This window comes from Streptomyces bikiniensis (assembly GCF_000716625.1).
Taxonomy (GTDB): Bacteria; Actinomycetota; Actinomycetes; order Streptomycetales; family Streptomycetaceae; genus Streptomyces; species Streptomyces bikiniensis.
The window spans coordinates 222,426-276,751 of record NZ_JNXJ01000008.1; the positions used below are offsets into that span (position 1 = coordinate 222,426).

The 54,326-nt window shown below is 72.0% G+C and carries 62 protein-coding genes (2 of these 62 cut by a window edge); 48 read left to right on the plus strand and 14 right to left on the minus strand.

Features of this window, described 5'->3' with window-relative positions; translation table 11 throughout:
• From rpsC to truA, 24 genes are all read left to right on the plus strand, one after another.
• Positions 1-172 carry the 3' end of a 30S ribosomal protein S3 gene (gene rpsC / locus OO47_RS08490; RefSeq protein ID WP_017239578.1) on the plus strand. Its footprint begins 677 nt before the window's first position, so the window shows 172 of its 849 coding nt (coding positions 678-849); its start codon lies beyond the left edge, outside the window; its stop codon occupies positions 170-172.
• A 5-nt stretch (positions 173-177) separates the two neighbouring features.
• Positions 178-597 (plus strand): 50S ribosomal protein L16, encoded by a 420-nt coding sequence (gene rplP, locus OO47_RS08495; RefSeq protein ID WP_015035580.1) that lies wholly within the window; start codon positions 178-180, stop codon positions 595-597.
• A complete protein-coding gene (gene rpmC / locus OO47_RS08500; protein WP_017239580.1) occupies positions 597-821 on the plus strand; it encodes a 50S ribosomal protein L29 in 225 nt (74 codons plus the stop codon). The genes rplP and rpmC overlap by 1 nt, the downstream gene beginning before the upstream one ends.
• Positions 821-1,102: a 30S ribosomal protein S17 gene (rpsQ, locus tag OO47_RS08505; protein WP_030208995.1), complete on the plus strand. Its 282-nt coding sequence runs from the start codon at positions 821-823 to the stop codon at positions 1,100-1,102. Before rpmC ends, rpsQ begins: the two co-directional genes overlap by 1 nt.
• A 99-nt stretch (positions 1,103-1,201) precedes the next feature.
• Positions 1,202-1,570, plus strand: coding sequence for a 50S ribosomal protein L14 (gene rplN, locus OO47_RS08510; protein ID WP_003956455.1), 369 nt, complete (start codon positions 1,202-1,204; stop codon positions 1,568-1,570).
• Positions 1,571-1,572: 2 nt separating this feature from the next.
• On the plus strand, positions 1,573-1,884 hold the full coding sequence (gene rplX, locus OO47_RS08515; protein WP_030208998.1) for a 50S ribosomal protein L24: 312 nt from the start codon (positions 1,573-1,575) through the stop codon (positions 1,882-1,884).
• Positions 1,881-2,438, plus strand: a complete 558-nt coding sequence (gene rplE / locus OO47_RS08520) for a 50S ribosomal protein L5 (RefSeq protein WP_106969362.1) — start codon at positions 1,881-1,883, stop codon at positions 2,436-2,438. The genes rplX and rplE overlap by 4 nt, the downstream gene beginning before the upstream one ends.
• Positions 2,439-2,443: 5 nt before the next feature.
• Positions 2,444-2,629 carry a type Z 30S ribosomal protein S14 gene (locus OO47_RS08525; RefSeq protein WP_003948630.1) on the plus strand — a complete coding sequence of 62 codons (186 nt, stop codon included), beginning with the start codon at positions 2,444-2,446 and terminating at the stop codon, positions 2,627-2,629.
• Between the two features lie 221 nt (positions 2,630-2,850).
• Entirely contained in the window at positions 2,851-3,249 is a 399-nt protein-coding gene (gene rpsH / locus OO47_RS08530; RefSeq protein WP_030209003.1) for a 30S ribosomal protein S8, read from the plus strand.
• A 21-nt stretch (positions 3,250-3,270) separates the two neighbouring features.
• A complete protein-coding gene (gene rplF, locus OO47_RS08535; protein WP_030209005.1) occupies positions 3,271-3,810 on the plus strand; it encodes a 50S ribosomal protein L6 in 540 nt (179 codons plus the stop codon).
• A gap of 4 nt (positions 3,811-3,814) precedes the next feature.
• Positions 3,815-4,198 (plus strand): 50S ribosomal protein L18, encoded by a 384-nt coding sequence (rplR, locus tag OO47_RS08540; protein WP_030209008.1) that lies wholly within the window; start codon positions 3,815-3,817, stop codon positions 4,196-4,198.
• A 45-nt stretch (positions 4,199-4,243) separates the two neighbouring features.
• Positions 4,244-4,846 carry a 30S ribosomal protein S5 gene (rpsE, locus tag OO47_RS08545; RefSeq protein WP_015035588.1) on the plus strand — a complete coding sequence of 201 codons (603 nt, stop codon included), beginning with the start codon at positions 4,244-4,246 and terminating at the stop codon, positions 4,844-4,846.
• Positions 4,846-5,028 (plus strand): 50S ribosomal protein L30, encoded by a 183-nt coding sequence (rpmD, locus tag OO47_RS08550; protein WP_015035589.1) that lies wholly within the window; start codon positions 4,846-4,848, stop codon positions 5,026-5,028. The genes rpsE and rpmD overlap by 1 nt, the downstream gene beginning before the upstream one ends.
• Position 5,029: 1 nt before the next feature.
• On the plus strand, positions 5,030-5,485 hold the full coding sequence (gene rplO, locus OO47_RS08555; RefSeq protein ID WP_030209011.1) for a 50S ribosomal protein L15: 456 nt from the start codon (positions 5,030-5,032) through the stop codon (positions 5,483-5,485).
• A 218-nt stretch (positions 5,486-5,703) separates the two neighbouring features.
• A complete protein-coding gene (secY, locus tag OO47_RS08560; protein ID WP_030209014.1) occupies positions 5,704-7,023 on the plus strand; it encodes a preprotein translocase subunit SecY in 1,320 nt (439 codons plus the stop codon).
• Positions 7,023-7,670: an adenylate kinase gene (locus OO47_RS08565; RefSeq protein ID WP_030209017.1), complete on the plus strand. Its 648-nt coding sequence runs from the start codon at positions 7,023-7,025 to the stop codon at positions 7,668-7,670. Before secY ends, OO47_RS08565 begins: the two co-directional genes overlap by 1 nt.
• Before the next feature lie 98 nt (positions 7,671-7,768).
• Positions 7,769-8,620, plus strand: coding sequence for a type I methionyl aminopeptidase (gene map / locus OO47_RS08570; protein WP_030209019.1), 852 nt, complete (start codon positions 7,769-7,771; stop codon positions 8,618-8,620).
• Between the two features lie 347 nt (positions 8,621-8,967).
• On the plus strand, positions 8,968-9,189 hold the full coding sequence (gene infA / locus OO47_RS08575; RefSeq protein WP_003956442.1) for a translation initiation factor IF-1: 222 nt from the start codon (positions 8,968-8,970) through the stop codon (positions 9,187-9,189).
• 63 nt (positions 9,190-9,252) lie between these two features.
• Positions 9,253-9,366: a 50S ribosomal protein L36 gene (rpmJ, locus tag OO47_RS08580; protein ID WP_003956441.1), complete on the plus strand. Its 114-nt coding sequence runs from the start codon at positions 9,253-9,255 to the stop codon at positions 9,364-9,366.
• A gap of 189 nt (positions 9,367-9,555) precedes the next feature.
• The gene (gene rpsM / locus OO47_RS08585) at positions 9,556-9,936 is read left to right on the plus strand and encodes a 30S ribosomal protein S13 (RefSeq protein ID WP_030209021.1); all 381 of its coding nucleotides are present in this window, start codon (positions 9,556-9,558) and stop codon (positions 9,934-9,936) included.
• A 66-nt stretch (positions 9,937-10,002) separates the two neighbouring features.
• Positions 10,003-10,407, plus strand: coding sequence for a 30S ribosomal protein S11 (gene rpsK, locus OO47_RS08590; RefSeq protein ID WP_003956432.1), 405 nt, complete (start codon positions 10,003-10,005; stop codon positions 10,405-10,407).
• 119 nt (positions 10,408-10,526) lie between these two features.
• A complete protein-coding gene (locus tag OO47_RS08595; RefSeq protein WP_030209023.1) occupies positions 10,527-11,549 on the plus strand; it encodes a DNA-directed RNA polymerase subunit alpha in 1,023 nt (340 codons plus the stop codon).
• Between the two features lie 202 nt (positions 11,550-11,751).
• A complete protein-coding gene (gene rplQ, locus OO47_RS08600; RefSeq protein ID WP_030209025.1) occupies positions 11,752-12,240 on the plus strand; it encodes a 50S ribosomal protein L17 in 489 nt (162 codons plus the stop codon).
• A gap of 83 nt (positions 12,241-12,323) precedes the next feature.
• A complete protein-coding gene (gene truA, locus OO47_RS08605) occupies positions 12,324-13,181 on the plus strand; it encodes a tRNA pseudouridine(38-40) synthase TruA (RefSeq protein ID WP_030209026.1) in 858 nt (285 codons plus the stop codon).
• On the opposite strand, the gene OO47_RS08610 is transcribed toward truA, so the two are convergent.
• The gene (locus tag OO47_RS08610; protein WP_030209027.1) at positions 13,152-14,213 is read right to left on the minus strand and encodes a hypothetical protein; all 1,062 of its coding nucleotides are present in this window, start codon (positions 14,211-14,213) and stop codon (positions 13,152-13,154) included. The genes truA and OO47_RS08610 overlap by 30 nt on opposite strands.
• A 47-nt stretch (positions 14,214-14,260) precedes the next feature.
• On the opposite strand from OO47_RS08610, the gene OO47_RS08615 reads away from it, so the two are divergent.
• The 4 genes from OO47_RS08615 (at position 14,261) to glmM (ending at position 18,609) form a co-directional block, all read left to right on the plus strand.
• The gene (locus OO47_RS08615; RefSeq protein ID WP_033208444.1) at positions 14,261-15,892 is read left to right on the plus strand and encodes an ABC-F family ATP-binding cassette domain-containing protein; all 1,632 of its coding nucleotides are present in this window, start codon (positions 14,261-14,263) and stop codon (positions 15,890-15,892) included.
• Between the two features lie 243 nt (positions 15,893-16,135).
• Positions 16,136-16,579 carry a 50S ribosomal protein L13 gene (rplM, locus tag OO47_RS08620; RefSeq protein WP_030209034.1) on the plus strand — a complete coding sequence of 148 codons (444 nt, stop codon included), beginning with the start codon at positions 16,136-16,138 and terminating at the stop codon, positions 16,577-16,579.
• Between the two features lie 44 nt (positions 16,580-16,623).
• Positions 16,624-17,136 (plus strand): 30S ribosomal protein S9, encoded by a 513-nt coding sequence (gene rpsI, locus OO47_RS08625; protein ID WP_015035601.1) that lies wholly within the window; start codon positions 16,624-16,626, stop codon positions 17,134-17,136.
• Positions 17,137-17,250: 114 nt separating this feature from the next.
• Positions 17,251-18,609, plus strand: a complete 1,359-nt coding sequence (gene glmM, locus OO47_RS08630; protein ID WP_030209041.1) for a phosphoglucosamine mutase — start codon at positions 17,251-17,253, stop codon at positions 18,607-18,609.
• An 85-nt stretch (positions 18,610-18,694) separates the two neighbouring features.
• Here glmM and OO47_RS08635 read toward each other — a convergent pair whose 3' ends face one another.
• Together OO47_RS08635 and coaA are read right to left on the minus strand one after the other, a co-directional pair.
• Positions 18,695-19,648, minus strand: a complete 954-nt coding sequence (locus tag OO47_RS08635) for a DUF389 domain-containing protein (RefSeq protein ID WP_030209042.1) — start codon at positions 19,646-19,648, stop codon at positions 18,695-18,697.
• Positions 19,649-19,650: 2 nt separating this feature from the next.
• The gene (gene coaA / locus OO47_RS08640; protein ID WP_030209044.1) at positions 19,651-20,682 is read right to left on the minus strand and encodes a type I pantothenate kinase; all 1,032 of its coding nucleotides are present in this window, start codon (positions 20,680-20,682) and stop codon (positions 19,651-19,653) included.
• A gap of 173 nt (positions 20,683-20,855) precedes the next feature.
• Here coaA and OO47_RS08645 point away from each other — a divergent pair, with 173 nt between their 5' ends.
• The 8 genes from OO47_RS08645 to OO47_RS08680 all read left to right on the plus strand — a co-directional run bounded on the left by OO47_RS08645 (position 20,856) and on the right by OO47_RS08680 (position 29,005).
• Positions 20,856-21,629 (plus strand): hypothetical protein, encoded by a 774-nt coding sequence (locus tag OO47_RS08645; RefSeq protein WP_030209046.1) that lies wholly within the window; start codon positions 20,856-20,858, stop codon positions 21,627-21,629.
• A gap of 87 nt (positions 21,630-21,716) precedes the next feature.
• Positions 21,717-23,564 carry a glutamine--fructose-6-phosphate transaminase (isomerizing) gene (gene glmS / locus OO47_RS08650; RefSeq protein ID WP_030209048.1) on the plus strand — a complete coding sequence of 616 codons (1,848 nt, stop codon included), beginning with the start codon at positions 21,717-21,719 and terminating at the stop codon, positions 23,562-23,564.
• 57 nt (positions 23,565-23,621) lie between these two features.
• On the plus strand, positions 23,622-23,990 hold the full coding sequence (locus tag OO47_RS08655) for a holo-ACP synthase (protein ID WP_030209052.1): 369 nt from the start codon (positions 23,622-23,624) through the stop codon (positions 23,988-23,990).
• A gap of 219 nt (positions 23,991-24,209) precedes the next feature.
• Positions 24,210-25,661: a bifunctional ADP-dependent NAD(P)H-hydrate dehydratase/NAD(P)H-hydrate epimerase gene (locus tag OO47_RS08660; RefSeq protein ID WP_030209055.1), complete on the plus strand. Its 1,452-nt coding sequence runs from the start codon at positions 24,210-24,212 to the stop codon at positions 25,659-25,661.
• A 94-nt stretch (positions 25,662-25,755) separates the two neighbouring features.
• Entirely contained in the window at positions 25,756-26,904 is a 1,149-nt protein-coding gene (gene alr / locus OO47_RS08665; protein ID WP_030209059.1) for an alanine racemase, read from the plus strand.
• Positions 26,905-26,916: 12 nt separating this feature from the next.
• Positions 26,917-28,125: an alpha/beta fold hydrolase gene (locus OO47_RS08670; protein WP_030209061.1), complete on the plus strand. Its 1,209-nt coding sequence runs from the start codon at positions 26,917-26,919 to the stop codon at positions 28,123-28,125.
• Positions 28,126-28,134: 9 nt separating this feature from the next.
• Positions 28,135-28,683 (plus strand): tRNA (adenosine(37)-N6)-threonylcarbamoyltransferase complex ATPase subunit type 1 TsaE, encoded by a 549-nt coding sequence (tsaE, locus tag OO47_RS08675; RefSeq protein WP_030209066.1) that lies wholly within the window; start codon positions 28,135-28,137, stop codon positions 28,681-28,683.
• A 139-nt stretch (positions 28,684-28,822) separates the two neighbouring features.
• Entirely contained in the window at positions 28,823-29,005 is a 183-nt protein-coding gene (locus OO47_RS08680; RefSeq protein ID WP_033208446.1) for a hypothetical protein, read from the plus strand.
• A gap of 84 nt (positions 29,006-29,089) precedes the next feature.
• Here the strand turns inward: OO47_RS08680 and OO47_RS08685 are convergent, their stop codons facing one another.
• Positions 29,090-29,632, minus strand: a complete 543-nt coding sequence (locus OO47_RS08685) for a L,D-transpeptidase (protein ID WP_030209069.1) — start codon at positions 29,630-29,632, stop codon at positions 29,090-29,092.
• A 120-nt stretch (positions 29,633-29,752) separates the two neighbouring features.
• On the opposite strand from OO47_RS08685, the gene tsaB reads away from it, so the two are divergent.
• The 5 genes from tsaB (at position 29,753) to OO47_RS08710 (ending at position 33,229) form a co-directional block, all read left to right on the plus strand.
• Positions 29,753-30,424 (plus strand): tRNA (adenosine(37)-N6)-threonylcarbamoyltransferase complex dimerization subunit type 1 TsaB, encoded by a 672-nt coding sequence (gene tsaB, locus OO47_RS08690; RefSeq protein ID WP_030209070.1) that lies wholly within the window; start codon positions 29,753-29,755, stop codon positions 30,422-30,424.
• Positions 30,425-30,459: 35 nt separating this feature from the next.
• The gene (rimI, locus tag OO47_RS08695; RefSeq protein ID WP_030209071.1) at positions 30,460-30,921 is read left to right on the plus strand and encodes a ribosomal protein S18-alanine N-acetyltransferase; all 462 of its coding nucleotides are present in this window, start codon (positions 30,460-30,462) and stop codon (positions 30,919-30,921) included.
• Positions 30,921-32,042 carry a tRNA (adenosine(37)-N6)-threonylcarbamoyltransferase complex transferase subunit TsaD gene (gene tsaD / locus OO47_RS08700; RefSeq protein WP_030209075.1) on the plus strand — a complete coding sequence of 374 codons (1,122 nt, stop codon included), beginning with the start codon at positions 30,921-30,923 and terminating at the stop codon, positions 32,040-32,042. The genes rimI and tsaD overlap by 1 nt, the downstream gene beginning before the upstream one ends.
• A gap of 11 nt (positions 32,043-32,053) precedes the next feature.
• Positions 32,054-32,299 (plus strand): hypothetical protein, encoded by a 246-nt coding sequence (locus OO47_RS08705; RefSeq protein ID WP_199812284.1) that lies wholly within the window; start codon positions 32,054-32,056, stop codon positions 32,297-32,299.
• Positions 32,300-32,377: 78 nt separating this feature from the next.
• A complete protein-coding gene (locus tag OO47_RS08710; protein ID WP_030209081.1) occupies positions 32,378-33,229 on the plus strand; it encodes a polysaccharide deacetylase family protein in 852 nt (283 codons plus the stop codon).
• 33 nt (positions 33,230-33,262) lie between these two features.
• Here OO47_RS08710 and OO47_RS08715 read toward each other — a convergent pair whose 3' ends face one another.
• Positions 33,263-34,459: a THUMP-like domain-containing protein gene (locus OO47_RS08715; protein WP_051715550.1), complete on the minus strand. Its 1,197-nt coding sequence runs from the start codon at positions 34,457-34,459 to the stop codon at positions 33,263-33,265.
• A 110-nt stretch (positions 34,460-34,569) separates the two neighbouring features.
• On the opposite strand from OO47_RS08715, the gene OO47_RS08720 reads away from it, so the two are divergent.
• The 3 genes from OO47_RS08720 (at position 34,570) to groL (ending at position 38,201) form a co-directional block, all read left to right on the plus strand.
• On the plus strand, positions 34,570-35,538 hold the full coding sequence (locus tag OO47_RS08720) for a polysaccharide deacetylase family protein (RefSeq protein ID WP_033208450.1): 969 nt from the start codon (positions 34,570-34,572) through the stop codon (positions 35,536-35,538).
• A gap of 621 nt (positions 35,539-36,159) precedes the next feature.
• A complete protein-coding gene (groES, locus tag OO47_RS08730) occupies positions 36,160-36,468 on the plus strand; it encodes a co-chaperone GroES (RefSeq protein WP_015035628.1) in 309 nt (102 codons plus the stop codon).
• A gap of 104 nt (positions 36,469-36,572) precedes the next feature.
• Complete coding sequence (gene groL / locus OO47_RS08735; protein WP_030209093.1) at positions 36,573-38,201, plus strand: chaperonin GroEL; 1,629 nt, start codon at positions 36,573-36,575, stop codon at positions 38,199-38,201.
• Between the two features lie 110 nt (positions 38,202-38,311).
• Here the strand turns inward: groL and OO47_RS08740 are convergent, their stop codons facing one another.
• The gene (locus OO47_RS08740) at positions 38,312-39,010 is read right to left on the minus strand and encodes an ester cyclase (RefSeq protein ID WP_030209095.1); all 699 of its coding nucleotides are present in this window, start codon (positions 39,008-39,010) and stop codon (positions 38,312-38,314) included.
• 75 nt (positions 39,011-39,085) lie between these two features.
• Here OO47_RS08740 and OO47_RS33285 point away from each other — a divergent pair, with 75 nt between their 5' ends.
• The gene (locus tag OO47_RS33285; protein ID WP_030209097.1) at positions 39,086-42,544 is read left to right on the plus strand and encodes a hypothetical protein; all 3,459 of its coding nucleotides are present in this window, start codon (positions 39,086-39,088) and stop codon (positions 42,542-42,544) included.
• 95 nt (positions 42,545-42,639) lie between these two features.
• Here the strand turns inward: OO47_RS33285 and OO47_RS08750 are convergent, their stop codons facing one another.
• From OO47_RS08750 to OO47_RS08770, 5 genes are all read right to left on the minus strand, one after another.
• Positions 42,640-43,659, minus strand: a complete 1,020-nt coding sequence (locus OO47_RS08750; RefSeq protein WP_030209098.1) for a hydroxyacid dehydrogenase — start codon at positions 43,657-43,659, stop codon at positions 42,640-42,642.
• Between the two features lie 18 nt (positions 43,660-43,677).
• A complete protein-coding gene (locus tag OO47_RS08755; RefSeq protein WP_030209101.1) occupies positions 43,678-44,547 on the minus strand; it encodes a carbohydrate ABC transporter permease in 870 nt (289 codons plus the stop codon).
• Positions 44,544-45,443, minus strand: coding sequence for a carbohydrate ABC transporter permease (locus OO47_RS08760; protein WP_030209108.1), 900 nt, complete (start codon positions 45,441-45,443; stop codon positions 44,544-44,546). Before OO47_RS08760 ends, OO47_RS08755 begins: the two co-directional genes overlap by 4 nt.
• A gap of 4 nt (positions 45,444-45,447) precedes the next feature.
• On the minus strand, positions 45,448-46,764 hold the full coding sequence (locus OO47_RS08765; RefSeq protein WP_030209110.1) for an ABC transporter substrate-binding protein: 1,317 nt from the start codon (positions 46,762-46,764) through the stop codon (positions 45,448-45,450).
• 124 nt (positions 46,765-46,888) lie between these two features.
• Positions 46,889-47,992: a substrate-binding domain-containing protein gene (locus OO47_RS08770; protein ID WP_030209114.1), complete on the minus strand. Its 1,104-nt coding sequence runs from the start codon at positions 47,990-47,992 to the stop codon at positions 46,889-46,891.
• 339 nt (positions 47,993-48,331) lie between these two features.
• Here OO47_RS08770 and OO47_RS08775 point away from each other — a divergent pair, with 339 nt between their 5' ends.
• Positions 48,332-50,326, plus strand: coding sequence for a DUF2264 domain-containing protein (locus tag OO47_RS08775; protein ID WP_078489534.1), 1,995 nt, complete (start codon positions 48,332-48,334; stop codon positions 50,324-50,326).
• An 18-nt stretch (positions 50,327-50,344) separates the two neighbouring features.
• On the opposite strand, the gene OO47_RS08780 is transcribed toward OO47_RS08775, so the two are convergent.
• Positions 50,345-51,118 (minus strand): SDR family NAD(P)-dependent oxidoreductase, encoded by a 774-nt coding sequence (locus OO47_RS08780; protein WP_030209120.1) that lies wholly within the window; start codon positions 51,116-51,118, stop codon positions 50,345-50,347.
• Between the two features lie 90 nt (positions 51,119-51,208).
• Complete coding sequence (locus tag OO47_RS08785) at positions 51,209-51,892, minus strand: MOSC domain-containing protein (protein ID WP_030209122.1); 684 nt, start codon at positions 51,890-51,892, stop codon at positions 51,209-51,211.
• Between the two features lie 81 nt (positions 51,893-51,973).
• On the opposite strand from OO47_RS08785, the gene OO47_RS08790 reads away from it, so the two are divergent.
• A complete protein-coding gene (locus OO47_RS08790; RefSeq protein WP_030209125.1) occupies positions 51,974-52,867 on the plus strand; it encodes a LysR family transcriptional regulator in 894 nt (297 codons plus the stop codon).
• A 147-nt stretch (positions 52,868-53,014) separates the two neighbouring features.
• On the opposite strand, the gene OO47_RS08795 is transcribed toward OO47_RS08790, so the two are convergent.
• A complete protein-coding gene (locus tag OO47_RS08795; RefSeq protein ID WP_030209127.1) occupies positions 53,015-53,347 on the minus strand; it encodes a WhiB family transcriptional regulator in 333 nt (110 codons plus the stop codon).
• Positions 53,348-53,781: 434 nt separating this feature from the next.
• Between OO47_RS08795 and OO47_RS08800 the strand changes: the two genes are divergently transcribed.
• Positions 53,782-54,326 carry the 5' portion of a response regulator transcription factor gene (locus OO47_RS08800; protein ID WP_003948568.1) on the plus strand. 67 nt of this gene lie beyond the right edge of the window, so 545 of the gene's 612 nt are visible here — the first part of the coding sequence; its start codon is at positions 53,782-53,784; its stop codon lies off the right edge, out of view.

Sequence of the window (54,326 nt, forward strand, 5' to 3'; positions counted from 1 at the left end):
CCGTGGCGCCGGCGCCGGCGACCGCCCGGCCGGCCGTGGTGGCCGCGGTGGCGAGCGTGGCGGCCGCGGCCGCAAGCCGCAGCAGCAGTCCGCGCCGGCTGCGGAGGCCCCCAAGGCCGACGCTCCCGCCGCCGCTGCCGCTCCGGCTGAGAGCACCGGAACGGAGGCCTGACCGACATGCTGATCCCCCGTAGGGTCAAGCACCGCAAGCAGCACCACCCCAAGCGCTCTGGCATGAGCAAGGGTGGTACGCAGGTCGCGTTCGGCGAGTACGGCATCCAGGCCCTCACGCCGGCGTACGTGACCAACCGCCAGATCGAGGCGGCCCGTATCGCGATGACCCGCCACATCAAGCGTGGCGGCAAGGTCTGGATCAACATCTACCCGGACCGCCCCCTCACGAAGAAGCCCGCCGAGACCCGCATGGGTTCCGGTAAGGGTTCTCCCGAGTGGTGGATCGCGAACGTCAAGCCGGGTCGGGTGATGTTCGAACTGTCCTACCCGAACGAGAAGATCGCGCGCGAGGCTCTGACCCGTGCGGCTCACAAGCTGCCGATGAAGTGCAAGATCGTCAAGCGCGAGGCAGGTGAGCTGTGATGTCGGCCGGTACCAAGGCGTCCGAGCTGCGCGAGCTGGGCAACGAGGAGCTTCTCAACAAGCTCCGCGAGGCCAAGGAAGAGCTGTTCAACCTCCGCTTCCAGGCGGCGACGGGCCAGCTCGAGAACCACGGTCGGCTCAAGTCCGTCCGTAAGGACATCGCCCGGATCTACACCCTGATGCGTGAGCGTGAGCTGGGCATCGAGACGGTGGAGAACGCCTGATGAGCGAGAGCAACGTGACTGAGAAGACCGAGCGCAACGCTCGCAAGGTCCGCGAGGGCCTGGTCGTCAGCGACAAGATGGACAAGACCGTCGTCGTCGCTGTCGAGGACCGCGTCAAGCACGCGCTGTACGGCAAGGTCATCCGCCGTACCAACAAGCTCAAGGCCCACGACGAGCAGAACGCCGCCGGCATCGGTGACCGCGTCCTCCTGATGGAGACCCGGAAGCTGTCCGCCACGAAGCACTGGCGCGTCGTCGAGATCCTCGAGAAGGCCAAGTAATCACCTAGGGGGTTTCCCTTAGGTTCAGTTCCGCCAGGCTCGGCAGGGGCTTCCGCGCGAAGCCCCTGCCGGGAACCGGCAGACAATCAGGAGATAGACGTGATCCAGCAGGAGTCGCGACTGCGTGTCGCCGACAACACTGGTGCCAAGGAGATCCTTTGCATCCGTGTTCTCGGTGGCTCGGGTCGCCGCTACGCGGGCATCGGTGACGTCATCGTCGCCACCGTCAAGGACGCGATCCCCGGTGGCAACGTGAAGAAGGGTGACGTCGTCAAGGCGGTCATCGTTCGCACCGTCAAGGAGCGCCGCCGCCAGGACGGCTCGTACATCCGCTTCGACGAGAACGCCGCCGTCATTCTCAAGAACGACGGCGACCCTCGTGGCACCCGTATCTTCGGCCCGGTCGGCCGTGAGCTGCGCGAGAAGAAGTTCATGAAGATCATCTCGCTCGCGCCGGAGGTGCTGTAAGCATGAAGATCAAGAAGGGCGACCTGGTCCAGGTCATCACCGGTAAGGACAAGGGCAAGCAGGGCAAGGTCGTCACGGCCTTCCCCCGCGAGAACCGCGTCCTCGTCGAGGGTGTCAACCGGGTCAAGAAGCACACCAAGGCCGGTCCCTCGCAGGCCGGCGGCATCGTCACGACCGAGGCCCCGATCCACGTGAGCAACGTTCAGCTCGTCGTGGAGAAGGACGGCAAGAAGGTCGTCACGCGTGTCGGTTACCGCTTCGACGACGAGGGCAACAAGATCCGCGTTGCCAAGCGGACGGGTGAGGACATCTGATGGCTACCACCACTCCGCGTCTCAAGACGAAGTACCGCGAGGAGATCACGGGCAAGCTGCGTGAGGAGTTCTCGTACGAGAACGTCATGCAGATCCCCGGCCTCGTGAAGATCGTGGTCAACATGGGTGTCGGCGACGCCGCCCGTGACTCGAAGCTGATCGACGGCGCGATCCGCGACCTCACGACGATCACCGGTCAGAAGCCGGCCGTCACGAAGGCCCGCAAGTCCATCGCGCAGTTCAAGCTCCGCGAGGGCCAGCCGATCGGCGCCCACGTCACGCTCCGTGGCGACCGCATGTGGGAGTTCCTGGACCGCACCCTGTCGCTCGCGCTCCCGCGCATCCGCGACTTCCGCGGCCTGTCCCCCAAGCAGTTCGACGGCCGTGGCAACTACACCTTCGGTCTCACGGAGCAGGTCATGTTCCACGAGATCGACCAGGACAAGATCGACCGTGTCCGGGGTATGGACATCACCGTGGTGACCACGGCGACCAACGACGACGAGGGCCGTGCCCTTCTGCGTCACCTCGGCTTCCCGTTCAAGGAGGCGTAAGCGAGATGGCGAAGAAGGCTCTCATCGCGAAGGCTGCCCGCAAGCCCAAGTTCGGCGTGCGCGGCTACACGCGCTGCCAGCGCTGTGGTCGTCCCCACTCCGTGTACCGCAAGTTCGGCCTGTGCCGCGTGTGCCTCCGTGAGATGGCTCACCGTGGCGAGCTGCCGGGCGTGACCAAGAGCTCCTGGTAACTCCCTCTCGCCCCCTGGGCGTTAGGAGTTCCGGAGACTCTCGGTAAGCATTGGGTCGGCGGAGGCCCGCCCCCGTCATGCCGTAGGCTGGTGGGGTTGGGCGTCCGCCGCCCCTCACGACTTACTACGCCGTAGGTCCCCGCGCCGCACCCGTCCCGCCCCTGTGTGGGGAGAGGGATGGCGCACTGGAAACCCCGGCGAGAGAGGCCGAAGGCCAATTCATGACCATGACTGATCCGATCGCAGACATGCTCACGCGTCTGCGCAACGCGAACTCGGCATACCACGACACCGTGACGATGCCGCACAGCAAGATCAAGTCTCACATCGCGGAGATCCTCCAGCAGGAGGGCTTCATCACGGGCTGGAAGGTCGAGGACGCCGAGGTCGGCAAGAACCTCGTCCTCGAGCTCAAGTTCGGTCCGAACCGTGAGCGCTCCATCGCGGGCATCAAGCGGATCTCGAAGCCGGGCCTCCGGGTCTACGCGAAGTCCACCAACCTGCCGAAGGTCCTCGGCGGCCTGGGCGTGGCGATCATCTCCACGTCCCACGGTCTCCTGACCGGCCAGCAGGCAGGCAAGAAGGGCGTAGGTGGGGAAGTCCTCGCCTACGTCTGGTAGTCGGGAACGGAGGAATAGCTAATGTCGCGTATTGGCAAGCTGCCTATCCAGGTTCCCGCCGGCGTGGACGTCACCATCGAGGGCCGCACGGTCACGGTGAAGGGTTCCAAGGGCACCCTGAGCCACACCGTCGCCGCGCCGATCGAGATCGTCAAGGGTGAGGACGGCGTCCTGAGCGTCACCCGCCCGAACGACGAGCGTCAGAACAAGGCCCTCCACGGCCTGTCCCGCACGCTGGTGGCCAACATGATCACCGGTGTGACCCAGGGTTACGTCAAGGCGCTCGAGATCAGCGGTGTCGGTTACCGCGTCGCCGCGAAGGGCTCCAACCTGGAGTTCCAGCTCGGTTACAGCCACCCGATCCTGGTCGAGGCGCCCGAGGGCATCTCGTTCAAGGTCGAGTCGCCGACCAAGTTCTCGGTCGAGGGCATCGACAAGCAGAAGGTCGGCGAGGTCGCCGCCAACATCCGCAAGCTGCGCAAGCCCGACCCGTACAAGGCCAAGGGCGTCAAGTACGCGGGCGAGGTCATCCGCCGCAAGGTCGGAAAGGCTGGTAAGTAAAGCCATGGCATACGGTGTGAAGATCGCCAAGGGCGACGCCTACAAGGGCGCCGCCAAGAAGCGCCGCCACATCCGCATCCGCAAGAACGTGTCGGGTACGGCGGAGCGTCCGCGCCTCGTCGTGACGCGTTCCAACCGCGGCATCACCGCTCAGGTGATCGACGACCTCAAGGGCCACACCCTTGCGTCGGCGTCGACCCTGGACGCGTCGATCCGCGGTGGCGAGGGCGACAAGTCCGCGAAGGCCAAGCAGGTCGGTTCCCTGGTCGCCGAGCGCGCCAAGGCCGCCGGCGTCGAGGCCGTCGTGTTCGACCGCGGTGGCAACAGGTACGCCGGGCGCATTGCCGCTCTGGCTGACGCCGCCCGCGAAGCCGGGCTGAAGTTCTGAGCCCCGGTTCCGGGACCAACGGACGTAACAGAGAGAGGTAATCCAATGGCTGGACCCCAGCGCCGCGGAAGCGGTGCCGGTGGCGGCGAGCGGCGGGACCGGAAGGGCCGCGACGGTGGCGCTGCCGCCGAGAAGACCGCGTACGTTGAGCGCGTCGTCGCGATCAACCGCGTCGCCAAGGTTGTCAAGGGTGGTCGTCGCTTCAGCTTCACCGCGCTGGTCGTGGTGGGCGACGGTGACGGCACCGTAGGTGTCGGTTACGGCAAGGCCAAGGAAGTTCCCGCGGCCATCGCCAAGGGCGTCGAGGAAGCCAAGAAGAACTTCTTCAAGGTTCCCCGCATCCAGGGCACCATCCCGCACCCGATCCAGGGCGAGAAGGCCGCGGGCGTCGTCCTGCTCAAGCCGGCTTCCCCCGGTACCGGTGTGATCGCCGGTGGCCCGGTGCGCGCCGTCCTCGAGTGCGCCGGCGTTCACGACATCCTGTCGAAGTCGCTCGGCTCCGACAACGCGATCAACATCGTGCACGCGACCGTGGAGGCCCTCAAGGGCCTGCAGCGTCCCGAGGAGATCGCGGCCCGCCGCGGTCTGCCCCTCGAGGACGTCGCCCCCGCGGCTCTGCTCCGTGCGCGTGCAGGGGCGGGTGCGTAATGGCTCGCCTCAAGGTCACGCAGACGAAGTCGTACATCGGCAGCAAGCAGAACCACCGCGACACCCTGCGCTCGCTCGGCCTCAAGAAGGTCAACGACGTGGTTGTCAAGGAGGACCGCCCCGAGTTCCGCGGCATGGTGCACACCGTCCGCCACCTCGTGACGGTCGAGGAGGTTGACTGACATGGCGGAGAACAACCCGCTGAAGGCCCACAACCTCCGTCCCGCCCCCGGTGCCAAGACCGCGAAGACCCGTGTCGGTCGTGGTGAGGCGTCGAAGGGTAAGACGGCCGGTCGTGGTACGAAGGGCACGAAGGCCCGCTACCAGGTTCCGGAGCGCTTCGAGGGTGGGCAGATGCCCCTCCACATGCGCCTCCCGAAGCTGAAGGGCTTCAAGAACCCCTTCCGCACCGAGTACCAGGTCGTGAACCTGGACAAGCTGGCCGCGCTCTACCCGCAGGGTGGCGAGGTCACGGTGGCCGACCTGGTCGCCAAGGGTGCGGTGCGCAAGAACCAGCTCGTCAAGGTCCTGGGCCAGGGCGAGGTCTCCGTGGCGCTGCAGGTGACGGTCGACGCCGTCTCCGGCTCCGCCAAGGAGAAGATCGCCGCCGCCGGCGGCACCGTCACCGAGCTCGTCTGAGACGACCGCTCGATGGCCTGAACATCCGACCGGGGATGCCTCTCAAAAGGGGCATCCCCGGTTGGTCGTTCCTAGGGGGGCATGGTCGCCGGTAAGGTGGCGTGCACTGTCCAGGCTCCATGCGGTATGCCCGCACGGAGCCGACGACTGAATCATCTATTCGTCGAACCTCAAGACCGTCACCCTTGACGCATAGCGCGGGGGTCGCAGGAGGCACCGTGCTCACCGCGTTCGCCCGGGCGTTCAAGACGCCCGACCTGCGCAAGAAGCTGCTCTTCACGCTCGGCATCGTCGTGCTGTACCGGCTCGGGGCCCACGTCCCCGTGCCCGGCGTCAGCTACGAGGCCGTCCAGCAGTGTGTCAAGCAGGCCAGCGAGGGCAACAACAGCCTGTTCGGCCTGGTCAACATGTTCAGTGGCGGGGCGCTGCTGCAGATCACCATCTTCGCGCTCGGCATCATGCCGTACATCACGGCGAGCATCATCCTGCAGCTGCTGACCGTCGTGATCCCGCGCCTCGAAGCCCTCAAGAAGGAGGGGCAGTCCGGTACCGCGAAGATCACGCAGTACACCCGGTACCTGACGATCGCCCTCGCCATCCTCCAGGGCACCGGCCTCGTCGCCACCGCCAAGAGCGGCGCGCTCTTCAGCGGCTGCATCGTCGCCGACCAGGTCGTGCCCGACCAGTCGATCTTCACCATCGCCGTCATGGTCCTCACCATGACCGCCGGTACGGCCCTCGTCATGTGGCTCGGTGAGCTCATCACCGACCGCGGCATCGGCAACGGCATGTCGATCCTGATGTTCATCTCGATCGCCGCCGGCTTCCCGGGCGCCCTGTGGGCCATCAAGGAGAGCGGCACCCTGGCCGACGGCTGGATCGAGTTCGGCGTCGTCATCCTCATCGGCTTCGTGATGGTGGCCCTCGTGGTCTTCGTCGAGCAGGCCCAGCGGCGCATCCCGGTCCAGTACGCGAAGCGCATGATCGGCCGGCGCTCCTACGGCGGTACGTCCACGTACATCCCGCTGAAGGTGAACCAGGCAGGTGTGATTCCTGTCATCTTCGCGTCGTCGCTGCTCTACATTCCGGCGCTCGTGGCGCAGTTCTCCAGCTCCACCGCCGGCTGGAAGACCTGGATCGAAGCCCACTTCGTCAAGGGTGACCACCCGTACTACATCGCCGTGTACTTCCTCCTGATCGTGTTCTTCGCCTTCTTCTACGTGGCGATCTCGTTCAACCCCGAGGAAGTCGCCGACAACATGAAGAAGTATGGTGGCTTCATCCCGGGTATCCGGGCCGGTCGACCTACTGCCGAGTACCTGAGCTACGTGCTCAACAGGATCACTTGGCCGGGCTCGCTGTACTTGGGTCTGATCGCTCTCGTGCCGACGATGGCGTTGGCAGGCTTCGGTGGCGCCAATGCCAACTTCCCCTTCGGCGGGACGAGCATCCTCATCATCGTGGGTGTGGGGCTGGAGACCGTGAAGCAGATCGAGAGCCAGCTCCAGCAGCGCAATTACGAAGGGTTCCTCCGCTGATGCGAATCGTCCTCGTCGGACCGCCCGGTGCGGGCAAGGGCACGCAGGCCGCGTTCCTTGCCAAGAACCTGGACATCCCGCACATCTCCACGGGTGATCTGTTCCGTGCCAACATCTCGCAGGGCACGGAGCTGGGACTCAAGGCCAAGGCGTTCATGGACGCAGGTGACCTGGTGCCCGACGAGGTGACCATCGGGATGGCCAAGGACCGGATGGAGCAGCCGGACGCCGCCAACGGCTTCCTGCTCGACGGCTTCCCCCGCAACGTGGCCCAGGCCGAGGCGCTCGACGCCGTCCTGAAGGCCGAGGGCATGGAGCTGGACGCGGTCCTGGACCTGGAGGTCCCCGAGGACGAGGTCGTGAAGCGGATCGCGGGCCGCCGCATCTGCCGCAAGGACAGCGCGCACGTCTTCCACGTGACGTACAACGCGCCGAAGACCGAGGGCGTCTGCGACGTCTGCGGCGGCGAGCTCTACCAGCGCGACGACGACTCCGAGGAGACGGTCCGCCGTCGCCTGGAGGTCTACCACACGCAGACCGAGCCGATCATCGACTACTACCGGGCGCAGAACCTGGTCGTGACGATCTCGGCGCTCGGCAAGGTGGACGAGGTCACCGCCAAGGCGATGGACGCGCTCAAGAAGTAACCCCGGTTCGTTCGACACGGCCGCGGTGCCCCTCGGGGGCGCCGCGGCCGTATCGTTGTTCCGTCCCCTTTTTTGCCGATGGAAAGGCCCCGGCCACGATGGTGCAGATCAAGACCCCCGAGCAGATCGCGAAGATGCGCGAGGCGGGGCTGGTCGTCGCCGCCATCCACGCGGCGACCCGCGAGGCGGCCGTGCCGGGCGCCACGACCCGGGACCTGGACGAGGTCGCGCGCAAGGTGATCGCCGACCACGGGGCGAAGTCGAACTTCCTCGGGTACGGCGGGTTCCCCGCGACGATCTGCACCTCGGTGAACGAGGTCGTCGTCCACGGCATCCCCGACGACAAGACCGTCCTGAAGGACGGCGACATCATCTCGATCGACTGCGGCGCGATCGTGGACGGCTGGCACGGCGACGCGGCGTACACGGCCTTCGTGGGCACGGGCCACGCCCCGGAGCTGGTCGAGCTCTCCCGGGTGACCGAGGAGTCGATGTGGGCCGGCATCGCGGCCATGAAGACCGGCAACCGGCTGGTGGACGTCTCCCGGGCGATCGAGACCTACATCAAGCGGCAGCCGCGCCCCGCGGTCGGCGACCACAGCCTGGGCCGGTACGGGATCATCGAGGACTACGGCGGCCACGGCATCGGCACCGAGATGCACATGGACCCGCACCTGCTGAACTACGTCTCCCGCAAGCGCGGCAAGGGCCCGAAGCTGGTCCCCGGCTTCTGCCTGGCCATCGAGCCGATGGTCTCCCTCGGCACCCCCCGCACGGAGGTCCTGGAGGACGACTGGACGGTCATCACCACCGACGGCACCTGGTCCTCCCACTGGGAGCACAGCGTGGCGGTGACGGAGGAGGGCCCGCTGGTCCTGACGGCGGTCGACGGCGGGAAGGCGAAGCTGGCGGAGCTGGGGGTCACGGCGGCTCCGGATCCGCTGGCCTGACGGGGGCGGTGCCCCCGCGTCCGCCGGTCGGAGGCCGGCGCAGCCCCTCGAAGCTTGTGAGGCGCCCTGGCGCCGAGCCCGCGAGAGGGGCGTCGGGGGTGGGACGGCGGGAAGGCGAAGCTGGCGGAGCTGGGGGTCACGGCGGCTCCGGATCCGTTGGCCCAGGCCTGGAAGGTACGCATTTTCTACGGCGTGGCGGCTTGCGTAAGGATCATTTCAGGTGGGCAGACTTCCCGATTCGTCTTTTCCCGGGCCCTGACGTAGACTGATGCGTCGGCTCTCGTGTACCCGTGTGTCCGCACGCGGCGGCGAAAGTCGATCAAGGTAGCCGATTCGAAAGGCGAAGCGTGGCCAAGAAGCAAGGTGCCATCGAGATCGAGGGCACCGTGATCGAGTCCCTCCCGAACGCCATGTTCAAGGTGGAGCTCCAGAACGGTCACAAGGTCCTCGCGCACATCTCCGGCAAGATGCGGATGCACTACATCCGTATCCTCCCGGACGACCGGGTCGTCGTGGAGCTCTCTCCGTACGACCTGACGCGTGGCCGGATCGTCTACCGCTACAAGTAGATCTTGCCCGCACCCCGCCTCCGCGCGCGGGTGGTGGCACTGACCCGGAGAACCTCACATCCCATGAAGGTCAAGCCGAGCGTCAAGAAGATCTGCGACAAGTGCAAGGTGATCCGCCGTCACGGCCGGGTCATGGTCATCTGCGACAACCTGCGCCACAAGCAGCGCCAGGGCTGACGCACGCCGACCGACCTGCATCTCGCAGTTCTTCGCGCGACGCATAGCAACACGTACATACGCAGAGCCCGTCCGACCGCGTCCCGCGGTTGACGGCACCTCCGGCGGGGGCCGGGGACCCGACCTGTACCTCATACGGCAGCCGGGAACGGTTCTGCAGCAGACCCCCGAGAACACAGGAGCCATTGAATGGCACGCGTTTCCGGTGTTGACATCCCGCGCGAAAAGCGTGTGGTGGTCGCACTCACCTACGTCTTCGGCATCGGGCGCACCCGGTCCGAGGAGATTCTCGCCGCGACCGGCGTGAACCCGTCCACCCGTGTCCGCGACCTGGCCGAGGAAGACCTCGTCAAGATCCGCGAGTACGTGGACGCCAACCTCCGTACCGAGGGTGACCTCCGCCGTGAGATCGCCGCCGACATCCGCCGCAAGGTCGAGATCGGCTGCTACCAGGGCCTCCGCCACCGTCGTGGCCTGCCCGTCCGCGGTCAGCGCACCAGCACGAACGCCCGTACCCGCAAGGGCCCGCGTCGCGCCATCGCCGGCAAGAAGAAGCCGGGCAAGAAGTAGTCCTCAGCGGACGCTTGACCAAGCGGTCTTCGCTGTAGGACCGACCACCTCCCGTAGGAGTTATAGATGCCCCCCAAGGGTCGTCAGGGCGCTGCCAAGAAGGTGCGCCGCAAGGAAAAGAAGAACGTCGCTCACGGCCACGCGCACATCAAGAGCACGTTCAACAACACGATCGTCTCGATCACGGACCCCTCGGGCAACGTGATCTCCTGGGCCTCCGCCGGCCACGTCGGCTTCAAGGGCTCGCGCAAGTCCACCCCCTTCGCCGCGCAGATGGCCGCCGAGTCGGCCGCCCGCCGCGCGCAGGAGCACGGCATGCGCAAGGTCGACGTCTTCGTCAAGGGTCCCGGCTCCGGCCGTGAGACCGCGATCCGCTCCCTCCAGGCCACCGGTCTCGAGGTCGGCTCGATCCAGGACGTCACCCCCACGCCGCACAACGGCTGCCGTCCCCCCAAGCGCCGCCGCGTCTGACGTACGGCTGCTTGGATTCAGGACCTCGGGCGGTACGGCTCTTCGGGGCCGTGCCGCCCGTACCCTTGCAGTACGAGTCGGACGTCAAATAGTGGGCGTCCACGACTGAAGGACACAACATGCTTATCGCTCAGCGTCCGTCGCTGACCGAAGAGGTCGTCGACGAGTTCCGCTCCCGGTTCGTGATCGAGCCGCTGGAGCCGGGCTTCGGCTACACCCTCGGCAACTCCCTCCGCCGTACCCTCCTCTCCTCGATCCCGGGTGCCGCCGTCACCAGCATCCGCATCGACGGGGTCCTGCACGAGTTCACCACCGTGCCGGGCGTCAAGGAGGACGTCACCGACCTCATCCTGAACATCAAGCAGCTGGTCGTCTCCTCGGAGCACGACGAGCCGGTCGTGATGTACCTGCGCAAGCAGGGCCCGGGTCTGGTCACCGCCGCCGACATCGCGCCCCCGGCCGGTGTCGAGGTGCACAACCCCGACCTCGTCCTGGCGACCCTGAACGCCAAGGGCAAGCTGGAGATGGAGCTGACCGTCGAGCGCGGTCGCGGCTACGTCTCCGCCGTGCAGAACAAGCAGGCGGGCCAGGAGATCGGCCGCATCCCGGTCGACTCCATCTACTCGCCGGTGCTCAAGGTCACGTACAAGGTCGAGGCGACCCGTGTCGAGCAGCGCACCGACTTCGACAAGCTGATCGTCGACGTCGAGACCAAGCAGGCCATGCGCCCGCGCGACGCCATGGCGTCCGCCGGCAAGACCCTGGTCGAGCTGTTCGGCCTGGCGCGCGAGCTCAACATCGACGCCGAGGGCATCGACATGGGCCCGTCCCCGACGGACGCCGCCCTGGCCGCCGACCTGGCGCTGCCGATCGAGGAGCTGGAGCTCACGGTCCGCTCGTACAACTGCCTCAAGCGCGAGGGCATCCACTCCGTGGGCGAGCTCGTGGCGCGCTCCGAGGCGGACCTGCTCGACATCCGCAACTTCGGTGCGAAGTCGATCGACGAGGTCAAGGCGAAGCTGGCCGGCATGGGCCTGGCGCTCAAGGACAGCCCGCCCGGGTTCGACCCGACCGCCGCGGCCGACGCCTTCGGCGCCGACGACGACGCGGACGCCGGGTTCGTCGAGACCGAGCAGTACTGAGAACTCGGACCTCACGGCCCGTACCCGGCCGCGGGTGAGCTGTGCTTGATCGCGCTCACACGGCGGAGCCGTACATCGGCTCCGCCCCGCGCCCCTTCCGGGCGCCTCCACGAGGCCTTCCGGATCTCCGACGGGTGACCGCCCGCTCGGACACTGACATCGGTACCTCATACGGCCGGTGCAGATCACAAGGAGAAACACCATGCCGCGTCCCGCGAAGGGTGCCCGCCTCGGCGGTTCCGCCGCGCACGAGAAGCTGCTCCTCGCCAACCTGGCGAAGTCGCTGTTCGAGCACGGCCGCATCACCACGACCGAGGCCAAGGCCCGTCGCCTGCGTCCGGTCGCCGAGCGCCTGATCACCAAGGCGAAGAAGGGCGACATCCACAACCGTCGCCTGGTGCTGCAGACGATCACCGACAAGGGCATCGTCCACACCCTCTTCACCGAGATCGCCCCGCGTTACTCGGAGCGTCCGGGTGGCTACACCCGCATCACCAAGATCGGCAACCGTCGTGGCGACAACGCCCCGATGGCCGTGATCGAGCTGGTCGAGGGCGAGATCGCCAAGAAGGCGACCGTCGCCGAGGCCGAGGCCGCCACCAAGCGCGCCGTCAAGGAGGCCGACGAGGCCCCCAAGGCCGAGGAGACCAAGGCCGACGAGGCTCCGGCCGAGGAGTCGAAGGACGCGTAAGCGTTTTCCGGCTGTTTTCGTGTGCGGGCCCGTACCCCTCGTGGGTGCGGGCCCGTTCCCGTGTGTCTGAGAGGATCTTCCGCGTGAGCGACGACGTGCAGGACGGTTTCGTACGGGTCCGGCTGGACCTTTCGTACGACGGCAGGGACTTCTCCGGCTGGGCCAAGCAGGCCCACGGGCAGCGGACCGTCCAGGGGGACGTCGAGGACGCCCTGCGGACCGTGACCCGGTCCAAGGAGACGTACGAGCTGACCGTCGCCGGCCGGACCGACGCCGGGGTCCACGCGCGCGGCCAGGTCGCCCACGTCGACCTGCCCGTGGAGCTGTGGGAGGAGCACCGCGACAAGCTGCTGCGGCGGCTCGCGGGCCGCCTCGCGCACGACGTGCGGGTCTGGTCCCTGACCGAGGCCCCCAGCGGCTTCAACGCCCGTTTCTCGGCGATCTGGCGCCGCTACGCCTACCGCGTCACCGACGACCCCGGCGGCGTCGACCCGCTGCTGCGCGGACACGTGCTCTGGCACGACTGGGCCCTCGACGTGGACGCCATGAACGAGGCCGCCGCCGCGCTCGTCGGCGAGCACGACTTCGCCGCGTACTGCAAGAGGCGCGAGGGCGCCACCACCATCCGCACCCTCCAGGAGCTGCGCTGGGAGCGGCGGCCCGACGGCGTCCTCGAAGCGACCGTGAAGGCGGACGCCTTCTGCCACAACATGGTCCGCTCGCTCGTCGGCGCGCTGCTCTTCGTCGGCGACGGGCACCGGCCGGTGGACTGGCCGGGCAAGGTGCTCGCGGCCGGCGTCCGGGACTCGGCCGTGCACGTCGTGCGGCCGCACGGCCTCACCCTCGAAGAGGTCGGCTACCCGGCCGACGAACTGCTCGCCGCCCGCAACCGGGAGGCGCGCAACAAGCGGTCACTGCCCGGGAGCGCCGGCTGCTGCTGAGGCCTGGGACTTGCCGCGGGCGTAGATCTGGTTGAAGGCGAAGGTGCCCAGGTCGTCGCTGGAGCGGAAGACGCCCTGGTCGGCGGTGGTGACCTTCTTGCCGTTGGTGAAGCCGGCCTGGGTGAAGTACGCGTAGCGGCCGATCGCGTTCGACCGGCGCAGGCAGACCGTGGCGCGGCAGAAGTCGCCCACGCCCGCGCCGGCCAGGGGCGCGATGCCGCCGGTGGCCTGGTCCTTCGCCTTGAGGGCCGCGGCCTCGGAGGGGAAGACGGCGACGCCGACGGTGACCGCCACGCCGTCCCTGACGTAGGTCGCCCGGAGCACCTTCTGGCAGCCGTTCCCCTTCAGGACGCTGCCGAGGCCGCCCTGGGTGACGGCCGCGCAGTTCGTCGTGGCGGAGGTCGCGCCCTTCTTGTACGGGCGTCCGCTCATGGTCAGCCTCTTGCCCGGGAAGAGGCCCTCGGCGGTGAGCGGGGCCTTGTCCTTCTTCGGGTCCGAGATGTAGTCCTTCGGGTTCGGCGGGGGCGGGGGCGCCACCGAGGAGAAGGTCGGTTCGGGGGTGGGTGCCTCCGTGGGGGAGGCGGAGACGGTGGGGGCCCCGCCGCCGTTCCCGGCGGTCTCGTCCTTCTTGCCGGTGGCCACCACGGCGGTGGCGACGACCGCGCCGACGACCAGGGCGGCCAGGACCCCGCCGCCGATCATCAGCAGGCGCTTGCGGCGGGCGCGGGAGGCCGAGGCGTCGGCCAGGGCGCTCCAGTCGGGGGTGGGGCCGCCGCTGTCCAGGGGGCCGGGGGCCGGGGTGCCCGGGAAGGGGGCCGGTGCGCTGCCGTCCTGGGGACCGGAGTACGGGCCGGGGTATCCGTAGCCGCCCTGGGGGCCGGGGTATCCGTAGCCGCCCGCCCCCTGCCCGTACCCCTGCCCCTGGTCTCCGTGGCCGCCGGGCCGCTGCCCGTACCCCTGCGGTCCGCCGTACCCCTGCCCCTGCCCCTGCTGCTGCGGCTCCTGCGGCCACTGCGGTCCCCCAAAGCTCATGCCGCGCATCCTAAACCGGTTGGGCCGGGCCGACGCGGGCGGTGACAATGCACTCCATGGGACACGTCGAGGCCGCACATCTTGAGTACTACCTTCCCGACGGGAGGGTCCTGCTCGCGGACGCCTCCTTCCGGGTGGGGGAGGGGGCCGTCGTCGCCCTCGTCGGGGCCAACGGCGCCGGCAAGACCACGCTCCTCCGGATGATCTCCGGGGAGCTCCAGCCGCACGGCGGCTCCGTCACCGTCAGCGGTGGCCTCGGAGTGATGCCGCAGTTCGTCGGCTCCGTACGGGACGGCTCGACCGTCCGCGACCTGCTCGTCTCCGTCGCGCAGCCCCGCATCCGGGAGGCCGCGAAGGCGGTGGACGAGGCCGAGCACCTGATCATGACCGTCGATGACGAGGCCGCGCAGATGGCGTACGCGCAGGCGCTCTCCGACTGGGCCGAGGTGCAGGGGTACGAGGCCGAGACCCTGTGGGACATCTGCACCACGGCCGCGCTCGGCGTCCCGTACGAGAAGGCGCAGTTCCGGGAGGCCCGGTCGCTCTCCGGCGGCGAGCAGAAACGCCTCGTGCTCGAAGCGCTGCTGCGCGGCCCCGACGAGGTGCTGCTCCTGGACGAGCCGGACAACTACCTCGACGTGCCCGGCAAGCGGTGGCTGGAGGAACGGCTGCGGGAGACCCGCAAGACCGTGCTCTTCATCTCCCACGACCGGGAGCTGCTGTCCCGGGCCGCGCAGAAGATCGTCGCTGTCGAGCCCGGCCCGGGCGGTTCGGACGTGTGGGTGCACGGCGGCGGCTTCGACACCTTCCACGAGGCGCGGCGCGAGCGGTTCGCGCGCTTCGAGGAGCTGAAGCGGCGCTGGGAGGAGAAGCACGCCCAGCTGAAGAAGCTCGTGGTGAACCTGCGGCAGGCGGCCTCGGTCAGCCACGAGATGGCCTCGCGGTACGCGGCGGCGCAGACCCGGCTGCGGAAGTTCGAGGAGGCCGGGCCGCCGCCGGAGCCGCCGCGCGAGCAGGACATCAAGATGCGGCTGCGCGGGGGACGGACCGGGGTGCGGGCCGTGACCTGCGAGAACCTGGAGCTGACCGGGCTGATGAAGCCGTTCTCCCTGGAGGTCTTCTACGGGGAGCGGGTCGCCGTCCTCGGCTCGAACGGCTCCGGCAAGTCGCACTTCCTGCGGCTGCTCGCCGGGGACGAGTCGGTCGCGCACACCGGGACGTGGAAGCTGGGCGCCCGGGTCGTGCCCGGCCACTTCGCGCAGACCCACGCCCACCCGGAGCTGGCCGGGCGCCCGCTCGTGGACATCCTGTGGACCGAACACTCCAAGGACCGGGGCGGGGCGATGTCCGTGCTGCGCCGGTACGAGCTGGAGCGCCAGGGCGACCAGCCCTTCGACAAGCTCTCGGGCGGGCAGCAGGCCCGGTTCCAGATCCTGCTGCTCGAACTGGCGGGGACGACGGCGCTGCTCCTGGACGAGCCGACGGACAACCTGGACCTGGAGTCGGCCGAGGCGCTCCAGGACGGTCTGGAGGCGTACGAGGGGACGGTGTTGGCCGTCACGCACGACCGCTGGTTCGCGAAGAGCTTCGACCGTTACCTGGTCTTCGGCTCGGACGGGGTCGTACGGGAGACGTCGGAACCGGTGTGGGACGAGCGGCGGGTGGAGCGGGCGCGGTAGGGGGCGCTGTAAGGGGATGCGGCGGGGCCCGCGCGTTTTGACCCGTCCGGGGTGGCGCGGGTACTGTTGCGGTTTGTTATGCGCAGTGGCTTCGTCGTTCTCACGCGAAGGGCCTCGCGCAAGTTCCCTGGAGCAGTTACCAGTGGCTCGCATACGGGCGGCGTCCCGGCAGTGCAGGCCCCAGCTGCATGATCGCTTCAGGTGTGTCTGGACTCCATCCACTGAAGAAGCGAAGGCTACGAAGTGCGTACGTACAGCCCCAAGCCCGGCGATGTCACTCGCCAGTGGCACATCATCGACGCGCAGGACGTTGTCCTGGGCCGTCTGGCGACCACGGCCGCGAACCTCCTGCGAGGCAAGCACAAGCCGGTGTACGCCCCCCACATGGACATGGGCGACTTCGTCATCATCATCAACGCCGACAAGGTCCACCTGTCCGGCAACAAGAAGACCCAGAAGCTGGCGTACCGCCACTCCGGCTTCCCGGGCGGTCTGCGCTCCGTCCGCTACGACGAGCTGCTGGACAAGAACCCCGAGAAGGCCGTCGAGAAGGCCATCAAGGGCATGATCCCCAAGAACTCCCTGGGCCGTCAGATGCTCTCGAAGCTGAAGGTCTACGCGGGCGAGAACCACCCGCACGCTGCCCAGCAGCCGGTTCCGTTCGAGATCACCCAGGTCGCGCAGTAATTCCGGCCACACCCCCTAAGAACGAAAGAAATCTGAGGAGCATCGTGGCCGAGACCACCCCCGAGACCCCCGTCGACGAGTTCGAGGGCGTCGAGGAGTACACCACCGAGACCGAGCTCGTCGAGGGTGAGTACACCTCCGAGTCGCTCGCGTCCCGCTTCGGCGACCCGCAGCCGGCCGCCGGCCTGGGCCGTCGCAAGAACGCCATCGCCCGCGTCCGGATCGTTCCGGGCACCGGCAAGTGGAAGATCAACGGTCGCACCCTTGAGGACTACTTCCCCAACAAGGTGCACCAGCAGGAAGTCAACGAGCCCTTCAAGGTGCTCGAGCTCGACAACCGCTACGACGTCATCGCCCGCATCGCGGGTGGCGGCGTCTCCGGCCAGGCCGGCGCCCTGCGCCTCGGCGTGGCCCGTGCGCTGAACGAGGCGGACGTCGAGAACAACCGCCCGGCGCTGAAGAAGGCCGGCTTCCTCTCCCGCGACGACCGTGCGGTCGAGCGCAAGAAGGCCGGTCTCAAGAAGGCCCGCAAGGCTCCGCAGTACAGCAAGCGCTAATCGCCTGCTCGGTCTGCATTCCGTACGCCCCGGCGGCACTGCCCGTGCCGTCGGGGCGTACGTTTTTTCATACGCTCTTTCATCACCCCGGGCACGTATTTTCGGAGGACAGCTGTGGGACGACTCTTCGGCACGGACGGCGTACGCGGCGTCGCCAACGCGGATCTGACGGCTGAGCTGGCGCTCGGCCTCTCCGTCGCGGCGGCGCACGTGCTCGCCGAGGCGGGCACCTTCGAGGGGCATCGGCCGACCGCCGTGGTCGGGCGCGACCCGCGCGCGTCCGGAGAGTTCCTGGAGGCCGCCGTCGTGGCCGGCCTCGCCAGCGCCGGCGTCGACGTGCTGCGCGTCGGCGTCCTGCCCACCCCGGCCGTGGCCCACCTCACCGGCGTCCTCGGCGCCGACCTCGGCGTGATGCTCTCCGCGAGCCACAACGCCATGCCCGACAACGGCATCAAGTTCTTCGCGCGCGGCGGCCACAAGCTGGCCGACGAACTGGAGGACAGGATCGAAGCCGTGTACGAGGAGCACCGCACGGGCGCCCCCTGGGACCGTCCGACCGGGGCCGGCGTCGGCCGCGTCCGCGACTACGACGAGGGCTTCGACACGTACGTCGCCCACCTCGTCGCGGTCCTCCCCAACCGCCTCGACGGTCTGAAGGTCGTCCTGGACGAGGCCCACGGCGCCGCCTCCCGCGTCTCGCCCGAGGCCTTCTCGCGGGCCGGTGCCGAGGTCGTCACCATCGGCGCCCGGCCGGACGGCCTCAACATCAACGACGGCTGCGGCTCCACCCACCTCGACCTGCTCCGGGCCGCCGTCGTCGAGCACGGCGCCGACCTGGGCATCGCGCACGACGGCGACGCCGACCGCTGCCTCGCCGTGGACGCGGCGGGCAACGAGGTCGACGGCGACCAGATCCTCGCCGTGCTCGCCCTCGCCATGCGCGAGGCCGGCACCCTGCGCGGCGACACGGTCGTCGCGACCGTCATGTCCAACCTGGGCTTCAAGCTCGCCATGGAGCGCGAGGGCCTGAACCTCGTCCAGACGGCGGTCGGCGACCGCTACGTCCTGGAGGCCATGAAGGAGCACGGCTTCGCGCTCGGCGGCGAGCAGTCGGGCCACGTCATCGTGCTCGACCACGCCACCACCGGCGACGGCACCCTCACCGGCCTCATGCTGGCCGCCCGGGTCGCCGCCACCGGCAAGTCCCTCGCGGAGCTCGCCGGGGTGATGGAGCGGCTGCCGCAGGTCCTCATCAACGTGAAGGACGTCGACAAGTCGCGCGTCACCACCTCCGCCGACCTGGCCGCCGCCGTCACCGAGGCCGAGCGCGAGCTGGGCTCCACCGGCCGGGTGCTGCTCCGCTCCTCGGGCACCGAGCCGCTGGTCCGCGTCATGGTCGAGGCCGCCGACATCGAGCAGGCCCGCTCGGTCGCGCAGCGCCTCGCGGACGTCGTGAAGTCCGCTCTGGGCTAGCCTTCCCGAGGCACCGTCATGCGGGGACGGCCCCGCCGCACCGGACTCCGGTACGGCGGGGCCCTCTCCGTTTCACAGGGTCCCGTCAGCGGCCCTTGCGCGACGTGCGGCGCCAGCGGCCGCGCTGGGTGCGCCAGAGCAGCTTCTGGCCGTACAGCGTCAGCACCCCGGCCAGCATGATCCCGAGCAGGTTGAGCAGCAGCTGCTCGATCGAGCCCCACATCTGACCCAGGTCGCCGTAGGCGAGCGCCACCGCCGCGTTCGCGCCCGCCGGGACCGTCGTCACCGAGATCGCCACGCCCACCAGGGCCCCGGACTTCGCCGAGGTCAGCGAGAGCACGCCCGCCGCGCCCGCGAGCAGCGCCACGACGAAGGAGAACGGGTCCGGCTGCCAGATGAAGCTGGTGTTGGGCCGCTCCGCATCCAGCCGGTCCCGGCTGAACAGGTCGAACGCGTCCATCCCCAGGCTGAACAGCGTCGTGGCCGCGATCGCCACGGCGAAGCCGACGAGCAGCGCGATCAGCGAGCGCGCCGCGAGCCTCGGAGCGCGTCGCACCATCGCCGTACAGACGCCGGCGAGCGGGCCGAACTCGGGTCCGACGGCCATGGCGCCGACGATGAGGACCGCGTTGTCCAGGACGACGCCGCAGGCCGCGATCATCGTGGCCAGGGCCATGAACGCGACGTACGTGACCGAGAGCGTGGATTCCTCGTGCGTCGCGCCCGTCAGCTGTTCCCAGATGACCGCGTCGGCGGGCTCGCCCGGGGCCTCCTTCTCGGCGGTGACCGCCCGCTCGGAGAGGGTGAGGCCGATGTCGTCGACGGCGATCGAACCGACCTGGTCGATCCGCAGCCCGCGCAGGCCCTTGAGGAGCTCGTCGCCCGCCTCGCGGGCCACGTCGCACAGCACCACGTCCCCGGCGGGGGACCGGGCCGCGCCGGGGAGGACCACCAGGTGCGTGGTGCCCACCGTCGACTCGATGAGCTCGGTCACGGCCGGGGTGGTCCCGCTCGGGACGATCATCCGGAGATGCAGCATCCTCAGAGCTTACGGAGGCTCAGCTTCTGCACCTTGTGGTCGGGGCCCTTGCGGACGACGAGGGTGGCCCGGCCGCGGGTGGGCGCCACGTTCTCCAGGAGGTTGACCTTGTTGACGGTCCGCCACATGGTGCGGGCGTAGTCGAAGGCCTCCTCCTCGGAGACCTGGGTGTAGCGGCGGAAGTACGAGGAGGGGTCCTGGAACGCGGTGTCGCGCAGCTTGCGGAAGCGGTTCAGGTACCAGCGCTCGATGTCCTCCGGCCGCGCGTCCACGTACACCGAGAAGTCGAAGTAGTCGGCGAGGCCGACGCGGGTCCGGCCGTCCTTGCCGGGCAGGGCCGGCTGGAGGACGTTCAGACCCTCCACGATCAGGATGTCCGGGCGGCGCACCACCAGCCGCTCGCCGGGCACCCGGTCGTAGATCAGGTGCGAGTAGACCGGGGCCGTGACCTCGTCCTTGCCCGCCTTGATGTCCGCGACGAACCGGGTCAGGGCCCGGCGGTCGTACGACTCGGGGAAGCCCTTGCGGGACATCAGGCCGCGCGCCTTCAGCTCCTCCATCGGGTAGAGGAAGGCGTCCGTGGTCACCAGCTCCACGCGCGGGTGCTCCGGCCAGCGGGCGAGGAGCGCCTGGAGGAGGCGGGAGACGGTGGACTTGCCGACGGCGACCGAGCCGGCCACCCCTATGACGAAGGGGGTGCCGCGCTGCTCGGCGCTCTCGCCGAGGAAGGTGTTCAGGGCGCCGCGCAGACCGCTGGTGGCCTGCACGTACAGGTTGAGCAGCCGGGACAGCGGCAGGTAGACGTCCCGCACCTCGTCGAGGTCGATGACGTCCCCGAGGCCGCGGAGCCGTTCGACCTCCTCGGCGGTGAGGGGCAGCGGCGTCTTGTCGCGCAGGGCGCTCCACTCGGCCCGGGTGAGGTCGACGTACGGGGTCGCCTCGGACGGACGGCGGTGTCCGTTTCCGTGGCGGGGGCCCTGGGGCCCGCCCCCGGGGCCGTCCCCGTGGGCGCTTCGTGGCGGCGAAGTGATCACACCGCCATTGTCGGGGGTCGGGGGCGGCCGCGGGTGGTGGGGTCGGTCACGCGGCGAAAGGATTGGACGAGGCCGGGTCCGTGGGCAATCATGCGGGGGCCGCGTGGGCTCCTGATCGCACGCGGGGGGAGCCGCCCTCGGGCGGCACGAAGAGAAGCAGAGAGTCACCACGCATGCGTACGTCCATCCGAAACGCCGCCGTCGCCGCGACCGCCGTCTCGCTCGCCCTGCTCGCCACGGCCTGTGGCGGCGGGGAGAGCGGCGACAAGGGCAAGGACGCCGGGAAGGGCTCGGCGGCGCCGAGCGCCTCCGCCACCTCCGAGGCCCCCGCGGCCAAGGCGCTCTCCGACGCCGAGCTGGAGAAGCTGATCGTCGAGAAGGCCGACCTCAAGGGCTACCAGGTCCAGAAGACCGAGGCCGGCGACGTCGTCCCGGCGTCCGAGGTCGTCACCGAGAAGCCCGGCTGCGCCCCGATCGCCCACGCGATGTCCTTCATCTCGCCCGGCTCGCCCGCCGCGTCGGCCGAGCGCCAGGTGCTCGCGGAGCCGAAGAAGGACGCCACGGCCGACCCGGAGGATGCGCTCCTCGGGGCGCTCGGCGTCGAGATGAGCGCGGTGGTGCTCGGCTCGTACGACGGGCAGGGCGCCCAGGAGGCCCTGGCCTCGGTGAAGAAGGCCGGCGCCGACTGCGCCGGCGGCTTCACGGTCTCCCACAAGTCGGAGAAGAACAAGGTCCTGAAGGTCGTCCCGGAGAGCTTCACCGCCGGTGAGGAGGCGGCCTCCTTCACCCTCACCAGCGACCTGGAGGGCGAGACGCTGATCAGCAAGCTCGTCGTCCTGCGCCAGGGCAACACGCTCGCGTCCTTCTCGACCGTCAGCTTCGGCCCGGGCGGGGTCAAGGCGTTCCCGAAGGCCGTCATCGACGCGCAGGTGAAGAAGCTGGGCTGACGCCCCGGCAGGACCCCCGTCCGCCCCGCCGGACGGAGCCCGTGTCGGCTCCGTCCGGTGGGGTGGATTCCGCCGTAGTCTTCCGGCATGTGCGGAATCGTGGGATACGTCGGCGGTCAGTCGGCGCTTGATGTGGTGGTCGCGGGCCTCAAGCGGCTCGAATACCGGGGCTACGACTCGGCCGGTGTCGCGGTGCTCTCCGACGGGGGGCTCGCCGCGGCGAAGCGGGCGGGGAAGCTCGTCAACCTGGAGAAGGAGCTGGGCGAGCGGCCGCTGCCCGGCGGAGCCGTGGGGATCGGGCACACCCGCTGGGCCACCCACGGCGGTCCGACCGACGCCAACGCGCACCCGCACCTGGACAACGCCGGGCGGGTCGCCGTCGTCCACAACGGCATCATCGAGAACTTCGCCGTGCTGCGCGAGGAGCTGGCCGGGCGCGGTCACGACCTGACGTCCGAGACGGACACCGAGGTCGTCGCGCACCTGCTCGCCGAGGAGTTCTCCTCCACCGGCGACCTGGCCGAGTCCATGCGGCTCGTGTGCCGGCGGCTCGACGGGGCGTTCACCCTGGTCGCCGTGCACGCCGACCAGCCGGACACCGTCGTCGGCGCCCGCCGCAACTCCCCGCTCGTCGTCGGCGTCGGCGAGGGCGAGAACTTCCTCGCCTCCGACGTCTCCGCCTTCATCGCCCACACCCGCTCCGCGATCGAGCTGGGCCAGGACCAGGTGGTCGAGCTGACCCGGGACGGCGTCACCGTCACCGACTTCGACGGGACGCCCGCCGACGTGCGGGCCTACCACGTCGACTGGGACGCCTCCGCCGCCGAGAAGGGCGGCTACGACCACTTCATGCTCAAGGAGATCGCCGAGCAGCCCAAGGCCGTCGCCGACACCCTCCTCGGCCGGATCGACGCCTCCGGGCGGCTCACCCTGGACGAGGTGCGCATCCCCGACACCGTGCTCCGCGAGGCCGACAAGATCGTCGTCGTCGCGTGCGGCACCGCCTTCCACGCCGGGCTCATCGCCAAGTACGCCATCGAGCACTGGACCCGCATCCCCTGCGAGGTCGAGCTGGCCAGCGAGTTCCGCTACCGGGACCCGATCCTCGGCCCGCGCACCCTGGTGATCGCGATCTCCCAGTCCGGCGAGACGATGGACACCCTGATGGCGCTGCGGCACGCGCGCGAGCAGGGCGCGAAGGTCCTCGCCGTCTGCAACACCAACGGCTCCACCATCCCGCGCGAGTCCGACGCCGTGCTCTACACGCACGCCGGGCCCGAGGTCGCCGTCGCCTCCACCAAGGCCTTCCTGACCCAGCTCGTCGCCTGCTACCTGCTCGCGCTCCACCTCGGGCAGGTCCGCGGCACCCAGTGGGGCGACGAGGTCCTCGCCGTCGTGCGCGAGCTCGCCCGGATCGGCGAGGAGGTCGAGCGCGTCCTGGAGACGATGGAGCCCGTACGGGCCCTCGCCCGCTCCCTCGCCCACAAGGACACCGTCCTCTTCCTCGGCCGTCACGTCGGCTACCCGGTGGCCCTGGAGGGCGCCCTGAAGCTCAAGGAACTGGCGTACATGCACGCCGAGGGCTTCGCCGCGGGCGAGCTCAAGCACGGGCCGATCGCCCTCATCGAGGAGGACCTGCCGGTCGTGGTCGTGGTCCCCTCGCCGGAGGGCCGCTCCGTCCTCCACGACAAGATCGTCTCCAACATCCAGGAGATCAGGGCGCGCGGCGCCCGCACGATCGTGATCGCGGAGGAGGGCGACGAGACGGTCGTCCCGTACGCCGACCACCTCGTCCGCGTCCCCGCCACGCCTACGCTGCTCCAGCCGCTGGTCGCCACGGTGCCGCTCCAGGTCTTCGCCTGCGAGCTCGCCACCGCGCGGGGCAACGAGGTCGACCAGCCGCGCAACCTGGCCAAGTCCGTGACCGTGGAGTGAATGGGCTCGGGGGCGAGCGGGACCGTGGAGTGAGCGGGACAGGGGAGTGAGCGGGAAATGATCATCGGGGTGGGGATCGACGTGGCGGAGATCGACCGGTTCGCCGCGTCGGTCGAACGGACGCCGGGGCTGCTGCGGCGCCTCTTCGTCGAGGGCGAGCTGTGCCTTCCGAGCGGCGAGCGGCGCGGGATCGCCTCGCTCGCCGTGCGGTTCGCCGCGAAGGAGGCCCTGGCGAAGGCGCTCGGCGCACCGGCCGGGCTGCACTGGACGGACGCAGAGGTGTACGTCGAGGAGAGCGGGCAGCCGCGCCTGCGGGTCCGGGGGACGGTGGAGGCCCGTGCGGCGGAGCTGGGCGTGAAGCACTGGCACGTGTCGCTGAGCCATGACGCGGGGGTGGCGTCGGCGGTGGTGATCGCGGAGGGGTGAGCGGTACGACCCGGGGCCCGGCCGCTTCCGAACGGCCGGGCCCCGAGTCGTGTGGCGCGCGCGGCCGCCAGGGCCGGCGACGGGATGTGTGTGCCGCGCGCGTGCGGAGTGGTGTGACGCCATCCGACTTACTTAGGTAAGGCTAAGCTAAGTTACATGGCGAGGGGTGTCAACCCCGCCTCCCGGCGGACGTCCCGGGTCTGCGGCAGACTGCTGGGCATGCGTACCGCTCACCGCGTGGAGACCGTCCGGGCCGCCGAGGCCGCCCTCATGGCCCGCCTCCCGGAGGGCGCCCTCATGGGCAGGGCCGCCGCCGGACTCGCCGCCGCCTGCTGCTCGCTGCTCGGGAAGGGACGGGTGTACGGGGCCCGGGTCGTCCTCCTCGTCGGCACCGGCGACAACGGCGGCGACGCGCTGTACGCCGGGGCCCGGCTCGCCCGGCGCGGCGCGGGCGTGACCGCCGTGCTGCTCGGCGCGCGCGCCCACGCGGGCGGGCTCGCGGCGCTCCGGGCGGCGGGCGGGCGGATCGCGGACGACCCCTTCGAGCCGCTGGCCGGCGCCGACCTCGTCCTCGACGGGATCACCGGCATCGGCGGGCGCGGCGGGCTGCGGCCCGACGCCGTACCCGTCGCGCGGGCCGCGCGCGGCTCCGACGCGGTCGTGGTCGCCGTCGACCTGCCGAGCGGCGTCGACGCCGACACCGGGGAGGTCGCCGGGGAGGCGCTGCGGGCCGACGTGACGGTCACCTTCGGGACGTACAAGCCGGGGCTGCTCGTCGACCCGGCACACGCGTACGCGGGCGCGCTGCGGCTCGTGGACATCGGGCTCGACGCGGTCCTGCCGGGGGTGCCGGACCTGGAGGCGCTCCAGCACGAGGACGTGGCGCGGCTGCTGCCGGTGCCGGGCGCCGAGAGCGACAAGTACCGGCGCGGGGTCGTCGGCGTCGTTGCCGGCTCCGAGCGCTACCCCGGCGCCGCCGTCCTCGCCGTGACCGGGGCGCTGCGGGGCGGGGCGGGGGCCGTGCGGTACGTCGGGGCCGGCGGGGACGCGGTGCTCGCCGCGCACCCCGAGACCCTGGTGCACCCCTGGCCGCCGCGGAAGGCCGGACGGGTCCAGGCCTGGGTCGTCGGACCGGGCCTCGGGGAGGAGGCCGGGGCGCGGGAGGCGGTCGCGGAGGTCCTCGCCTCGGACGTGCCGGTCCTGGTCGACGCGGACGGGCTGCGGGGCCTCGACCCGGCGGTCGTACGGGGCCGGGGCGCGCCCACGCTCCTCACCCCGCACGCGGGCGAGGCGGCGGCGCTGCTCTCCGTCCCCCGGGAGGAGGTCGAGGCGGGGCGGCTCGCGGCGGTCCGGGAGCTGGCGGACCGCTTCGGCGCGACGGTCCTCCTCAAGGGCTCCACGACGCTGGTGCACGGGGGCGCCGGCCGTCCCGTACGGGTGAACCCGACCGGGACGTCCTGGCTCGCCACCGCCGGGAGCGGCGACATCCTCTCCGGCCTGGCGGGCTCGCTGCTCGCGGCGGGCCTGCCGCCCGTCGACGCGGCCTCCTGCGCGGCCTACCTCCACGGCCTCGCGGCCCGCCGCGCCTCGTCGGGCACGGCTCCGGTGACGGCGACGGAGGTGGCGGGGGCGTTGCGGGGGGCGTGGCAGGACGTGACGGCACCGTCGTAGGGCGGCCGCCCGGGCGCGGTGTCGCCCGTAAGGGTGATCGGCGCTACAGCCCGGGGAAGCGGTGTCGGGGGCGGCACCTGAGAGACTGGGCGCGATGACTGAGACACCGCCGCCCCGCAGAGCCCGCGCCGAGATCGACCTCGGCGCGCTGCGTGCGAACGTCCGCACGCTGCGCGCCCGCGTCGCCCCCCACGTCCGGATCATGGCCGTGGTCAAGGCCGACGCGTACGGACACGGCGCCCTGCGCTGTGCCCGGGCCGCCTTGGAGGCGGGGGCGGACTGGCTCGGCACGGCCACCCCGCACGAGGCGCTCGCGCTGCGGGCCGCCGGGATCACGGACGTCCCCGTCATGTGCTGGCTCTGGACCCCCGGCGACCCCTGGGACCGGGGCATCGAGGCCGGGCTCGACATGTCCGTCAGCGGACTGTGGGCCCTGCGGGAGGTCGTCGCGGCCGCCCGCGCCACCGGGAGGAGCGCGCGCGTCCAGCTCAAGGCCGACACCGGGCTCGGCCGCAACGGCTGCCAGCCCGCCGACTGGCCCGAGTTGGTCGGGGAGGCGCTGAAGGCCGAGGCCGAGGGCCTCCTCAAGGTCACCGGACTCTGGTCGCACTTCGCCTGCGCCGACGAGCCCCACCACCCCTCCATCGCCGCCCAGCTCGACGTCTTCCGTTCGATGCTCGACCACGCCGAGAAGGCCGGCGTCGAGCCCGAGGTCCGGCACATCGCCAACTCGCCGGCCACCCTCACCCTCCCCGAGGCCCACTTCGACCTCGTCCGGCCCGGCATCGCCGTCTACGGCATCTCGCCCAGCCCCGAACTCGGCACCTCCGCCGAACTCGGCCTGCGGCCCGTCATGTCCCTCAAGGCGAGCGTCGCCCTCGTCAAGCGGGTCCCGGCCGGGCACGGCGTCAGCTACGGCCACCACTACGTCACCGAGGGCGAGACCACCCTCGGACTCGTGCCGCTCGGATACGCCGACGGCGTCCCCCGGCACGCCTCCGGCCGCGGCCCCGTCCTCGTCGGGGACGCGGTCCGCACGATCGCCGGCCGCGTCGCCATGGACCAGTTCGTGCTCGACCTCGGCGGGGAGACCCCCGAGCCCGGCACCGAGGCCGTGCTCTTCGGCCCCGGCGACCGGGGCGAACCGACCGCCGAGGACTGGGCGGTGGCCGCCGACACCATCGCGTACGAGATCGTCACCCGGATCGGGGCACGCGTCCCGCGCGTCTACCCGGGCGAATGAGAGGAAGCGTCCGTGGGGGAGTCCAGTAGCGGCGGCACCTGGCGCCGCGCCGGTTTCGCCGGCGCCGCGATAGGCGTCCTGGCGGCCGGAGCCGCCGCCGGGGTCGCCGTCGAACGGCTCACCGTCGGCCGTTCCGTACGCCGGAAGGCGCGGCTCGCCCTGGACTCCACCGGCCCCTACGGCGGACTCCGCGGCACCCCCGGCCGTGCCCTCGCCGACGACGGGACCGTTCTCTACTACGAGGTCGACGAGGTCGACGAGATCGACGGGGGTGGCGAGGGCGGTGACGGCGCCGAGGCCCCCGCCCGGCTCCGGCGGCTCTTCGGGCGCCGCGAACCCGCCCCCGTCACCGTCGTCTTCAGCCACGGCTACTGCCTCAACCAGGACTCCTGGCACTTCCAGCGGGCCGCCCTGCGCGGTCTCGTACGGACCGTCCACTGGGACCAGCGCAGCCACGGGCGCTCGGGACAGGGCGTCACCCAGGCGGGACCCGGCGCCGTCCCCGTCTCCATCGACCGGCTCGGCCGCGACCTCAAGGCCGTCGTCGACGCCGCCGCCCCCGACGGCCCCCTCGTCCTCGTCGGGCACTCCATGGGCGGCATGACGGTGATGGCGTTCGCCGAGCAGTACCCGGAGCTGACGCGCGAGCGCGTCGCCGGCGTCGCCTTCGTCGGCACCTCGGCCGGAAAGCTGCACGAGGTGACGTACGGACTGCCCGTCCTGGGCGTCAACGCCGTCCGGCGGGTCCTCCCGGGCGTCCTGCGGACCCTCGGCGCCCAGGCGGAGCTGGTCGAGCGCGGCCGCCGGGCGACGGCCGACCTCTTCGCCGGGCTCGTCAAGAAGTACTCGTTCGCCTCGAAGGACGTGGACCCGGCGGTCGCCCGCTTCGCCGAGCGGATGATCGAGTCCACCCCCATCGACGTGGTCGCCGCCTTCTACCCGGCCTTCGCGGAGCACGACAAGTCCGCCTCCCTGCCCGCCCTCCGCGACCTGCCGGTGCTCGCGCTCGCCGGGGACCGCGACCTCGTCACCCCCAGCTCCCACACCGAGGCCATCGCCGCCCTGCTCCCCGACGCCGAGCTGGTGATCGTCCCGGACGGGGGCCACCTGGTGATGCTGGAGCACCCGGAGGCCGTCACCGACCGCCTCGCCGACCTGCTCGTACGGGCCGGAGCCGGGCCGGAGGCGACGACGGCGAGGACGGAGCCCGGAAAAAGCTAGATTGGCGGTATGGAAGCAGCGCACCCGTCCGTACCCTCCACCCCCTCCGTCCCCTCCGCGCCCGGCGACGCCACGCCCGTCTCCGAGGCCGCCCTCTCCGTCGACTCCCCGGAGCGGATGCAGGAGCTGGGCCGCCGGCTCGCGAAGATCCTGCGCCCCGGCGACCTCGTCATGCTCACCGGTGAACTCGGCGCCGGGAAGACCACCCTCACCCGCGGCCTCGGCGAGGGGCTCGGGGTGCGCGGCGCCGTCACCTCGCCGACCTTCGTCATCGCCCGCGTCCACCCGTCCCTGGTCGGCGGCCCGGCCCTGGTCCACGTCGACGCGTACCGCCTCGGCGGCGGGCTGGACGAGATGGAGGACCTCGACCTGGACGTGTCGCTGCCCGAGTCCGTGGTGGTCGTGGAGTGGGGCGACGGCAAGGTCGAGGAGCTGACCGACGACCGGCTGCACCTGCTGATCCACCGCGTCACCGGCGACACCGACGACGACCGGCGCACGGTCGTGCTGCGCGGCGTCGGGGAGCGCTGGACGGGGGAGGACCTGGGCGCGCTCTGAAACCCCCGCACACGCGCTTTCCGGCCCGCGCCCACGTATGTTCCGACAACGTGTCGGCAAAATGTTGCGTGGGCCGCGCGCGCCGTGGTCCCATGGACGCACGAGCTGGTTAGGTGTACCTAACCTACGGGAGGCAGGCATGGCGACGCCGGAGCGCGCGGAACCCGGTCGGGAGCACGTCACGATGAGCGAGCTGCTGGCGTCCTGCGCGGCCGCCCGCACCCTCTCGACCCCGCCGAGACCGCAGGCCGAGGACGACGCGCGGGAGCGGGACGCCGCCGCGTACGACCGGTACGGGCGGGCGGAGGACGAGGCCGCCTAGCCTCTGACGGGGCCGCCTGGCTCCTGACGGGGCCGCCCAGCCTCTGACGGGGCCGCCCGGGCGCCGCTTCGAGCCACGCGCGGGTCAGGGGACGACGACGACCTTCGTGCCGATCACCGCGAACGTCCACAGCGCGTTCCCGTCGGCGCGCTTCATGCGGACGCCGCCGGTCCTCTTCGCCGGGTCCGGCTCCGGCAGCGAGCCGTCCACCGCCGCGCTGAAGCCGATCGCCACGTCCTGGGCCGTCGCGAACCGCACCACGTGCTCGATCTGCACCCCGTCCGAGCCGCGCACCGTGCCCGACCGCGAGGTCACCGCGTACGAGCCGGGCGGCGGGGACACCGTGCTCGGCACCACCGTGAAGGTGCGGGTGGCCTTGCCGCCGTCATCCACCAGCCACACCCGGCGGTCGGCCAGGCCGTACACCACCCGCTCCCCGGTGCCCGAGCCCGCCGGTACGGCGAGGGGGTCGCGGACCGGCTGCTTCGGGCCGCCGCTCGGGGAGGTCGAGGGGGCCGCCGTGCTCGGGGCCTTCGGCTCGGCCGAGAGGTCCGCCGGGACGTTCGCGGAGGCCTGGTAGGCGAGGAAACAGACCGCGGCGACCGCCGCCGCCGTGAGCCCGGCCACGAATCCCGAGCTGCTCCGTGCCACCGTGCCCACCTCTCGTACGAATGTGTCGAAGGGTGACGGTAGCAGCCGCCGCCCCGGGGTTCGGGGCAGCGTGCCCGGGAGCCGTAGGCTGTTCGCGTGCTGTTGCTCGCCATGGATACCGCCACCCCCGCCGTCACCGTCGCCCTCCACGACGGCGAGGCCGTCGTCGCCTCGTCCGGCCAGGTCGACGCCCGCCGCCACGGGGAGCTGCTGCTGCCCGCCGTCGACCGGGTCCTCGCCGAGGCCGGGCTGAAGCTCGACGCGGTCACCGGCGTGGTCGTCGGCGTCGGCCCCGGCCCGTACACCGGTCTGCGCGTCGGCCTCGTCACGGCCGCGGCCTTCTCGTCCGCGCTCGGCGTGCCCGTGCACGGCCTGTGCACCCTCGACGGACTCGCGTACGCCTCCGGGATCGAGGAGCCCTTCGCCGTCGCCACGGACGCGCGCCGCAAGGAGGTGTACTGGGCGCGGTACGCCGACTCCCGCACCCGCGTGACCGACGCGGCCGTCGACCGGCCCGCCGACATCGCGGAAGCCCTTGCCGGGCTCCCGGTCGTCGGCGCGGGCGCCCGCCTCTACCCCGGGGCCTTCCCCGACGCCCGCGACCCCGAGCACCAGTCGGCCGCCGCGCTCGCCGCCCTCGCGGCGGAGCGGCTGGCGGCCGGGGACGGCGGGGCCGGGAGCGGGGGTTTCCTCGACCCGCTGCCGATGTACCTGCGCCGCCCCGACGCCCAGGTGCCCAAGAACTACAAGGTGGTCACCCCCAAGTGACCGGCCAAGCGACCGGCGGCGTCGGACTGCGCGAGATGCGCTGGTGGGACATCGCACCGGTGCTCGCCCTGGAGGACGAGCTGTTCCCCGAGGACGCCTGGTCGGCCGGGATGTTCTGGTCCGAACTCGCGCACTCCCGGGGGCCGGGCGCCACCCGCCGGTACGTCGTCGCGGAGGACCCCGGCGGCCGGCTCGTCGGCTACGCCGGGCTCGCCGCCGCCGGCGGCCTCGGGGACGTGCAGACCATCGCCGTCTCCCGCGACCAGTGGGGGACCGGGCTCGGCGCCCGGCTCCTCACCGACCTGCTCCAGCACGCCACCGCCTTCGAGTGCGACGAGGTCCTGCTCGAAGTGCGCGTGGACAACACCCGGGCCCAGAAGCTCTACGAGCGCTTCGGCTTCGAGCCCATCGGTTTCCGGCGCGGCTACTACCAGCCCGGAAACGTCGACGCGCTCGTGATGCGACTGACCGTTCAAGGAACCGGAACCGATATCTGATGGCTGCTGACGAACCCCTCGTGCTCGGCATCGAGACCTCCTGCGACGAGACCGGCGTCGGCATCGTCCACGGGACCACCCTCCTCGCCGACGCCGTCGCCTCCAGCGTCGACACCCACGCCCGCTACGGCGGCGTCGTGCCCGAGATCGCCTCCCGCGCGCACCTGGAGGCGATGGTCCCGACGATCGAGCGCGCCCTGAAGACCGCCGGCGTCTCCGCGAAGGACCTCGACGGCATCGCCGTCACCGCCGGTCCCGGCCTGGCGGGCGCGCTGCTCGTCGGCGTCTCGGCGGCCAAGGCGTACGCCTACGCCCTCGGCAAGCCGCTCTACGGCGTCAACCACCTGGCCTCCCACATCTGCGTCGACCAGCTGGAGCACGGCAAACTGCCCGAGCCGACGATGGCCCTGCTCGTCTCCGGCGGGCACTCCTCGCTGCTGCTCTCCGCCGACATCACCTCCGACGTGCGCCCGATGGGCGCCACCATCGACGACGCGGCCGGTGAGGCCTTCGACAAGATCGCCCGCGTGCTCGACCTCGGCTTCCCCGGCGGACCGGTCATCGACCGGCTCGCCAGGGAGGGCGACCCGAGGGCCATCGCCTTCCCGCGCGGTCTGAGCGGTGCCAAGGACCCGGCGTACGACTTCTCCTTCTCCGGGCTCAAGACCGCCGTGGCCCGCTGGATCGAGGCGAAGAAGGCGGCCGGCGAGGAGGTGCCGGTGCGGGACGTGGCCGCGTCCTTCCAGGAGGCGGTCGTGGACGTGCTCACCCGCAAGGCCGTCCGGGCCTGCAAGGACGAGGGCGTCGACCACCTGATGATCGGCGGCGGCGTGGCCGCGAACTCGCGGCTGCGCGCCCTCGCCCAGGAGCGCTGCGAGCGCGCCGGCATCCGGCTGCGGGTGCCCCGGCCGGGCCTGTGCACGGACAACGGCGCGATGGTCGCGGCCCTCGGCGCCGAGATGGTCGCCCGGAACCGGGCCGCCTCCGACCTGGAGCTGTCGGCGGACTCCTCGCTGCCGGTGACGGACCCGCACGTGCCGGGCGCCCACGCGCACGGCCACTCCCACGACCACTCCCACGATCACGTGCACGAGGTCAGCAAGGAGAACCTGTACTCGTGAGGCTCACCCTCATGTGGGAGGCGCGGGCCGCGCAGGGGCGGGGCCCCGAGCTCCTGGAGTGGGCCCGGGAGCGGTCCCGGGTCCTCGCGTACGAGCCGGAGCGCCGGGAGGTCTTCCGCGCGCCCCAGGACCGGGTCCTCGTCCTCACCTGGTGGGAGGCGGAGGCCTTCGACGCGGAGCTGCCGGAGCTGCCGGAGCCGGACGCGGAGCTGATCACCCGGCCGGTCCACCGCTGGCGGTTCGAGGCGGTCGAGTAGCCGTACGGCCGGGAGTCTCGTCGGTCACACGTACGTCCGTCGGGCAACCTTTCGAGCCGTACGGGCATCTCCCGGCGCGTGAAGAAGACGATCGCGCTCCGGACGGCGCTGACCGCCGCGGCCCTGCTGGTGACCGGCTGCACGGCGGAGCGCCCTCCCGCCGCCCCCGTGTCCGCCCCGGCCCCGCCGACGTCGTCCGCGCCCCGGCCCGCCGCGGAGGAGAGCGGGACCCCGGGCGCCCCGGCGGAGGCCGCCGCGTACCGGAAGTGGGGTCTGAAGCCCTTCGCGGCCCCGCCCGCACCGCCGGCGGTGAAGCCGGTGGTCCGCAAGCCCGGGGAGCCGGTGCCGGTCGTCAGCGACATCCCCACCGAGGAGAAGATCGTCTTCGTCACGATCGACGACGGGGCGGAGAAGGACCCCGGGTTCGTCACGATGATGAGGGAGCTCAAGGTCCCCTTCACGATGTTCCTGACCGACTCCGCCATCCGCACCGACTACGCCTACTTCTCCCCGCTCGTCGCCCAGGGCCACGGCGTCGCCAACCACACGCTCACCCACCCCGATCTGCGCACCCTCTCGCCGGAGGCCCAGCGCCGCGAGATCTGCGGCCAGCAGCAGAAGCTGAAGGAGCGCTACGGCACGGCCCCGCGCCTCTTCCGCCCGCCGTACGGCAACTGGAACGAGGCCACGCGCACGGCGGCCGGGAGCTGCGGGGTGGACGCGATCGTGCTCTGGCGCGAGTCCATGCAGATCAAGAACATGCAGTACCAGCGCGGCGACCGGAAGCTCCACCCCGGCGACATCGTCCTGGCCCACTTCCGCGGCCCGTCCGAACTCAAGGGCCGCACGATGACCGAGATGACGGCCACGATGCTCCGCCGCATCCAGGAACAGGGCTTCACGGTGGCGCGGTTGGAGGACTACGTCTGAGCCGCGCCGGGGGCCCCTCGTGGAGACGTGGGCTCACTCGGCCCCGGCCGGTCGGGCCGGCCGGCCGATCAGCATCGTCGGGGCCCCTGCCACCCGGGTGAGCAGGACCGTCGCCGCGTTCGGGCCCTTCGGCTTCACCTTGCGGCGGACCTCCTCCGGCTCGACCGCCGAGCCCCGCTTCTTCACGGTCAGGGTGCCGACCTCGCGCTCCCGCAGCAGGGCCTTCAACTTCTTGAGGTTGAAGGGGAGTTCGTCGGTGATCTCGTACGCGGCGGCGTACGGGGTGGGGACCAGGGCGTCCGACGTGACGTACGCGATCGTCCCGTCGATCAGGCCGCCGTCCAGCTCCTCGGCCACCTCCGCCACCAGGTGCGCGCGGATCACCGCGCCGTCCGGCTCGTACAGGTAGCGCCCGACCGGCCGGACCGCCGGGTCGGGCAGCCCGCGCCCGGCGAGGGTCGCGCCGGAGGGCAGCAGCGTGGCCCGGCGCGCGCCCGGCTCCGTACCGAACCACAGCACCGCCTCCTTCACGTCCCCGCCGTCCGAGATCCACTCGGCCTCGGCCTCCGCCGGAACCGCCTCGTGCGGGATGCCCGGCGCCACCTTCAGGGCCGCGTGCGGGGCCTTCCGGGCCGCCTCGACCGCCCAGGAGAGCGGCGGCGAGTACGCCTCGGGGTCGAAGATCCTGCCCCGGCCGCCGCGCCGCGCCGGATCCGCGAAGACGGCGTCGTACGGGCTCGTGTCGATCTCCGTCACGTCCGCGCACCGCACCTCGATCAGGCCGGACAGGCCGAGCGCGTCGGCGTTGGCGCGGACCGCCTCGGCGGTCGGCGGGTCGCGGTCGACGGCGAGGACGGAGATCCCGGCGCGGGCCAGGGCGATCGCGTCGCCGCCGATCCCCGAGCACAGGTCCGCCACGCTCCCGACGCCCAGCGCCTTCATCCGGGCCGCGCGGTACGCGCCGACCGAGGCGCGGGTCGACTGCTCGACGCCGTTCGGCGTGAAGTACATCCGGTGCGCGTCCTCCGCGCCGAACTTCGCCACCGCCCGCTGCCGCAGCCGCGCCTGGCCGAGCGCCGCCGTGACCAGCTCGGCGGGATGGTCGCGGCGCAGCCGGGACGCGACCGCCAGCTCCCGGGCGGGGTCGTAGTCGCGCAGGGCGGCGAGGAGCGTCTGCCCCTCGGGGGCGAGCAGGGCGGCGAAGGAGGCGAGGTCGGTCACCCGTCCCATTCTGGCCCCTGTCCCGGGCTCCGGGAGCTGTGGGCCGGCCGGGGGACGGCGGGCCGGGTACGGCGGTGTCGCGGCCCGGAGGGACCACCGCGCTGACAGGATGCGGCGCCATGCAGCTCGTACGACAAAAGGAAGAAAAGATGGCAGAAGGCGTGCACCGCTCCCGTCGGACGCTCGGAGCGGCGCTCGTCGTCGCCGCCCTCGCCTCCGCCGCCACCGCCTGCTCCGGCGCCGGACCGGACCACGCCGCGCCGCCCTCCCCCGCCTCCGGGCAGCAGGGCCCGAAGCAGGCCCCGAAGCAGGGTGCCGCCGCGCCCGAGTCGCAGGCGCAGAAGGCCGAGAAGGCCCGTCTCCAGAAGGCCGCCCGCGCGCTCGCCGCCAAGAAGTGGGGCCTCGCCGAGCCCCCGCTCGAAGCGCCCGCCCCGCCCGCCGTGAAGCCGAGGATCACCACGCGCAAGGGCTTCGAGACCAGGAGCGAGGGCATGCCGCCCGTCTTCACCACCGTGCCGACCAAGGAGAAGATCGTCTTCCTGACGATCGACGACGGCTCGGAGAAGGACCCCGAGCTGCTGCGCATGATGGAGGAGCTGCGGATCCCCTACAGCGCCTTCCTCAGCGACTACGTCGTCAGCGACGACTACGCCTACTTCGCCCGGATGCAGAAGTCGCAGAAGGGCGGGGTCGCCCTCCACAACCACACCCTCAACCACCGCTACCTGCCGGGCCTGTCGTACAGCCGGCAGGAGCGCGAGATCTGCGGCATGCAGGACGTCATCGAGAAGAAGTACGGCAAGCGGCCCGAGCTCTTCCGCCCGCCGTACGGCAACTACAACGACGACACCCTGCGCGCGGCCAAGTCCTGCGGCATCAAGGCCGTCCCGCTGTGGGCCGCCGAGGCCTTCCCCGACCGCATGGAGTGGCGCGAGTGGGACCGGGACCTGCACCCCGGAGACATCGTCCTCACCCACTTCCGGGGCGAGGAGGACTGGAAGGGCAGCATGGCCGACATGGTCCGCCGCGTGATGAACGTGATCACGGCCAAGGGGTACGCGGTCGCGAAGCTGGAGGACTACGTGTGAGGACCGGCGGACGCGGGCGGCGGCGACGGGCCGCCGCCCTGGCCCTGACCGGGGCGCTGCTCGGCCTTCCGGCCCTCACCGCCTGCGCGTCCTCGGCCGACCCGGTGGACTCGATCCAGCGGCTCGGCCGGAGGGCGGCGGAGGAGATGGGGCCCGGGGCGTCGGCGTCCCCGTCCCCGTTCCCGTCCCCGTTCCCGGGGGAGCGGGAGCGGGTCGGGCGGGCCGCGGTGGAGGGGAAGCCGGTCGAACGGGCGGCCGTACGGACCGCAGACCGGGAGGGGAGGCGCTGCCTGCGGGCCCGGGAGCTCCGTGCGGAGGGCAGGGAGGAACCCCGTACGGAGGTGGAGGCCCGGGGGAGCCGGGGACCTCGCGCGGAGGCCCGGGGGCCTCGTGCAGAGGCCCCGGAATCCCGTACAACCGCGCCTCCGGTCACGCCACGGAGCGATGAATTGGCACTCCGCTTGACCGAGTGCTAATCGCGGTCATAGTCTCGGCTCTGGCACTCCCCACCGGAGAGTGCCAACACAGCGACGGGCAGGTCCGGCACCCGCGACGACGGATCCACCTGGTTCGCCACCTCAGACAGTCAACCCCGTGATCTCCGAAGGGGGAGGTCGGATCGTGACGACCACCAGCTCCAAGGTTGCCATCAAGCCGCTCGAGGACCGCATCGTGGTCCAGCCGCTCGACGCCGAGCAGACCACCGCCTCTGGCCTGGTCATCCCGGACACCGCCAAGGAGAAGCCCCAGGAGGGCGTCGTCCTGGCCGTGGGCCCGGGCCGCTTCGAGAACGGCGAGCGCCTGCCGCTCGACGTCAAGACCGGCGATGTCGTGCTCTACAGCAAGTACGGCGGCACCGAGGTGAAGTACAACGGCGAGGAGTACCTCGTCCTCTCGGCCCGCGACGTGCTCGCGATCGTCGAGAAGTAAGTCATCCCGAGCCAGAGGCTTTGAGCTGCGCCCCGAGGCCCCTTCCCGGGCGCCCCGGGGCGCCGTTCGTTCCACCAGAATTCCGAGAGGGCTGAACCGCTCCCATGGCGAAGATCCTGAAGTTCGACGAGGACGCCCGTCGCGCCCTTGAGCGCGGCGTCAACAAGCTTGCCGACACGGTGAAGGTGACGATCGGCCCCAAGGGCCGCAACGTCGTCATCGACAAGAAGTTCGGCGCCCCCACCATCACCAACGACGGCGTCACGATCGCCCGCGAGGTCGAGATCGAGGACCCGTACGAGAACCTCGGCGCCCAGCTGGTGAAGGAGGTGGCGACCAAGACCAACGACATCGCGGGCGACGGCACCACCACCGCCACCGTGCTCGCCCAGGCGCTCGTCCGCGAGGGCCTGAAGAACGTCGCCGCCGGCGCCTCCCCGGCCGCCCTGAAGAAGGGCATCGACGCCGCCGTCAAGGCCGTCTCCGAGGACCTCCTCGCCACCGCGCGCCCGATCGACGACAAGGCCGACATCGCCGCCGTCGCCGCGCTCTCCGCGCAGGACCAGCAGGTCGGCGAGCTCATCGCCGAGGCCATGGACAAGGTCGGCAAGGACGGGGTCATCACCGTCGAGGAGTCCAACACCTTCGGCCTGGAGCTCGACTTCACCGAGGGCATGGCCTTCGACAAGGGCTACCTGTCCCCGTACATGGTGACCGACCAGGAGCGCATGGAGGCCGTCCTCGACGACCCGTACATCCTGATCCACCAGGGCAAGATCTCCTCGATCCAGGACCTGCTCCCGATCCTGGAGAAGGTCATCCAGGCCGGCGCCAGCAAGCCGCTCCTGATCATCGCCGAGGACGTCGAGGGCGAGGCCCTGTCGACCCTGGTCGTGAACAAGATCCGCGGCACCTTCAACGCGGTGGCCGTCAAGGCCCCCGGCTTCGGCGACCGCCGCAAGGCGATGCTCGGCGACATGGCCACCCTCACCGGCGCCACCGTCATCGCCGAGGAGGTCGGCCTCAAGCTCGACCAGGCCGGCCTGGACGTGCTCGGCACCGCCCGCCGCGTGACCGTCACCAAGGACGACACCACCATCGTCGACGGCGGCGGCAACTCGGAGGACGTGCAGGGCCGCGTCAACCAGATCAAGGCCGAGATCGAGTCCACCGACTCCGACTGGGACCGCGAGAAGCTCCAGGAGCGCCTCGCGAAGCTGGCCGGCGGCGTGTGCGTGATCAAGGTCGGCGCCGCCACCGAGGTGGAGCTGAAGGAGAAGAAGCACCGTCTGGAGGACGCCATCTCCGCGACCCGCGCCGCGGTCGAGGAGGGCATCGTCTCCGGTGGCGGCTCCGCGCTCGTCCACGCCGTCAAGGTCCTGGAGGGCAACCTCGGCAAGACCGGCGACGAGGCCACGGGTGTCGCGGTCGTCCGCCGCGCCGCCGTCGAGCCGCTGCGCTGGATCGCCGAGAACGCGGGCCTGGAGGGCTACGTCATCACCTCGAAGGTGGCGGAGCTCGACAAGGGCCAGGGCTTCAACGCCGCGACCGGCGAGTACGGCGACCTGGTCAAGGCCGGCGTCATCGACCCGGTGAAGGTGACGCGCTCCGCCCTGGAGAACGCCGCCTCGATCGCCTCCCTCCTCCTCACCACCGAGACCCTCGTGGTGGAGAAGAAGGAGGAGGAGCCGGCGGACCACGGCCACGGCCACGGTCACGGCCACTCCCACTGAGGCGCGTAGCCGACCGGCCGGCCGACCGGCTCTGATCAGCCGGCCGACCACCGAGGCCCGGTGCCCCCGTCGCGGGGGCGCCGGGCCTCGGTGCTCTCCCGGCCCTCCCGCTACTCCTCCACCGCGCCCAGCCGCTCCATCAGCCCGAGCATGTCGTACTGCCACCAGTCCTCGACCACCTTGCCGTCCTCCCGGAAGCGCTGGATCAGCGTGCCGGTGATCCGGACGTCGATGCCGGTGGGCTGGAGGCCCATGAAGTCGCCGGTGTGGGTGGCGTCGCAGCTCCAGCGGGTGCAGACGCGGTCGCCCTCGGCGATCTGGTCCTCGGCGGTGAAGGCGAAGTCGAACCCCTGCCGCCACATCCCGATCCCGCGGCGGATCGCGTCCATGCCGATGGAGTCCTGCACGTCGGAGGGGTCGTGGCTGTGGCACCCCTCGGCGATCACCTCGTCCAGCGGCGGAAGCTCCCCCGGCGTGCCGATCAGCTCCAGGAACCGGCGCGCGGCGGCCTTGTACAGCTGCTCGTCCCGTACGACGTCCAGGTCCGTGAAGGTCGGCATCCCGTCACAGAGCGCGACCATCTCGTGGAAGAGCCGGTCGGTCTCGGGGAGGTGGGAGTTGCGCATCGCCTCGTCGTACGAGGGGAACTCGACGATCTCCACGAAGTGCGAGCCGTCGGACCGGTCCTTCCCGAGGACGCTGTGCGTGGCCGTCCGCCTCCCCTTGGTCTGCTCGGCCCACCGGTCCATGAGCCGGTTCATCTCGTCGAAGCGGCTCGTCCTGCAGTCGATGATCTGCATGAAGGTCATGACGCCTCCCGGGGCGGCAGGGACGTTTCCAGTCTAGGTTCGGGAAGCCCGGGGCGCCCTGGCAGCATGGAGCCCATGGAGCGGGGGATCGACGTCGACAACGAGGCGGGCGTCGTCGTCATAGGCGACGGCAACACGGTCGGATTCGGTACGGGCGCGGGGGCGGCGGTCCGCTCGGCGTACCGGGAGCAGGTCCGCCGGATCGCCCCGCCGGAACTCGTCGGCCGCGAGGAGGAGTTGGCGGAACTGGCGGAGTTCTGCCGCACGGGGAGCGGGTACCGGTGGTGGCGGGCGGACGCCTGGGCGGGCAAGACGGCGCTGATGGCGTGGTTCGCGCTCGACCCGCCGCCGGGCGTGCGGATCGTGCCCTTCTTCGTCACGGCCCGGCTCGGCGCGCAGAACGACGTGGCCGCGTACGTGGACGTGGTCCTGGAGCAGCTCGCGGAGCTGGCGGGCGAGGGACTGCCGGCCCTGCTGACCGCCGCCACCCGCGAGGCCCACCTGCTGCGCCTGTACGCCTCCGCCGCCGAGGCGTGCGCGGCGCGCGGCGAGCGCCTGGTCCTCCTCGTGGACGGTCTGGACGAGGACCGGGGCGTGACGACGGGCCCGGACGCCCGCTCGATCGCCGCGCTCCTGCCGTACGGCGCGCTCGACCTCCCGGTCGTCGTCTCCGGCCGCCTCAACCCGCCCCTCCCGCCGGACGTCCCCGGGGACCACCCGCTCCGGGACCCGTCGATCGTCCGGCTCCTGTCCTCCTCCCCGAAGGCCCGCGCGATCCGGTCGGAGGCGGAACGGGAACTGAAGCACTTCGTGCAGGGCGGAGGCCTCCCGTACGAACTCCTGGGCCTGCTCACCGCCGCCGGCGGCGGCCTGACGGCGGACGACCTCGCGGAGCTGACGGGCGGGATCCCGTACCGGGTGAGGGACGTCCTGCGCACGGGCCCGGGACGGACGTTCGCACTGCGGGGCGAGGCGTACCTGCTGGCGCACGAGGAACTCGTCGCCGGGGCACGGGAGATGCTGGGCACGCGCGAACTCGGCCGGTGGCGCGCGGTGCTGCACGCGTGGGCGGAGTCCTGGAGCGGACGGGGCTGGCCGGACGGGACGCCGCACTACCTGCTGCACGGGTACGTGCCGATGCTGCGGGCGGCGGAGGACGTGGAACGGCTGGTGGCCTGCGTGGTCGACGGCCGGCGGCACGCACGGCTCCTCGCCGCGACCGGGGGCGACGCGGCGACCCTCGCGGAGATCCGGTCGGCGGAGGACGCCGTACTGGACGAGGCGGACCGCGAGGACGCGGTGACGGCCGCACTGCGGCTCGCGGGGTGCCGGGCGACACTCCTGCGGGACAGCGGAAGCGTCCCGCTCCCGCTGCCGGCCGGCTGGGCGGCCGTCGGACAGCCGGACCGCGCCGTGGCCCTCGCCCGGAGCATGGAGGGGCCCCGGGCCGTCGCGGGGCTGTGCGCGGTGGCGGAGAAGCTCCTGGACGCGGGGGCGCGGGAGCGGGCCGAGGAGCTCGCCGACGAGGCGGAGCCGCTGACGCGGGGCTTCTCGGACATCGTCCCCGCCCCGATGGGGGACGCCCTTCCCCTGCTGCTCATCCGGCTCGGCGCGCAGGAGCGGGCGGAACGGCTGGTGCGGGCGTGGCACCCACGCCTGACTCCTCGTTCCCGCCGGAAGCTGGTGGACCTCCTGCTCGCGGAGGGGCGCTACCGGCGGGCCGCCGTCCTCGTGGAGGAGACGGACGATCCGAGCGTCCGCCCGGTCCTGCGGGCCGCCGTCGTGGAGGCGCTGGTCCGGGACGGTCACGCCGACGAGGCCGTACGGGAGGCGTACCGGGGGGACGAGGAACCGGGCGGGCGGACTGTGGTCCTGCTCCGGGCCTCGGCCGCGCTGCGGGCGGCCGGGCGTCCGGACGCGGCGGAGAGGCTGCTGGGCGATGCGACGGCGCGCGCGCGGAGCCTGCCCGCCGTACAGCTCGTGAGGTTCGGCGGGCAGCTGTTCGACGCGCTCCTCGCCGCCGGGGAGACCGGGGCGGCGCGCGCGCTCGGCACCGGCAAGGAGGCCTTCTCGTACGCCGCCGCGCTGGTGGGGCACGGCCGGTGGGACGAGGCCCTGGAGATCGCGGAGACCATGGACGACAGCGACGGGGACGCCCTGCGCGGGCGTGTCGCCCGGGAGCTGGCCCGGACCGGTGACGTCGAGCGGGCCATGGCGCTGGCTCCGGCCCCGCCCCCGCGCTGGTACACGGACGACCCCTGGCCCGCCCTCGCCGGGGCCCTGCTGGCACGCGACGACCTGGAGGCGGTCGCCCGGCTGTGCGGAAGGCTCGTGGAGAGGCCGGAGGCGTCGTGGAGGTCGTCCGGGTGGAACGCCGGAGGACTCGGGGTGCTCGGGGCCTTCCTGCGCCGGCTGGTCGCGCGGGGGGAGGTGGACCGGGCCCGCGCGCTGGTCGCGGGGATCGGCGAGAACACGGAGGCCCTCGTCGTCCTCGCGGAGGTGCTGCACGGGGCCGGTCACGTCGCCGAGGCCCGGCGGCTGCTCGCGGCGGAGGAACGGCGGGTGCGCGTGCCCGCCCGCGAGGCCCTGGTCGGGGACCTGGTGGCGCTCGCCGGGGCCCTGGCGGAGGCCGGGCGGCGGGACGAGGCGGTGGAACTGCTCCGGGCCGTGGAGGACGAGCCGGGCCTGGTGCCGCGCGACGCCGCCCGCACGGCGATCGCGGCGGGACGGCTGGAGTGGGCGGAGACGCTCCTCCGGGAGCACCCGTGGGCCGACCACGACCTGCTCTCCCGGCTGGTCGGGGCGTACGTGGCCGAGGGGGAGCCCGACCACGCCCTGCGGCTGGCCGGGCTTCCGGGCGCGAGGGGGAGCCTCGCCCAGGAGGCGGCCGTGGCCTTCGCGGGCGCCGGCGACCGGCAGCGGGCGGAGGAACTGGTGGCGCGTTCGCCCGGGGCGCCGAACCTCGTGGAGGTGTACGCGCGGATGGCACTGGCCTGCGTACGGCGGGGGCGCCGCGAGGACGCCGGGCACTTCCTGGCCGCCGCCCGCGGGAAGGCCCTCGACGGACCCGCGGCACTGCACCTCCTGCGGGCCGTGTACGCCGTGGAACCCGAGAACGCGACCGCCTTCGGTGCCGCGTGCTTCGCCCGGTTCCCGTGGCTGAGGAACTCGCCCGTCGCGCTCGTCGTCACCGGCGCCCACGACGAGGTGGTCGACCTCTTCCGCCGCAAGCCGCACGCCTTTCCGGGGGGATGGTCCGTCAGCGTGGTCACCGAACTGCTGCGGGTCGGCCGGTACGACCACGCCGCCGCCCTCCTCGACGGAATGCACCACGTCGGCCCGCCCTGCGGGGAGGCCTACGCCCTGCTGGCGCGGGCCGAACCCGACCCCGTCCGGGCCCGGCGTCGGGCCGTCCTCGCACTGCGGCTCGGCGAACGCCTCTCCGTGCTGCCGGCCGTGCTCGCCGTGGCGCCCGAAACGGTTCCGCTCGTCCTCGCCGAAGCCGACCGCCTCCGCCGGGTGCTGGAGGTCTGAGCGGGGCCCGGCGGCTACGGCGCCGGGCGCCGGAGGTCCGGGGGCGAGCCCGGCGGCCGCGTCGAGCGCCGTAGGGCCGAGCGGAGGCACGGAGCCTACGCCGACCGCGTCAGGTCCGACGCCCGCACCTCCTCCGCGAACGCCTCCCCCCGTACGTAACGCTCCACCTCCCCCACCGCCCGGTCCGCCATCCGGTGCAGTTCGTTGCCCAGGGAGCCGGCCACGTGTGGGGTCAGGAGGACGTTCGGGAGGGTCCACAGGGGGGAGTCGGGCGGGGGGAGTTCCGGGTCCGTGACGTCGAGGACCGCGTCGAGGCGGCCCGTGAGGAGGTGGGGGAGGAGGGCGCGTTCGTCCACCAGGGAGCCCCGGGACGTGTTGATCAGGGTCGTTCCGTCCGGCATCGCCGCGAGCTGTGGCGCGCCGATCATGCGGTACGTGGACGGGAGTTGCGGCGCGTGGACCGAGACGACCGTGCTGCGGGCGCAGAGTTCGTCCAGGCCCACCAGTTCCGTGCCCGGGGGCGGGGTCTCGGCGTACGGGTCGTACAGCAGGACCTCGAAGTCGAAGGGGCGCAGGAGGTCGATCACCCGGCGGCCGATGCGGGAGGCGCCGACGACGCCGACCGTGCGGCGGTGGTTGCCCCAGTCGGCGGACTCCTCCAGCCAGGCGTGGTCGGCGCGGAGTTCGGCGTACCGCCGGGCCGAGCGCAGGACCCGCTTCCCGGCGAAGAGGATCGCGGCGAGCGTGTACTCGGCGACCGGCAGCGCGTTGGCGGCGGCGGCCGACGTGACCCGCAGGCCCCGTTCCCAGCAGGCGTCGGTGACGTGGTGCTTGACCGAGCCGGCCGCGTGGACGACGGCCCGCAGCCGGGGCGCCCGGTCCAGGACCTCGGGGGTGAGCGGGGTCGCGCCCCAGCAGGTGAGGAGGAGTTCGGCCTCGGCGAGGGCGGCGGCCGTCCGGGCGTCCGGGGCCGTCAGGTCGTGGGCGACCAGGTACGGGTCGGTGCGGGTGAGGGCCGCGAGGCGGGTGCGGTGGGCCTCGGTGAGCAGGCGGTCGGCGACCCCCGGGCCCATCGCGAGGAGCAGGGCGGGGCGGTTGTCAGTGGTGGGGTGCATGGTGGGAGCAGGCCTTCCTCACTTGACGCTGCCGGCCGTCAGACCGGCCTTCCAGTGGCGCTGGAGGGAGACGAAGGCGATGACGAGGGGGACGACGGCGAGCAGGGAGCCGGTGACGACGAGGGGGTAGAAGTCGGGTTCGGCGTGGGCGTTGCTGTTCCACGCGTACAGGCCGAGGCTCAGCGGGTACAGCTTCTGGTCGGACAGCATCACCAGGGGGAGGAAGAAGTTGTTCCAGACGGCGGTGAACTGGAAGAGGAAGACGGTCACGAAGCCGGGCATCACCATGCGCAGGCCGATCGACCAGAAGACGCGCAGCTCGCCCGCCCCGTCGATGCGGGCGGCCTCCAGGGCCTCGTCGGGGACGTAGCCGGCGCAGAAGACCCGGGAGAGGTAGACGCCGAAGGGGTTGACGAGGACGGGGACCAGGACGGCCCAGTAGGTGTTGACGACGCCGACCTCGCTGGCCAGGAGGTACATCGGCAGGGCGAGCGCGGTGGTGGGGACGAGCACGCCGAGCAGGACGAGGCCGAAGAGCTTCTCCTTGCCCCGGAAGTCGTAGACGTGGAAGGCGTATCCGGCGGCGACGCTGACGAGCGAGCAGGCCAGGGCGCCGAGCCCGGCGTAGAGGAGGCTGTTGAGGTACCAGTGGAAGTAGATGCCGTCGTTGTACTCGGCGAGCCGGGAGAGGTTGCCGCCGAGGTCGAAGCCCTCGAAGGAGAAGGCGTTCCCGGCGAGCAGGCCGCCGGCGTCCTTGGTGGCGGCGGTCAGCAGCCAGACGAGCGGGAAGAGCATGTAGACGGTGGCGAGGACGAGGGCGCCGTTGACGGCCGTCTGCGACAGCCACCTGTTGGCGGGGCGGGTTCTTCCCGTACGGGTGGCGCTCATGCGGTGCGCTCCTTCCGTGCCGCCCGGCGGCCGGTCAGGCGCGTCACCGCGAAGGAGAGCAGCGCGGCCGTCAGGGCGAGGAGCACGGAGGCCGCCGCGGCGAGCCCGTAGTCGTTGCGGTCGAAGGCCGCGGTGTAGGCGTACATGTTCGGCGTCCAGGTGGAGGTGACGGCGGAGCCGGTGCCCTTGCTGAGGATCAGCGGTTCGGTGAAGAGCTGGAGGGAGCCGATGATCGTGAAGATGCCGACCATCGCGAGGGAGGCCTTGACCAGCGGGACCTTGACGGAGAAGGCGATGCGCCAGGCGCCCGCCCCGTCGACGGTCGCCGCTTCGAGGACGGAGCGGTCGATGGCCTGGAGGGCCGCGTAGAAGATCACCATGTTGTAGCCGAGCCATTCCCACAGGGCGATGTTCACGACGGAGGGCAGGGCGCCTTCGGGGGAGAAGAAGTCGAAGCCGGTCCCGCCCGCCTCCATGGCCTTCACGACCGGGCTGAGCTGGGGCGTGTAGAGGTAGACCCAGATCAGGGCGGCGATGATGCCGGGGACGGCGTGCGGCAGGAAGAGCGCGAGCTGGAAGAAGCGGCGGGCGCGGGCGAGCGCCGAGTCGAGCAGGAGGGCGAGGCCGAGGGCCCCGGCGAGCAGCAGCGGGATGTAGAACAGGCAGTAGCCGAGCAGGACGCCGAAGCCCTCGCGGAAGGCCCGGTCACCCAGTGCCGCCGTGTAGTTGTCGAGGCCGGTGAAGACGGTCTCGGTGCCGCCGAAGCCCAGTCCGGACTGCTTCTCGGTGAAGAGGCTGAGCCAGACCGCGTATCCGATCGGCACCACCATCACCGCGGTGAAGAGCACGAAGAAGGGGGTCAGCAGGATCGTGGCGGCGCGGGTGCGGGCCTTCACCGGGTCAGCCCTCGACCTTCAGGCCGCGCTTGGTGAGTTCGGCGACGGTGGCGTCGTGGCCGGCCTTCACGGCGTCGGCGAGGGACGGGCCGCCGGGGGCGATCTTCCCGAACTGGTCCTTGATGGTGGTGTTGGTGGTGCCGGTGGTGGGGCCCCAGGCCCAGCTGGGGTCGATGGAGGCGCCGGCGGTCTCGAAGAGGGCGTAGATGTCCTGGCCACCGTAGTAGCCGGCGTCGAAGGCCTGCTTGGCGACCGGGCGCAGGGCCGCGGCGGCGGGGAAGGCGGAGGAGGTGCCGGAGGCGATGCGGGCCCTGACGCCCTCCTCGGTGGTGGACATCCACTCGGCGAAGGCGACGGCCGCGGCCTTCTGCTTGCTGTCCTTGGTCACGGCGAAGGAGGTGCCGCCGAGCATGCCGCTGGCGGGCTTGCCGTCCCAGCTGGGGATCGGGGCGACGGCCCACTTGCCGCTCTGCTCGGGCAGGGTGCCCTTGAGGACGCCCGCGCCCCAGGAGGCGCCGAGGTAGCCGAGGGTGGTGCCGTTCTTGAGGGAGCCGACCCACTCGGGGGAGAACGAGGCGTTCTTGTGGACCAGGCCGGTGTCGAGGAGCTTCTGCCAGTAGGCGGTGACCCTGGTGGTGGCCGGGTCGGTGGTGTTCACCTTCCAGGTGTCGTCCTCGGCCTTGAACCACTGGGCGCCCGCCTGCCAGGCCATGGCCTCGAAGGTGGTCGGGTCGTCCGGGAAGAAGGTGGCGATGCGGGCCCTGGCGTCGGCCTTCTTCACCTGCGCGGCGGCCTTCTCGAACTCGTCCCAGGTGGTGGGGACCCGGACCTTGTACTTCTCGAAGAGGTCCTTGCGGTAGAAGAAGGCCTGCGGGGAGGCGTCGAAGGGGACGGCCCAGGACTTGCCGCCGAGGGTGGTGAGTTCGACGGTCTGCGGGAGCAGCTTGGCGCGGTCGGCCTCGGTGAACTCGCCGCCGATGTCCTGGAGGGCGCCGGAGCTCACGAACTCGGGGAGCGAGGAGTACTCGATGGAGACGAGGTCGGGGGCGTTGCCCGCCTTCACGGCGTTGGAGATCTTGGCGTAGCCGCCGGCGGTGCCGGAGGGGATCTCCTCGAACTTCACCTTGACGTCGGTGTGGGAGGCGTTGAAGGCGTCCACGACGTCCTTGGTGCCCTTGGCCCAGCCCCAGAAGGTGAGGGTCACGGGGCCGTTCGGCTTGTTCGCGGTGTCGTCACCGCCGCCGCCGCAGGCCGTGAGGACGGCGAGGGCGGTGGCGATGCCGGCTATGACGCGGGTCGTTCTGCTCCGGGAAGGGGTCACGGCACGGCTCCTGAGGGCGGGGCGGCTGGGAGGTTGTGGCCGCGATCCTGTGACCGTTCATGACCGAAGTCAAGAGCGAAAGATTGATTGATCGAAAAAAGAACAGTTCGATCAGTCCGATTTTCTATGGACGGGGGTCCGGGGTCCCGCACGAGGACCGGACCCGCAGCCACGGCAGCAGGCTCAGATGGCGGCGCGCCTGCGCCTCGGCGACCCCTTCGCCGCCCTCCGTGAGCCGCTCCACGAGGAGTTCCGTCGCGTGCCGCCCCACCTGCCGCTTGGGCGGGGCGACCGCCGTCAGCGGGATGTCGGCGAGCGCGGCGACCTCGTCGTCGTACGCGATCAGGGCCAGGTCGTGCGGCACCCCGACCCCCAGCTCGGCGAGGCGGCGCGCGATCTCGATGGCGTCCACGTCGTTGTGGACCAGGGCCGCGCTCGCCAGGCCGGAGCCGACGGCCTCGTGCAGCGCCCGCACCGCCCGCTCGAACCCCTCCGGGTCCGCCTCCGCCGGTACGGAGTCGATGACCGGCCGCGGCTCGGCCAGGCCCAGGGTGCCCAGCGCCTCGGCGTACCCGGCGCGCACCGCGAGCGCGGTCGGGGAGTCCCGGCGGGCGACGAGCAGCGGCGTCGCGTGGCCCAGGGCGAGCAGGTGGCGCAGGGCGAGCAGGACGCCGTGGGCGTGGTCGGAGGCGACCCGGTCCAGACCGTCGAGCGGGCTGCCGGGCTCGGCGCGCCGCTCCAGGAGCACGGCGGGCACGGGCAGTTCGGCCGGCCAGTCGCCGTACGCGAGCCGGTCCTCGGGGCCCCGCCAGCCGGGCGCGACCAGGACGCCCTCGGCGCCCGCCGCGAGCAGCCCCTCGACGCGGGCCCGGTCCTCCTCCGGGCGGTAGTCCGAGACGCGCAGCACGAGCCGGGCCCCGGCGCGGGCCGCCGCCTCGTGCGCGCCCCGGATGACCTCGGCGAAGTAGTACGTGGCGGAGGGCACGAGCAGGCCGAGGACCAGGCCCTCGCCGGGCCGCCCGGCCCCCGGCGCGCCCTGCCGCTCCGGCCAGGACACCTGGCCGTGGACCCGGTCGAGCAGGCCCCGGCCGGCCAGGAGCTCGACGTCCCGGCGGGCGGTGACGGGGGAGACCCCGAGCCGTTCGGCCAGCTCGGAGACGCGGGCGGTGCCGCGCTCGCGCACCAGGGCCAGCAGTCGGTCGTGTCGTTCGGCAGCACTCTCGCGCACGGCGCGGTTCCCCCTCGCGGTGGTGGTGGTTCCCCGAGTCTAGTTCAGAATGATCGAACGGAGGGAGTTTCGATCATTCGCTCGCGAAGTCTTGACGTTCGATCGGGGTCTGTCCAGGATTCCCCCGGTCGAACGTCGGCGACACAGACGTCACCACGGGGGCCGCAGGGCGCCGCCGGAACCACCGGAACCGTCCCAGGGAGCAACATGCCCACGCCACCCGAGAACCGCGAGATCGGTGTGCCCGCGCCGCCCGGGGGCCGTGAGATCGGTGTGCCCGCGCCGCCCGGGGGCCGTGAGATCGGTGTGCCCGCACCGTCCGAGGAGCGTGAGCCCGACATGCCCCCGCCACCCGAGAACGGCGAACCGGCCCGGCCCGCACCGTCCGGGCGGGGTGAACCCGCCCGGCCCGAGCCACCCGGGGGGTGCCGGACCGTCCCGCCCGCGCATCACGAACCCGCGCCGCTCGTCCCGCCCGCGCATCGCGAACCCGCGCCGCTCGTCCCGCCCGCGCATCGCGAACCCGCGCCCCCCGAAGACCGCGGGCTCAGCCCGTACACCGGCTGGACCCGGGCCCACTGGGAGGCCGCGGCCGACCGGCTCCTGCTCGACGTGCGCCCCTTCGCCTCGCCCCGGCGCGGCCTGATCGGCCTCCCCGGCCCCCGCCCCAGCTGGTCGGGCCCCCGCTCCGACGCCCTGGAAGGCTGGGCCCGCACCTTCCTCCTCGCCGCCCTCCGCGTCGCGGGCGCGCGCGGCGCGGACCCCCACGGCCACCTCGACCGGTACGCCGAAGGGCTCGCCGCCGGGACGGAGGCGCCGGGCCGGGACGACGCCGAGTCCTGGCCCCTCATGGCGGACACCCGGCAGGCCGTGGTCGAGTCCGCCTCGATCGCCCTCGGCCTGCGCCTCACCCGCCCCTGGCTCTGGGACCGCCTGGACGACCGCGTCCGCGCACGGGTCGCGGACTGGCTGCTGCCCGCCCTCGGCCCGTCCCCCGTCGACAACAACTGGTGGCTCTTCGGCCTCACCGTCGCCGGCTTCCTCCGGGACGCCGGGATCGAGACCGACCGCGCCGCCGCCACGATCGGCCGCTCCCTCGACCGCGTCGAGGACTGGTACCTCGGCGACGGCTGGTACAGCGACGGCGACAACCGCGCCTTCGACCACTACAACGCGTGGGCCCTGCACTTCTACCCCGTGCTCCACGCCCACCTGTCCGGCGACCGCGCCCTCCTCGACCGGTACGGACCCCGGCTCCGCGCCCACCTCGACGATCACGTCCACCTCTTCGACGCGAACGGCGCCCCCGTGCCGTACGGACGCTCCCTGACCTACCGCTTCGCCGCGGCCGCCGCCCCCTGGCTCGGCGCCCTCACCGGTCACACCCCGCTCACTCCCGGCGCCACCCGCCGACTCGCCTCCGGGGCCCTGCGGCACTTCCTCGACCGGGGCGCCACCGACGCGCGCGGGCTCCTCACCCTCGGCTGGCACGGCCCGTACCCGCCGCTCGTCCAGGAGTACTCGGGCCCCGGCTCCCCCTACTGGGCGTCCAAGGGCTTCCTCGGCCTGCTGCTGCCCGCGGACCACCCGGCCTGGACCGACCCCGAGGAACCCCTGCCCGCCGAACGCGCCGACACCGTCCGGGCCTTCGCCCCCGCCGGGCTGCTCGTCCAGACCACCGCCGCCGACGGGCTCGTACGCCTCCACAACCACGGCAGCAACCACGTCGGCAGCCGCGCGGGCGGCAAGGACGACCCCGGCTACGCCCGCCAGGCCTACTCCACCCGTACGGGACCCACCACCGGGTCCGCCCCGGCCGACAACCACTTCGCGCTGCTCGACGCCGAGGGCCGGGCCACCACCCGGGGGCCCGCCGCCCCCGCCGGCACCGGCCCCGGCTGGGCCGCCTCCCTGCACGTCCCGCGCCCCGGCGTCCGGGTCCTCTCCGCGACCCTCGCCCACGGCAGCGCCGAACTCCGCGCCCACCTCGTCCTCGGCGCCCCGGAGGGGACGCCCGTACGGCAGACCGGCTGGGCCACCACGCCCGGCGGGCCGCGCGCCACCCTCCACCCGGTCCACGGCTACCCGCCCGAGGCCCCGGCCGCCGTCCTCCCCGCGGGGGAGACCCTTCAGGGACCGGACGCCCGCGTCCTCGCCCTGCACGGCACCACGCGCGGCCCGGCCGCCCTCTTCGCCGCCCTCGTCTCGCTCACCGCCGCGCCCGACCCGGCCCCCGCCCCCGGCCACGCGCGCGTACGGGTCGACGGCCGCACCCTCCACGTGACCTGGCGGGACGGCACCACGACGCGCCTGGACCTCGACGCCCTGCTGTGAACGGGCCGCCCGCGCGGATCACTTCGGGCCGTACTTGCGCCCCGCCCTGGAGGAGACCCCGCCGAGCAGACCGCGCGGCGCCAGCTTCACCACGCCCATCAGGGCCTTGTAGCGGGGGTCCGGGATCGACAGCGTCTTCCCCCGGTCCAGGTCGGACAGGGCCGCCGTCACCAGCTTGTCCGCGTCGAGCCACATCCAGCCCGGGATGTTGTCCGTGCCCATCCCGGCCCGCTCGTGGAACTCGGTCCGAACGAAGCCGGGGCACAGGGCCATGAGCCGCACCCCGCTGCCCGCCAGGTCCTTCGCCGCGCCCTGGGTGAACTGCACGACCCACGCCTTCGACGCGCCGTACGTGCCCCGGGGCACGAAGGCCGCCACCGAGGCGACGTTCACCACCCCGCCCCGGCGCCGCTCCCTCATCGAGGCGGCGGCGGCCGAGGTCAGCCGCAGCACGGCCTCGCAGTGCACCGTGAGCATCTTCAGCTCGTCGGCCATGGACACTTCCAGGAACCGGCCCTTGTTGCCGAAACCGGCGTTGTTCACGAGCAGGTCCACCGGCCGCCTCGGGTCCGAGAGCCGCGCCTCGACGGCGGCGATCCCCTTCTCCTCGGAGAGGTCCGCCGCGAGCACCTCGGCCTCCACCCCGTGCCGGTCGTGCAGCTCGGTCGCCTGCTCCCGGAGCCGCTTCACGTCCCGGGCCACGAGCACGACGTCGTGGCCGTCGGCCGCGAGCCTCCGGGCGAAGGCGGCCCCGATGCCCGCGGTGGCCCCCGTAATCAGTGCAGTCGTCATACGGGAACGTTAATGCCCCGGCCGCGCGGGGGAACCGGCCCCGTGCTCCGGTGTCCCGCTCCGCCCGCTTCCCCTCCCCCTGCCCCCTTATCACCCCTCCTTCTTCTCCGCGTGCTTCTCCGCGTACTGGCGGGCGAAGTCGAGCAGACCCGACTCCATCCACGCGGCGGCGGCCAACGTGCTCGGCAGGAGGGACCGTTCGACGGTCGCGGCCCGGTGGAGCAGCGCGACGGTGACCTCGTGGTCGGGCCGGTGCACGACGGTGATCGGATCGCCCGCCCGCACCTCGCCCGGCACGATCACCCGCAGCAGCGCGCCCGGCCCCGCCTCCGACCGTGTGAACCGCTTGACCCAGCCCTTCTCGCCCAGGAAGCCCGCGAACGTACGGCACGGGATGCGGCCGCCGGTCACCTCCAGGACCACCTCGTCGCCGATCCGCCACCGCTCCCCGATCAGCGCGTTGTTGACGTCGAGGCCCCGGGTGGTGAGGTTCTCGCCGAAGGAGCCGTTGGCCAGCTCGCGGCCCAGCTCCCGCTCCCACAGGTCCATGTCCTCGCGGGCGAAGGCGTACGCGGCCCGGTCGGCGCCGCCGTGGAAGCGCAGGTCGCAGACCTCGTCCCCGGCGAGCCCGCTCCCCCCGACGCCGGGCGGGCCGGGCGCCTCCATCCGTACGGCGCCCTCGACGGGACGCTTGTCGATGGCCGTACGGCCGGCGGGGGCGTCGGTGTAGTCCACGGCCCTGGCCCGGCCCACATTCACACTCAGCAAGGTCATGCGGGTACCTTACGGGCGCCCATCTCAAAGCCCATTGGCAGCATTCGCTCTCTTCCCCAAGCCTCGCTTATGCTGGAGCGCATGATCGAGGCACGCCATCTCCGCGTCCTGCGCGCCGTCGCCGCCACCGGCTCCTTCTCGGCCGCCGCGCGCGAACTCGGCTGCACCCAACCTGCCGTCAGCCAGCAGATGAAGGCGCTCGAAGCCTCCGCCGGCACGCCGCTCCTGATCCGCACGGGCCGCGAGATGCGCCTCACCCAGGCCGGCGAGGTCTTGGTCCGCCACGCCTCCGGCATCCTCGCCGGGCTCACCGCCGCCGAGGAGGAGGTCGCCGCCATCGCCGGGCTCCGCGCCGGCCGGGTCCGCCTGGTCTCCTTCCCCAGCGGCAGCTCCACCCTGGTCCCCACCGCCCTGGCCGCCCTGCGGGCCGCGCACCCCGGCACCCGGGTCTCCCTGGTCGAGGCCGAGCCGCCGCGCTCGATCGAGATGCTCCGGGAGGGCGACTGCGACATCGCCCTCGCCTTCCGGTACGGGGCGGGGCGGGCCGAGTGGGACGACCTGGTCGTCCGCCCGCTGCTCGCCGACCGGCTCGTGGGTCTGGTCCCCGAGGGGCACCGGCTCGCCGGGGCCGGTCCGGTCGGCATCGCGGAGCTGGCGGACGAGTCCTGGATCGCGGGCTGCCCGCGCTGCCGCCGCCAGCTCGTGGACGTCTGCGAGGAGGCGGGCTTCACGCCCCGCATCGACTTCGCGACCGACGACTACCCGGCCGTGGTGGGCCTGGTGGGGGCGGGCCTGGGCGTGGCCGTCCTGCCGGCCCTCGCCATCGAGTCCGTACGGCCCAGGGGGGCGCGGACCGTGGCCGTGGAGCCCGCCGTGGAACGGGAGATCGTGGCCCTGACCCTGCCGGACCTGGCGCAGGTCCCGGCGGTCGCCGCCACGCTGGACGAGCTGACGCGCGCCGCCGCGCGCGTGTAGGCGTGTCCTTCACCGCGCGCACCGCCACGCGCGCGTAGGCACCTGCCCGGTGCCCTTACGCGCGGGGGCGCGGTGGGCGTCGCCGTTCCCGGTGCGACACCGGGTCCCGGAGCGCGAAGGTTCCGGGGTGTTCGAAGAAACGTTCCTTCACATGGACGTCGGCGCGGCCGTCGAGGCCGCGGAGGGCGTCGTGATCAGACGGTTGCGAGCGCGTCCCATGAGCTCTTCGCGTTCGTCCTCGGTGAGGCCGCCCCAGACGCCGTAGGGCTCCCGCACGGCGAGTGCGTGTGCCGCGCACTCCGCGCGCACCGGGCACCGCATGCAGACCTCTTTCGCCGAGTTCTCACGCGCACTCCGTGCCGCGCCGCGCTCCCCCTCGGGATGGAAGAACAGGGAGCTGTCGACCCCGCGGCAGGCCGCGAGCAGCTGCCAGTCCCACAGATCGGCGTTGGGTCCGGGAAGGCGGGAGAAATCTGCCATTGCGCTTGTCCCCTTGAAACCGTGTCGAACGGATAGGCGGGCGGGTGGATGGCTGACGGCCGGGGCTCCTTCCGCTCCCCGACAGCTCGGGTCGTTACACCTACTGTCTAAGTAGATGTAAATATGACTCATTGCGAATCTAGCCATAGACACTGCGAAAAGGGAAGAAATCCCGCTAAATGGGGCATAGCTTTTGATCTCGGGGCGCAACGGCCGCGTCGCTCTTCTCCGCGCACGGTCCCTCACGTAGAGTGCCGAAGCCTGCCGTCCGACCCGTAACTCTTTCGAGTGACCGTCGTTGAGAGTGCGGAGGCGGTTGGAGGAACAAGCGATCGGGCAGGTGTCCGAGAGCGTCAACCGCACAGGTGACGATACGTACAGCCCTGGAGGCTCAAGGTGACGCGCAACAGCTGCGAGAGCCGCGGAGGTCAGGCATGACATCCGTCCTCGTCTGCGACGACTCCCCGCTTGCCCGAGAGGCGCTCCGCCGCGCGGTCGCGACCGTGCCCGGCGTCGAGCGCGTGACCACCGCGGCCAACGGCGAGGAAGTCCTCCGCCGCTGGGGCGCGGACCGCTCGGACCTGATTCTGATGGACGTGCGCATGCCCGGCCTGGGCGGCGTGGAAACCGTCCGCCGGCTGCTCTCGGCGGACCCCGGCGCCCGCATCATCATGCTCACGGTCGCCGAGGACCTCGACGGCGTCGCGCTCGCGGTCGCCGCGGGTGCCCGCGGATACCTGCACAAGGACGCCTCGCGCGCCGAGCTGCGGGCCACGGTCACCCAGGCGCTCGCCGACCCGACCTGGCGGCTCGCCCCGCGCCGCCTCCGCTCGGCCGAGATGGGCGCCGCGCCCACCCTCACCGCGCGTGAGATCCAGGTCCTCGAAGGCATGAGCCACGGACGGTCCAACGCCGAGATCGGGCGCGAGCTCTTCCTCTCCGAGGACACGGTCAAGACCCACGCCCGGCGCCTCTTCAA

What these genes read in the sequence shown, in the direction of transcription:
- rplP (WP_015035580.1), top strand. Translation starts at nt 178, where the DNA reads ATGCTGATCCCCCGTAGGGTCAAGCACCGCAAGCAGCACCACCCCAAG.
- rpmC (WP_017239580.1), top strand. Translation starts at nt 597, where the DNA reads ATGTCGGCCGGTACCAAGGCGTCCGAGCTGCGCGAGCTGGGCAACGAG.
- rpsQ (WP_030208995.1), top strand. Translation starts at nt 821, where the DNA reads ATGAGCGAGAGCAACGTGACTGAGAAGACCGAGCGCAACGCTCGCAAG.
- rplX (WP_030208998.1), top strand. Translation starts at nt 1,573, where the DNA reads ATGAAGATCAAGAAGGGCGACCTGGTCCAGGTCATCACCGGTAAGGAC.
- OO47_RS08525 (WP_003948630.1), top strand. Translation starts at nt 2,444, where the DNA reads ATGGCGAAGAAGGCTCTCATCGCGAAGGCTGCCCGCAAGCCCAAGTTC.
- rpsH (WP_030209003.1), top strand. Translation starts at nt 2,851, where the DNA reads ATGACCATGACTGATCCGATCGCAGACATGCTCACGCGTCTGCGCAAC.
- rplF (WP_030209005.1), top strand. Translation starts at nt 3,271, where the DNA reads ATGTCGCGTATTGGCAAGCTGCCTATCCAGGTTCCCGCCGGCGTGGAC.
- rplR (WP_030209008.1), top strand. Translation starts at nt 3,815, where the DNA reads ATGGCATACGGTGTGAAGATCGCCAAGGGCGACGCCTACAAGGGCGCC.
- rpsE (WP_015035588.1), top strand. Translation starts at nt 4,244, where the DNA reads ATGGCTGGACCCCAGCGCCGCGGAAGCGGTGCCGGTGGCGGCGAGCGG.
- rpmD (WP_015035589.1), top strand. Translation starts at nt 4,846, where the DNA reads ATGGCTCGCCTCAAGGTCACGCAGACGAAGTCGTACATCGGCAGCAAG.
- rplO (WP_030209011.1), top strand. Translation starts at nt 5,030, where the DNA reads ATGGCGGAGAACAACCCGCTGAAGGCCCACAACCTCCGTCCCGCCCCC.
- OO47_RS08565 (WP_030209017.1), top strand. Translation starts at nt 7,023, where the DNA reads ATGCGAATCGTCCTCGTCGGACCGCCCGGTGCGGGCAAGGGCACGCAG.
- map (WP_030209019.1), top strand. Translation starts at nt 7,769, where the DNA reads ATGGTGCAGATCAAGACCCCCGAGCAGATCGCGAAGATGCGCGAGGCG.
- rpmJ (WP_003956441.1), top strand. Translation starts at nt 9,253, where the DNA reads ATGAAGGTCAAGCCGAGCGTCAAGAAGATCTGCGACAAGTGCAAGGTG.
- rpsM (WP_030209021.1), top strand. Translation starts at nt 9,556, where the DNA reads ATGGCACGCGTTTCCGGTGTTGACATCCCGCGCGAAAAGCGTGTGGTG.
- rpsK (WP_003956432.1), top strand. Translation starts at nt 10,003, where the DNA reads ATGCCCCCCAAGGGTCGTCAGGGCGCTGCCAAGAAGGTGCGCCGCAAG.
- OO47_RS08595 (WP_030209023.1), top strand. Translation starts at nt 10,527, where the DNA reads ATGCTTATCGCTCAGCGTCCGTCGCTGACCGAAGAGGTCGTCGACGAG.
- rplQ (WP_030209025.1), top strand. Translation starts at nt 11,752, where the DNA reads ATGCCGCGTCCCGCGAAGGGTGCCCGCCTCGGCGGTTCCGCCGCGCAC.
- OO47_RS08610 (WP_030209027.1), bottom strand. Translation starts at nt 14,213, where the DNA reads ATGAGCTTTGGGGGACCGCAGTGGCCGCAGGAGCCGCAGCAGCAGGGG.
- OO47_RS08615 (WP_033208444.1), top strand. Translation starts at nt 14,261, where the DNA reads ATGCACTCCATGGGACACGTCGAGGCCGCACATCTTGAGTACTACCTT.
- OO47_RS08635 (WP_030209042.1), bottom strand. Translation starts at nt 19,648, where the DNA reads ATGCTGCATCTCCGGATGATCGTCCCGAGCGGGACCACCCCGGCCGTG.
- OO47_RS08645 (WP_030209046.1), top strand. Translation starts at nt 20,856, where the DNA reads ATGCGTACGTCCATCCGAAACGCCGCCGTCGCCGCGACCGCCGTCTCG.
- glmS (WP_030209048.1), top strand. Translation starts at nt 21,717, where the DNA reads ATGTGCGGAATCGTGGGATACGTCGGCGGTCAGTCGGCGCTTGATGTG.
- OO47_RS08655 (WP_030209052.1), top strand. Translation starts at nt 23,622, where the DNA reads ATGATCATCGGGGTGGGGATCGACGTGGCGGAGATCGACCGGTTCGCC.
- OO47_RS08660 (WP_030209055.1), top strand. Translation starts at nt 24,210, where the DNA reads ATGCGTACCGCTCACCGCGTGGAGACCGTCCGGGCCGCCGAGGCCGCC.
- alr (WP_030209059.1), top strand. Translation starts at nt 25,756, where the DNA reads ATGACTGAGACACCGCCGCCCCGCAGAGCCCGCGCCGAGATCGACCTC.
- tsaE (WP_030209066.1), top strand. Translation starts at nt 28,135, where the DNA reads ATGGAAGCAGCGCACCCGTCCGTACCCTCCACCCCCTCCGTCCCCTCC.
- OO47_RS08680 (WP_033208446.1), top strand. Translation starts at nt 28,823, where the DNA reads ATGGCGACGCCGGAGCGCGCGGAACCCGGTCGGGAGCACGTCACGATG.
- rimI (WP_030209071.1), top strand. Translation starts at nt 30,460, where the DNA reads ATGCGCTGGTGGGACATCGCACCGGTGCTCGCCCTGGAGGACGAGCTG.
- tsaD (WP_030209075.1), top strand. Translation starts at nt 30,921, where the DNA reads ATGGCTGCTGACGAACCCCTCGTGCTCGGCATCGAGACCTCCTGCGAC.
- OO47_RS08705 (WP_199812284.1), top strand. Translation starts at nt 32,054, where the DNA reads ATGTGGGAGGCGCGGGCCGCGCAGGGGCGGGGCCCCGAGCTCCTGGAG.
- OO47_RS08715 (WP_051715550.1), bottom strand. Translation starts at nt 34,459, where the DNA reads ATGGGACGGGTGACCGACCTCGCCTCCTTCGCCGCCCTGCTCGCCCCC.
- OO47_RS08720 (WP_033208450.1), top strand. Translation starts at nt 34,570, where the DNA reads ATGCAGCTCGTACGACAAAAGGAAGAAAAGATGGCAGAAGGCGTGCAC.
- groL (WP_030209093.1), top strand. Translation starts at nt 36,573, where the DNA reads ATGGCGAAGATCCTGAAGTTCGACGAGGACGCCCGTCGCGCCCTTGAG.
- OO47_RS08740 (WP_030209095.1), bottom strand. Translation starts at nt 39,010, where the DNA reads ATGACCTTCATGCAGATCATCGACTGCAGGACGAGCCGCTTCGACGAG.
- OO47_RS33285 (WP_030209097.1), top strand. Translation starts at nt 39,086, where the DNA reads ATGGAGCGGGGGATCGACGTCGACAACGAGGCGGGCGTCGTCGTCATA.
- OO47_RS08750 (WP_030209098.1), bottom strand. Translation starts at nt 43,659, where the DNA reads ATGCACCCCACCACTGACAACCGCCCCGCCCTGCTCCTCGCGATGGGC.
- OO47_RS08755 (WP_030209101.1), bottom strand. Translation starts at nt 44,547, where the DNA reads ATGAGCGCCACCCGTACGGGAAGAACCCGCCCCGCCAACAGGTGGCTG.
- OO47_RS08775 (WP_078489534.1), top strand. Translation starts at nt 48,332, where the DNA reads ATGCCCCCGCCACCCGAGAACGGCGAACCGGCCCGGCCCGCACCGTCC.
- OO47_RS08780 (WP_030209120.1), bottom strand. Translation starts at nt 51,118, where the DNA reads ATGACGACTGCACTGATTACGGGGGCCACCGCGGGCATCGGGGCCGCC.
- OO47_RS08785 (WP_030209122.1), bottom strand. Translation starts at nt 51,892, where the DNA reads ATGACCTTGCTGAGTGTGAATGTGGGCCGGGCCAGGGCCGTGGACTAC.
- OO47_RS08790 (WP_030209125.1), top strand. Translation starts at nt 51,974, where the DNA reads ATGATCGAGGCACGCCATCTCCGCGTCCTGCGCGCCGTCGCCGCCACC.
- OO47_RS08795 (WP_030209127.1), bottom strand. Translation starts at nt 53,347, where the DNA reads ATGGCAGATTTCTCCCGCCTTCCCGGACCCAACGCCGATCTGTGGGAC.